This is a genomic window from Rubricella aquisinus, assembly GCF_014199445.1.
GTDB lineage: Bacteria > Pseudomonadota > Alphaproteobacteria > Rhodobacterales > Rhodobacteraceae > Rubricella > Rubricella aquisinus.
Window position 1 is genome coordinate 1 of the sequence record NZ_JACIJS010000008.1, and the last position, 56522, is coordinate 56522.

The following is a 56522-nucleotide window of genomic DNA, read 5'->3' on the forward strand; positions in this document are numbered from 1 at the left end:
CCGGAGGATACCAATGTAGCAAAAGTTTCGCGCTGAAGCGCGGCTTTTTCGTCTGAAGACGAAGGCTTCAACCAAATCAGGGACAGTGAATTGGGACGGGCGGCGCGTGTCGGGGGCAGGCCGGTTTCTCATGCCTGCGGATTTTAGTCCGCGTAGTGGACCGTGGCCCCCGCAGGGGCCGCAAGGATCGCGCGGATCGGGGCCTCAAGTGCGCTGGTCGTTGCCAGAGCCTGATCGAGCGCGTCGTGCTTTTCCTGACCCTGTATCAAGATATGGATATGGGTTGCGGTTTGTAGCACCGGGGCGGTGAGCGTCAGGCGCGGTTCTGCCGCACCGGGGGCGCGCATCGGGATCACCGTCGGGGCTGTGGCGGCGAGCGCCTCTGCCAGCCGATCCCCACCGGGAAAAAGCGATGCGGTGTGCATATCCGCCCCCATCCCCAACACGCAGACATCAAGGGGAAGGACCGGCAGTACATGCTCGGTCACTTCGGCGGCGGCCTCTTCCGGGGTCAGGCCCGGCGTCGGGTTCAACTGGATCAGGCGGGCGGCGGCGGCTTCGTTCTGGAGCAGGGTTTCGCGCAGCAGCTTTGCGTTCGCCCGGTCGTGATCGGCGGGCACCAGCCGCTCATCGGTGAGCATGACGCGCACCACAGACCAGTCAAGTTTCTCGCGGCTCATGGCCTCCAGAAACGGGCCGGGAGTGCTGCCGCCGGGCACGGCGAGGGTCGCGTGGCCCTTTGCCTCGATCGTTTGGGAGAGTTGGGCGACGCAGGTGCGCGCAAGGCGTTGCGCCTGCTGCGCGCGGCTGTCGTAGCGGACCATCCGGGGGGTCATACCGAAATCTCCCGCCAGCGGCGGCCATCCCGGTGCAACAGCGCCAGCGCGTCCTCCGGGCCAGAGCCGCCCGCGTCATAAGGCTGGGGTTTGCGCGCGCGCTCGGCCCATTCTGCGATGATCGGATCGGTCCAGGCCCAAGCGGCCTCAACCTCATCGCCGCGCATGAACAGGGTCTGATCGCCCCGGATCACGTCCATGATCAGCCGTTCATAGGCATCCGGCATCCCCTCGGATTGCGGACCAAGCGCATCGGCAAAGGACATATCGAGCGGCACATCGACAAGGCGCATCCCGCCCGGTCCCGGCTCCTTGATCGTCATGCGTAGGGTGATGCCCTCATCCGGTTGCAGGCGAATTATGAGCGAGTTTGTGGCGTGGCTCGGCAAGGTGGGGAACAGGCTATGGGGTGGCTCCTTGAACACCACCGCAATCTCCGACATGCGACCGCGCAGCTTTTTGCCGGTGCGAAGGTAGAAGGGCGTGCCATTCCAGCGCCAATTGGCGACATGCACCTTAAGGGCGACATAGCTTTCGGTCGTGCTGTCGGGGTTTTCGGCGTCGGTGCAATAATCAGGCTCCGTCGCGGTGGCGCGGTATTGGCCACGCACGGTATCGGCAGGTTTCACCGGCTCAAGGGAGCGGATCACCTTCAGCTTTTCATCGCGCACATAGTCAGCGGAATACTGGGCGGGCGGCTCCATCGCGGTGAGGCACAAAAGCTGCATCAGGTGGTTTTGCACCATGTCCCGCATCGCGCCCGATTTGTCGTAATAGGCCCCACGCCCACCAACGCCGAGGCTCTCTGACACCGTGATCTGGATGTGATCCACATGGCGCGCGTTCCACAACGGCTCAAACAGCGCGTTGGCAAAGCGGACGGCCATAAGGTTTTGCACCGTCTCTTTGCCGAGGTAATGGTCGATCCGGTAGACTTGGCTTTCGTCAAAACACTGGGACAGTTGCGCGTTCAGCGCCTGCGCGGAGGCAAGGTCATGGCCCAGCGGCTTTTCGACCACGATGCGGCTGGTTGAGGTGGCGATCCCGGTGGAGGACAGACGGCCCGCGATCTCCCCAAACAGGAAGGGCGCGACGGAGAGGTAGAAGGCGCGGATATGGTCCGGCTGCTCATCCAGCCGGGTGCGCAGATCGGCCCAGCCCTCCTCGCCGGAGGCATCGACATGCTGGTAATGCAACTGGCCAAGGAATGTCTTGGTCACGTCCTTATCGAGCGCATCCTTGCCGATGAACGTCTCAAGCGCTTCGCGCACCATGTCGCGAAAGCCCTTGTCGGTAAGCTTGGAGCGGGCCGCGCCAATGATCCGCGCGTTTTGCGGCATCTGGCCTGCGCACATCCGGCGATAAAGACCGGGCAAAATCTTGCGGCGGGCAAGGTCGCCCGTCGCCCCGAAGATCACAAGGTCAAACGGATCAACTGGAATTACGCGTGATACCATCGGTTTAGGCTCCCGGAAGGTGGGTCAGTTCGGAAAGGCGCGGCAAGTCCGCCCCACGGCGCGAACAGGTCACTGCCGCAGCACCGGCGCAGAATTGCAGCATTTCCGTCAATCCATCAACGGTCATGTTCGCAATTGCAGCATGGCCGTTGCCGTTTCGCATCAATTGAAAGAGGAGTGCGGCCTGAAACGTGTCGCCCGCGCCCACCGTGTCGATCACTTTGACACTCGGTGGCGTGACGCGCGCGGTGAGGCCAGAGGCCGTCCAGCCTTGCGCAGCATCGCCGCCATCGGTGACGACGACGAGTTTCGCGCCCGCGCTCAGGGCATCGGTGGCAAACGCCTCATGGCTCACGCCTGGATGGAGCACGTCGAGGTCTTCGGCGCTGATCTTGACCACGTCGACGGCAGGAAAGAACGCCTTAACGCGGGCTTTCCACACCTCCATATCCGGCTCGACACTGGGACGGATATTGGGATCGAGGGACACGAGACGGTCGCCCGCATTGGCCGCTAATTGCGCCATCGCGTCGGCCACGGGGGGCACGGCGATGGAATAGGAGCCGAAATGGAGGCCCGCCACATCCGCGCCAAGCGACGGCACATCAGAGAGCGACACGCCGGTATCAGCGGTCGCATTGGCATGAAACGCATAGGCCGGGTGGCCTTCGGGGTTCAGGCCGACAAGGCTCACGGTCGTCAAGCGGCTGGTATCAAGCAGATAGTCCCCGCGCACGCCCTCATCCGCCAGCACCTTGCGCAGGCGGGTGCCAAGCAGGTCATCCGACAACGCCGTGAACAGGCCCGATTGCCCGCCCAACCGGGCCATCCCTATTGCCACGTTGAAGGGGGAGCCGCCCGCGCGCGCCTCAAATCCCAGCGCGCCGGGGCCATCCTCTGACCCGAGGAAAAAGTCGAACAGCGCCTCACCACAGACCAAAAACATCAGCATGACCCCTTTTCACATAAGTGGGGCGCGTGTTCGGCCCAAACACGCGCCCTTTGGGCAGCAGATACACCGTTCAGGTATCTGCCGCCAATCCCCTTAGGGATTACTTGTAGAAAAAGCTCTGCCCGGATGCGTCGAACAGATGCATTTTGTTCTCCGCACAGGTCAGGCTCAGCCGGTCGCCACGGTTCACATCCGCGATGCCGGGAATTTTCGCGATGACGCTGTCATCCCCATCTGCCGTCTTGAAATAGACGACGGTGACTTCGCCCAGCTTTTCGGTGATCTCCACTTCGCCGGAATAGACGATCGGATCGCCTTCGCCCGCGACAAGGAGGTCTTCGGGGCGGATGCCAAAGGACACGGTGTCCCCCACTTTCGCATCGGCCGAGGCGACGGGCACGCTCGCTATGCCGCCATCGTCGATATCGACCGCCGTTGCGTCGCCAACCGCAGTGACCTTCGCGGACAGGAGGTTCATCTTCGGGGAGCCGATGAATTGCGCAACGAATGTGTTTTGGGGCCGCTCATACAATTGCAGCGGGGTGCCGACCTGCCCGATGGTATGGGTCTTGTTGTTCAGCACCACGATGCGGGTGGCGAGCGTCATCGCCTCCACCTGATCATGGGTCACATAGATCATCGTGGAATTCGGCATGTCCTCTTTCAACTGCGCAATCTCGATCCTTGTGTCGACGCGCAACGCGGCATCAAGGTTCGAGAGCGGCTCGTCAAAGAGGTAGACTTTGGGATCCCGCACGATGGAGCGCCCGATGGCCACACGCTGCCGCTGACCACCAGACAGGGCCTTTGGCAAGCGATCAAGATAGGAATCAAGCTGAAGGATCTTGGCTGCTTTCTGCACGCGGGCGTCGATCTCCGCCTTGTCCATCTTGGCCACTTTGAGCGCGAAGGTCATGTTGTCATAGACCGTCATGTGCGGATAAAGCGCGTAGGACTGGAACACCATCGCGATGCCCCGCTTGGATGGCGGCACGTCGTTCATCCGCTCATCGTCGATATAAAAGTCCCCCGCCGTGATCGTCTCAAGCCCCGCGATCATCCGCAGAAGCGTGGACTTACCGCAGCCCGATGGGCCAACGAACACGATGAGTTCGCCGGTCTTGATGTCGAGGTTGATATCCTTGAGGACTTCGACCGTTCCGTAGGACTTTCCCACGTCCTTGAGCAAAAGCGATGCCATGTTTTCCTCCCGTTTATTCTTTTATGATTCCAGCTGCGCAAAGAACGCCTGATAGGGCGGCAGCATGACGTTTCGATCTTCCAGATAGGCGTTGAAGGGCGTGGCCATGTCCTGCCGCCAATTGCCATCCGGCAGGGTGACAGACAGGCCCGCATTGCTCAGGTTGAAGGCACAAAACAACGTCTCCCCCCCCTCGATATGCCGGGTCAGCGTGACGATGCTGTCATCGCAGAAGCCCAGTTCCAGCGTGCCTTGCGCCAGCGACGGATGCGCCTTTCGGAACGCGATCATCTGGCGATAAGCGTTGAGCATGGAGCCATCGTCGCGGTCCTGCACGGCGACCGCGCGGGCCAAATGCTCCATCGCGACGGGCAGCCACGGCTTGGCCTCAGAAAAGCCCGCATAGGAATTGTCCTGCTGCCAGACCATCGGCGTGCGGCAGCCATCGCGGCCCTTGAATTTCGGCCAGAAGCGGATGCCGTAGGGATCCTGCAATTCCTCAAAGGACACATAGGCCTCAGTAAGGCCCAATTCCTCGCCTTGGTACAGACACACGGTCCCCTTGAGGCTCAGCAGGAGGGCTGCGTAGAGCTTTTTCGCCTCTTCCCCGAGGTTCCAGCGGCTCGCATGGCGCACAACGTCATGGTTGGAGAACGCCCAGCAGGCCCAGCCATCCCCGATGCCTTGCTCAAACATCGTGAGCACGTTTTTCACGCGTGTTCCATCCAGCGGCGTGGGCGACAGGAAGTCAAAGGCATAGCACATATGCACCTTGTCCCCGCCGGAGGTGTATTCGGCCTGAATCTCCATCCCCCGCTGCGCATCGCCTACCTCACCCACAGAGGTGATCGCGTCATACTCATCCAAGAGCCCGCGGAAGCGTTGCAGGAACGCGATATTCTCTGGCCGGTTCTTGGAATAGAGGTGGTTTTGCCAGTTATAGGGGTTCACCGCCGGGGCGATGGTGTCGTTGCGGTCAGCTGGGTCCAGCGCCGGGTTGGAGCGCAACTCCTGATCATGGAAATAGAAGTTGATCGTATCAAGGCGGAAGCCATCGACACCGCGATCCAGCCAGAACCGGGTCACGTCCAACAGCGCGTCCTGCACCTCGGCGTTGTGCAGGTTCAGGTCCGGCTGTTCCTTGAGGAAGTTGTGCAGGTAATACTGCATCCGGTCCCCATCCCATTCCCATGCGGAGCCGCCAAAGATCGACAGCCAGTTGTTGGGCGGGGTGCCGTCCGGGTTCGCGTCGGCCCAGACATACCAGTCGGATTTCGGGTTTTCGCGGCTATGGCGGCTTTCGGCAAACCACGGGTGCTGATCGGAGGTGTGCGACAACACCAGATCAATCATGACCTTCAGGCCAAGCTGATGCGCGCGCGCGACCAGCGCGTCAAAATCCCCCAACGTGCCGAACATCGGATCGACATCGCGGTAGTCCGACACGTCATACCCGAAATCGAGCATCGGCGAGCGGAAGAACGGGGAAATCCAGATCGCATCCACCCCAAGGCTCGCGATATGGGGCAGGCGGTGGATGATGCCAGCCAGATCGCCGACACCATCCCCGTTGGAGTCTTGGAAAGAGCGGGGATAGATCTGATAGATCACGGCCCCACGCCACCAATCCTTGTCTACACCCGGCTCAAGCGCGGGCTGAACAGCAGACAAAGCGTTCATTCAAGTCATCCTTACTTGACGGACCCGGCCAACAGGCCGCGGACCAGAAAACGTTGCATTGAGAAAAACACGACCAGCGGCACCGCGATGGACACGAAAGCCGCCGTCGCAAGGATGCCCCAATCGCCACCACGCGAGCCCAAAAGGTCATCCGCGATCTTCACGGTCATCACCTTCGCCTCATCGTTGGAGGGCAAGAACACCTTGGCCACCAGAAGGTCATTCCATGTCCACAGGAACTGGAAAATGGCGAAGGCCGCGAGCGCCGGGAAGCTCAGGGGCAGCACGATCTTGGTGAACACCTCAAAATCAGTGGCACCATCGACCTTGGCGCTTTCGATGATATCGCGCGGCAGGCCAACCATGTAATTGCGCAACAAATACACGGCGAGCGGCAGGCCAAAGGCCGTATGCGCCATCCAGATCCCAAGGAAGCTTTGCCCCACCCCGATTGTGTTGTGCAGATTGAGCATCGGCACCAGCGCAAGCTGCAAGGGCACCACCAAGAGGCCAACCACACCCGCGATCAACAGACCCCTGCCGGGGAAGTCCATCCAGGCGAGCGCATAGGCCGCGAAGGCCGCGATCAGGATCGGAATGATCGTGGCCGGGATCGTCACCGTCAGCGTGTTGATGAACGCAAGGTCCATGTTATTCGCCGTCAGAACGTTCCGGTAATTGTCGAGCGTGAATTGCGGCGGGGTTTCAGCGGCGAAATAGACCCGCTCCCCCCGGCTTCCCGGTTCTTCGGGCGAGGTGAAGATGTAGGAGCCATCGGCATTGATGACGAGCGTTTCCCCGTCGCCAATATCGGCCACCTGCCCTGCGGGATATTCAGCGGGCGCGCGACCGCGCGTGCCGAATGCGGTGATCGTACCGGTGCCGTCGCCAAACGCCTCACGCACCTCTTCATCCGTAAAGATGTTGCCATTGACGGTATAGATGCCGTCATTGAGCGTGGCTTGCGTCTCTGTCCGGCCACGGAAGGTCAGTTCCACCGAAAACGGCGCCTGCCACCAGCCCGAGGCCGAGATTTGATCCCGGTCCCGGAAGGACGACACCAACAAGCCAATCGTCGGGATCAGCCACAACAGCACCATAAACACGACCGAGCCGCTGACGACCCAAGACAGCGCTGATTTCTTTCCTGCAATTCCATCCATTGATCCGTCTCCCTCAGCGCATTTCACGGCGGGCTTGCACGATGTTCCAGATCATCACTGGAAGCACGACAAGCATGATGACAAAGGCCACAGCGGTGGCGCGCCCATCATCGCGGAACATGAAGCTCATCATGTAGCTGGGCAGGATTTCCGTCCCGAAATTGCCGCCCGTCATGGTGTACACGATGTCGAAAACCTTAAGTACGAGGATGGTGATCGTCGTCCAGACAACCACGATGGTCCCCATGATTTGCGGCACCTTGATCTGGAAGAAAATCTGCAAGGGGTTCGCGCCGTCGATCACGGCGGCCTCGATCGTTTCCTCCGGGATACCGCGCAGCGCGGCAGACAGGATCACCATGGCAAAGCCGGTTTGGATCCACACAAGGATGACCATCAGGAAGAAGTTGTTCCAGAACGGTATCTGCAACACATCCACCGGATCAGCCCCGAAAATCCCCATCCGCAACGCATTGATCAGGCCGATATCGCCATCAACCGCATAAACGAATTTCCAGATCAGGGACGCGCCCACAAAGCTGATCGCCATGGGCATAAAGATCAGGGATTTCGCGATATTGCCCCAAGACAGGCGGTCGGTCAGTTGCGCGGCCAACAGGCCAAAGGCCGTCGCCATCGCGGGCACCACGATCACCCAAAGAAGGTTGTTGGTGAAGGCGGTGCGGAATTCCTCCGCCTCAAGAAGTGCCAGATAATTGCCCAGCCCGATAAACTCGTCCCCATCGCGATTATAGAGCGACCGCAGGAAGGAGCCGATCACCGGATAGACCAGATACAGGCTCAACGCGAAGATCGCAGGCATCAGGAACAGCCACGGGCGCACTTGTGTCGCGCGGCGGATGTTGTCGCCTGCCTTCTCTCCCTTTGCGGGGAAGATCACCTTGTCGAGGATAAGATTGGAGAAATAGAAATACCCGATACATCCGCCGACGCCGACGATGATCGTGATTATCCCCTGAATCATGGGATTCATCGCGTCACTCCCTGAATTTTTTGTTATTTTGTGGGTCCGCGCGGGCGTGCCGCGCGGACCCTGAGCCACTTATTGCGTGGTCTTTACTGGATCGAGTCCCAGCGCTCCTGGATCGCGGTCGCGACATCGGTTGCGTCCGCACCGGTCACATAATCCACCATGCCGGTCCAGAAGGCGCCCGCGCCGATCTCACCCGGCATCAGGTCGGATGCGTCGAAACGGAACGTGGTTGCATCCGCGAGGATCTGACCCTGTGCGCGCTCGGAATCGCTCGCGTAGGTGGCGAGGTTCACGCCGCCATGCGCGGTGAGGAAGCCGCCCTGCGCCATCCATGTCTCATGCGCGACCGGCAGCTTGAGGAACTCAAGGAAGCCAGTGGTCGCATCAGACGGGCTGGTGATCGCAAAGAGGGTGCCGGCACCCAGAACCGGACGGCCCAGATCGGCAGACTCGATTGCCGGGAAGTAGAAGAAGTCCGCATCCTCACCAACGGTCGTGCCTTCGGGGAAGAACGCCGGAATGAAGGACGCCTGACGGTGCATGTAGCACTCCGCCGGGAAGGTGAAGAGACCCGCCGGGCTGTCACGGAAGTCGGTGTTGGCCACCGCCTGCGCGCCGCCATTCACATACGCATCGTTGCGCGCGAAATAGCCGAACTCTTCGATCGCGGCGACGACGCGCGGATCGTTGAACGGGATCTCGTTTGCGACCCACTGGTCATAGACCGCAGGCTCCTGCGTGCGCAGCATCAGGTCTTCGACCCAATCGGTTGCCGGCCAGCCGGTTGCCGCACCAGACCCCAGACCGATGCACCACGGAGTGCCGCCATCTGCCACGATCTGATCGGTCAGCGCCTTCAGCTCTTCCATGGTCTGCGGGATGTCATAGCCTGCCTCGTCGAAGGCTTCCGGGGAATACCAAACGAGCGACTTGAGATCGACGCGATAGAACAGGCCATAAAGCTGATCGTTGCCGTCGGCATCCGCATAGGTGCCCAGATCAACCCAGCTGGAGCCAGCGGCATAGTTCTCGGCCACGAATTCAGCAGTGCCCTCGGGCAGCGGCGTCAGAAGGCCCTGACGCGCCATATCCGCCGCAAGACCGGGCTGCGGGAACACGGCGAGGTTCGGCGCGGAGCCAGCCTGCGCTGCGATCACGATGTCCTGCTCAAAGCTGTCGGAACCGGAATAGTTCACGGTCGCGCCCGTGGCGTGCTCGAAATACGCAAAGACGGCCTCAACCTTTTCCTTCTCGTTGCCGGTCCAGGGGCCGGTGATGGTCACGGTCTGACCGGAGAAGTCATTTGCCTCTGCAAATGCGGTGAAGCTGTCCCAGCTAAAGTCACCCTCGCCGGGCGCAAACATCAGGGCGCCATGGCCCGCTGCGATCGCTCCGGAGGAGGTGAGCGCCATAATCGCGGCGCCGGTAAGAAGCGTTCTCTTCATGAATAGTTCTCCCTTTTTGGCGCGCTCTGATCGGCCCGCCCTTGAATTCTGCCCCATGCGCATGGACCTTCCAAAGCGCTTTGAGTGACGCGCAGGGTGTGCGGTGGCGCGCGCCCTGTCAAGCCCCGTTCATCAGCGCTTTCAGTCTTTTCGAGGGGTTTTTGCCCTATGGGATTTCGTTGCGGTGCACAACGAACCGGCGAAAGTGACGATTGCGTAACAACGCATCGTGCGCCTATATTCAAAACGGTTTGAATGAGAAGGCGGACCAGCCGCCACAGGCAAGGGAAGAAAACCCGTGACTTTGAAAGAACTTGCACGGCAACTCGGGCTTTCCCCCACAACGGTGAGCCGCGCGCTCAACGGCTATCCAGAGGTGAACGCCGAAACCCGCGTCCGGGTTGAGGAGGCCGCGCGCGCAGCAAACTACGTCCCCAACAACATGGCGCAACGGCTCGCCACGGGCCGGGCAAAGGCGATCGGCCATGTCGTGCCGCTGCATGATCACCAGATCATCAACCCGTTTTTCGCGGAATTCATCGCCGGGGCGTCCGAAAGTTACGCGCAGGCGGGATTCGAAATGATCCTGTCGGTTGTCCCGCGCGATCAGGAAGAGGACGTCTACCGCTCCCTCGCGGCGCGGCACACGGTCGATGGTGTCATCATCCATAACGTGCGGGAGGTGGACAGCCGGATTGAGCTGTTGACCGACCTCAAGATGCCTTTCGTCGTGCATGGCCGGTCCAACGTGATGACGGAAGGCTACACCTATCTCGATATCCGCAACGCAAACGCGTTTGAGGCGGCAACGCGGCATCTGATCCGGCTGGGTCATCGGCGCATCGGGCTGATGAATGGCCTGATCGCGCTGAGTTTCGCCAAGCGGCGCTTGATGGGCTATACCAGCGCACTCGAAAATTTCGGGCTGCCGGTCGATGAGGCGCTGATCCGGGACGGGGAGATGACCGAAGGCTACGGCTATGACACGATGATGGCGTGGCTCGACAGTGATCATCCGCCAACGGCGGTGCTGTCCTCCTCCATCCTGTCGGCCATGGGGGCTGCGCGCGCGCTGGCGGATCGTGGTTTGCGGCTCGGGCATGATGTGTCCATCGCGACGCATGACGACAAACTCTCCTATATCGAAAACGGAACGGAGGACGCGCCGGTCTTTACCTCGACCCGCTCCTCGATCCGCGCGGCAGGCACCCGTGCGGCCCAAATGCTGATCGACATGATCGAGCATCCTGAAACACCGGTTCAAAGCGAGGTTTGGGAGGTGGATCTGGTCTATGGCCGTTCCACCGGCCCGGCCCCTCGCGCTAAGGATTGATCCAATGCAGCTTGACTTTAAACGCGGGGATTTCCCCGATGGCTTCCTGTTTGGCACCGCCACATCCGCCTATCAGATCGAAGGGGCGTCTTTTGGCGGGGCAGGTCTGTGCCAATGGGACATCTTTGCCCAGACCCCCGGCAATGTGGTGCGGGGCGAGAATGGAGCGGTGGCTTGTGATCATTACCACCGCTGGGAGGCGGACCTTGATCTGGTGCGCGATGCGGGGCTCGACAGCTACCGATTTTCGACCTCATGGGCGCGGGTCATGCCCGATGGCAAGACGGTCAACCCGGAAGGCCTCGATTTCTATGACCGGCTCGTGGACGGGATGCTGGAGCGCGGGATCAAGCCGATGGCGACGCTCTATCACTGGGAAATGCCTGCCGCATTGCAGGATTTGGGCGGCTGGCGCAATCGCGACGTGGCCGACTGGTTTGCGGACTTCACGACCCATGTGATGACCCGGATCGGGGACCGGATGCATACCGTGGCCCCGGTGAATGAGCCGTGGTGCGTGGCGTGGCTGTCGCATTTCATGGGCCACCACGCGCCGGGCCTGCGCGATATTCGCGCGGCGACCCGCGCGATGCACCACGTTCTGCTGGCCCATGGCAAATCCACCCAGGCGATGCGCGCGCTTGGGATGACCGGGCTTGGCGCGGTGATGAACCATGAATACGCCCAGCCCGTGGATGATACGGAGGAGGCCGCCCGGCTGGCCCGCATCTATGACGGAATCTATAACCGCTGGTTCCTTGGCGGTGTGTTCCGCAAGGAATACCCGGCGGACATTATCGAGCATCTCGGCCCACATATGCCCCATGGCTGGCAGGATGATTTCGACACGATTGCCCAACCGCTCGATTGGGTGGGGATCAATTACTACACCCGCAAACTGATCGGCCCCGATGGCAGTGACCTCTTCCCTTATCTGGAGGAACGTGAGGGACCATTGGAGAAAACCGCGATGGATTGGGAGATTTATCCCGATGGGCTGCATCATTTCATCCACCATACGGGCCAGTATACGGACCTGCCGATCTACATCACGGAAAACGGACTGGCCTCTTATGACCGGGTGGAGGATGGCCGGGTGATGGACGCGCAGCGCATCCGCTACCTCAACAGCCATGTCGCGGCGGTCAAACGCGCGATGGATGAGGGGGCGAATGTGGCGGGCTATACGATCTGGTCGCTGCTGGACAATTACGAATGGGCGCTTGGCTATGACAAACGCTTCGGCCTTGTCCATGTGGATTTCGACAGCCTTGAGCGCACCCCAAAGCAAAGCTGGCATGCGCTCAAGACCGCGTTGGCTCACTGATTGTCGAGCTGTGATCTGACCAGCAACAGCCCCCGCCGGGTGATCCGGTAGGGGCCACCACCTGTTGAGCGGATCGCCCTGAGGTATTTCAGCCGCCGAAACAGCCGCAGGCTCAGCCCCGGATGTCGCCAGCCTTCGCGGGTCATGCAGTGCACGTCGCTGATCTTGCGATATGCGTCCTGCTCAAGCGTGATCCAGCCGCCCTTGGCCAGTATGTGAAGGATGCGCTGTTCTGCGCGTGAGATATCCATTGTCGTGTGTCCTGAACATGAGAATAGGCCGCGCGAGGGTTTCCTCGGCGGGTTGGCTCAAGCCCCTGCGCATGGCAGGGGTCCATCAGGACTCGGTACGGTTGCTCAAAAAACCTCCAGAACAGCGCGAAAAGAATGCACCGCTATTGGTCGGGTTTTCAAGGCGAGCCACTGATCATGCGCATCGTCCAAATGCACATGACGCAAAACGACAACAGTTTAGAGGGTTTCCCCGATCAGCATAATTGGCTGAGCGTTATAGTAGTTTGGAATATCCGCAAGGACCTCATCCGCATCGGCAAGGGCCGCTTGCAGTGCCGCCATATCCGCGTAAGACACGGTCGCAACCGCATAGAACCCCGGGGAAGTGTCGGGGCCCCCTGCTAGGCCTTTGCTGGCAATAGCGGTGTCGGGCTTCATCACTTTGCCAACCAGCGGCATGTGGGTTGAGCCGTAATAGTCAAAATCGAATGTCGTCTCGTCGGTGATTGGGTACATCACGGTTAGGGTGGCAGCCATTGGAATAATCCTTCAAAAATTAACATAACCCTATAGCGTTATCACTCTTGTCCCTTCGCTCCAAATCTATTCAGCGCAACCCGCTTTTCCCCACGCCCCACCCCAGCGTTTCTTTTTTCCCTAAATACCTCCCGCCGGAGGCTTCGACAGTGCAAACAGAAAAGGCCCGGGCAGTGACGCCCGGGCCTTTCCACATTTCGCTCAGAGAGATCAGTTCAGCGCGGCATCCGTGATCATGTGGGTCCATGCCCCTTCCGGCGCTTTGGAGATCACGGGATCGGACCCGCCACCCAAAAGGGTCGCTACCGTCCGCTCGTAATCCGCCGGGTCAAGCGCGCCGTTGGAGCCAGCGGTCAGCTTCGCCACTTCGCCCATCATGCGGATCTGATGCTCTTCGGTTTGCGCACCGGTCGCGTCATTGTCGAGCACGATCATCGCAGCATCCTCGGGGTTCTCCTCGGCCCATTTCCAGCCTTGCATAGAGGCGCGCACGAACCGCTCCATCTTATCGACGAACGCGGGATCAGCGAGGTTGTCCTCCAGCACATAAAGGCCGTCTTCGAGCGTCGCGACGCCCTGATCCTCATATTTGAACACCGTCAGGTCATCCGGGCTGAGGCCCGCATCAATCACCTGCCAATATTCGTTATAGGTCATGGTGGAGATACACGCCGCCTGCCCCTGCAACAGCGGATCGACGTTGAACCCCTGCTTGAGCACTTCCACGCCATCCGCGCCGCCATCGGTGGGAATGCCAAGGCTGCTCATCCAGCTCAGGAACGGATATTCGTTGCCAAAGAACCAGACACCCAGCGTTTCGCCCGGGAAATCGGCGGTCGAGGTCACGCCGCTATCATTGCGGCAGGTCAGCATCATGCCGGAGGATTTGAAGGGCTGCGCGATGTTGACGAGCGGCAGTCCCGCCTCCCGCGCCGCGAGGGCGGCTGGCATCCATTCCACGACGACATCCGCGCCGCCGCCCGCGATCACCTGCGTGGGCGCCACATCGGGGCCACCGGGCAGGATCGTCACATCGAGACCCTCAGCTTCATAGAAGCCCTGATCCGCGGCCACATAATAGCCCGCGAACTGGGCCTGCGTGACCCATTTCAGTTGCAAGGTCACTTCATCTTGTGCCAGCGCGGGCATGGCCATCATGCTGGCTGCTGCAAATCCGATCAGTTTTTTCATTCTTACTCTCCGTGTTGAACCATTGAGGTTGTCTGACCCGTTGCCGCTATCCCCGTTGCGACGGGTGCCAGAATGTGGCCGCCCTCTCCGCGAGCGTTACCACGCCGTAAAATGCCGAGCCGGACACAGCCGCCACGGCAATCACTGCCCAAACGAGATCAAGCGCAAGGCGCCCCACCTCGGTCGAGATCCGAAAGCCCATGCCTTGTGTCGGGCTGCCGAAGAACTCCGCCACGATGGCACCAATGAGCGCCAAAGTGGAAGAAATTTTCAATCCGTTGAAGATGAAGGGGGCCGCCGATGGCAGGCGCAGTTTCGTCAGCGTCTGCGCGGGGCTGGCCGCGTAGGTCCGCATCAGGTCTTCTTGCATCCGGTCGGCGGCGCGCAGGCCTTCAACCGTGTTCACGAGCATCGGGAAGAACACCATGACGACCACGATCGCCGCCTTGCTTTCCCAGCCGAAGCCGAACCACATCACGAAAATCGGGGCCATGCCGATGATCGGCAGGGCGGCCACGAAATTGCCCACGGGCAACAGGCCGCGTTTCCAGAAATCCGAGCGGTCGATCAGGATCGCGGTAAGCACGGCGGCACTACACCCGATGACATAGCCCGACAGCGCCCCCTTCACGAAGGTCTGCACGAAATCTCCCCACAGCATTCGGGGATTTTCCAAGAGCGCCACCCAAACGGCGGAAGGCGGCGGCAGGATCACGGGGGAGACCTCCAGCCCCCGCACCAGCAATTCCCACATCGCCAGCAGCGTCACCCCAAACAGGATCGGGCATCCATAGCGTTTGAGCGCCGTCCCATCGAGGCGCGCAAGCCGCGTATTCAGCCACCATGCGGCGGCCCAAAGAATCAGGGCTGCGATGATCAGCGTCATGCCCGATACCCCATCCGTTTTGACACGGCCTTATCCACCGCGCCGACGACAAAGATCAGCAATCCCGCCAGCCCCGCCGCCATCAAGAGTGCGGACCAGATTTGCACCATCTGCCCATAATAGCTGCCCGCCAAGAGCCGCGCGCCAAGACCCGCGACAGCACCCGTCGGCATCTCTCCCACGATGGTGCCAACCAGCGCCGCCGCGACCGCCACTTTCAGCGAAGTGAACAGATACGGGACAGAGGCAGGCAAGCGCAGGCGCCAGAATGTCTGTGATGCACTCGCGTTCCATGTGCGCATCTGGTCAAGCTGCATCACCTCCGGGCTGCGCAGCCCTTTCACCATGCCCACGACGACAGGAAAGAAACTCAGATAGGTCGCAATGATCGCCTTGGGGATGAAGCCTTGCAGCCCCACCGCGTTCATCACGACGATGATCATGGGGGCTATGGCAAGGATTGGGATGGTCTGGGAGGCGATGACCCATGGCATCACGCTCGCATCCATCGCGCGGTTATAGACGATGCCAACGGCCAAGAGCGTGCCAAGGAGCGTGCCGATCCCGAAGCCCGCCAGCGTCACCGACAGGGTGATCCACGCGTGATGAAACAGGGACCGGCGGTTCGTGACGCATTCAAGGGTGCCCGCGCGCCGCCCTTCCAGACAGGGCTGAATGGTGGTGTTCCACAATTCCGCGCCAACCTGATGCGGCGCGGGCAGGCGCGGGCGGCCCTGGCTCATCGTGTCAGCCACGAGTTCCGTGAAAGTGACGGTGGTGCCTGCCCGGCTCGCCTGATCCAGCGTCCATTTCGCGTTGAGCGCCACAGCCCCCGCGTACCACAACACGATGATGAGGCCGATCACGGTGAGGATGGGCAGGATGAAGCGCATCATGTCCTCCGATCAATCATAGCTGTGCCCAGCGCGCAGGCCCTCGCGCACGCGGTGCGCGATTTCGAGGAATTCGGGGCTTTCACGGATGTCGAGCGGGCGCTCTTTCGGCAGGGTGCTTTCGATCACATCCGTCACGCGGCCCGGGCGGGGGGACATGACGACGATCTTGGTCGAGAGGTACACGGCCTCCGGGATGGAGTGGGTGACAAAGCAGATCGTCTTTTCCGTCCGCGCCCACAGATCAAGCAATTGTTCGTTCAGGTGGTCGCGCACGATCTCATCCAGCGCGCCGAACGGCTCATCCATCAGCAGGATATCCGCGTCGAAACTGAGCGCGCGGGCGATGGAGGCGCGCTGCTGCATCCCACCCGATAGCTGCCACGGGAATTTCTTTTCAAACCCAGCGAGGTCAACCAATTCGAGCACGCGGCGCACCCGGTCGGGGATTTCAGCCTTGTCATAGCCCATGATCTCAAGCGGCAGGGCAATGTTGCGCCCGATGGACCGCCATGGGAACAGGCCTGCCGCTTGGAAAACGTAGCCATAGGCCCGCGCCTCCCGCGCCTGTTGCGGGGTCATGCCGTTGACGCTGACCGTGCCGCCGGTGGGCTGCTCAAGGTCCGCAACGACGCGCAGAAAGGTGGTTTTGCCGCAGCCAGAGGGGCCTATGAAACTGACGAAATCACCCTTGTCGATGGTCAGGTCCACGTCCTTGAGCGCATGAACGGGGCCATCATTCGTCTCGAACGTGAGGGAGAGGGTTTCGGCGGAAATGACGGGGGCTGGGGTCAAAGGAGGCCTCGCTTGCGTTTGACGTATCAGCGCAAATCTTGACCGTTTGGTCAAGGGTTGTGCGATGCGCTCAGTCGAGATTTGGCGTGTCGCCATGAGATTAGAGCTGACACAGGTGTCGCGATGACCGCAAAGGCGGTCCCGATGACCCAGGTCTCTTCACCCGGATCAAAAAACCCGGCACCTATGAGTGGCAACCACAGATAACTGCTCGCCGAACAAAGGGCCGCTGCGACTACATAAGACTGCACATTTTTGCCGCGCAACCGTAGCGTAATTCGCCAGATCAGATAGCTAGGGCCGAGATGAATCAAGAAAAACGGGGAGGACACCCAAAAAAAGAGAACCGGTACATATAAATTAAACCAACGACACACATTAAATACTAAATATAAAATATATATAATAATTATTGCGCTGATCCACGTTGAAATAGCAACAAATAAAAAACTAGGATATTTTAAATTTTCTAGAGATCTACTTTTCATGAATTTATCCCAAAAAGCAAAATGCAATTTTCAATTTGAAAATTTATTCTCAATTTTCTCAAACACATCAATCCAAAGGGCGGTCACAACGCCACTAAAAACGACGATGATAACTGGCAACAAGAACAACCACTGAAGAATGGCAACACCAAGCCCTGCAGGCCCATCGCACATGGGCTCTTGCTCCCAACAGGCATTCAGTTGTTCAAAATACCAAACAGGTATCGCCAGAAGCGTCATTCCGACAACGATCGCAGCAGCCCAATGCAAGCCAAACGCTAGGCGCGTTAAAATCGAACGCTATCGGGCCTGCCACAACAATCGTGAAAACCAGGACAGTGAGGGCAACAAAAAACAGGTGTCACACCCCACTCGGAATGTTCATCGGGTTGCGTTCGATCTTACGCGGGGTGTTGAGGCTTTTCCACTTGCTCAGTGCTTTGGACGCGCTGGCATAGGGATTGCGGCGGATGAATTTGCCGCGGCCCGGTTGTGGTTGGCTGTTTTGGCCGTAAGCCCAGATCACATCGCCTCGGGACAGGGTGAAGCGGGGTTGGGCCGTGACCTCCATCCCTTCGAACACGTTGTAATCAATGATGGATTTCTGGGTGCTGACATGCACCGTCTTGGAAATCGTCGGATCCCACACAACCACATCGGCATCCGCACCCGGCACCAGCGCGCCTTTTTGCGGGTAGATGTTGAGGATTTTCGCGATGTTGGTGGAGGTGACGGCGACGAACTCCTCCGGCGTCAGGCGGCCCGTTTCCACGCCTGTGGTCCAGAGCATCGCCATGCGCTCCTCAAGCCCGCCGGTGCCGTTCGGGATGGTCGTGAAGTTGTCCAGACCCATCCGTTTCTGTTCATCGGTGAAGGCCGCATGGTCTGTGGCGACCACCTGCAAACTGCCGGAGGACAGCCCGGCCCAGAGGCTCGCCTGATGGTCCTTTGAGCGGAAGGGCGGGCTCATCACGCGGCGGGCGGCATATTGCCAATCCTTGTTGAAATACTCGGATTCGTCGAGCGTCAGGTGCTGAATGAGCGGCTCCCCATAGACGCGCATCCCCTTTTGCCGTGCGCGCCGGATCGCCTCATGCGCCTGCTCGCAGGACACATGCACGATGTAGAGCGGCGTGCCCGCAGCATCCGCGATCATGATGGCGCGGTTCGCGGCTTCGCCCTCCACTTCTGGCGGGCGGGAATAGGCGTGGCCTTCGGGGCCAGTGATGCCTTCGGCGAGGTATTTCTGCTGCAATTCCTGTACGATATCGCCGTTTTCCGCATGGACAAGCGGCAGCGCGCCCAGTTCCGCACAGCGCTTGAAGGAGGCGAACATCTCGTCATCCTCAACCATCAGCGCGCCCTTATAGGCCATGAAATGCTTGAACGTGTTGATGCCGCGTTTGTTCACCACATCGGCCATTTCGTTAAAGATCGTCTCGTTCCAGCCGGTGATCGCCATGTGATAGGAGATGTCGCAGCAAATCTGATCCTTCGATTTGCGGTCCCATGCGTCGATCGCGTTCAGCAGGCTGCCATCCTCCCCGGGCAGGCAGAAATCGACGAGCATCGTGGTGCCGCCCGCTGCCGCCGCGAAGGTGCCGCTCTCAAAGGTTTCGGCGGCGGTGGTGCCCATGAAGGGCATTTCCAGATGCGTATGCGGGTCGATCCCGCCGGGGATGACATAGGCGCCTTCGGCGTCGATGGTCTCATCCCCCTTGAGGTTTGGGCCGATCTCCAGGATCTTTTCGCCCTCGATCAGAACATCCGCCTGATACTGCCGATCCGCGGTGACGACGGTGCCGCCTTTGATGACTTTGGTCATGGGTTTGTCTCCTTACTATGCGGTCGGCCCGCGTGAATTCTGGCTCTTTGATTGAACGGTCTCAGCACAACCGGCCGGGCCGGAGGCTCGGCCAGCGCCCGAACTCCCGTCGCACCAAAGGTGCGCCACCTTTTGACGGCTTGCTCTTGGCATGACGGAGGGCGCTTCGCCCCCTCCAGGTCGGGCACTGGCCTAAGGTCGGTGCGCAGCATCAGACGATTTCCGCCGTCTCAATGACCGCGTGCATCAGCACGTTGGCCCCCGCTTCGGCCCATTCCTTTGTGATTTCTTCGGCCTCGTTGTGCGACAGGCCATCGACGCAGGGGCACATGACCATCGCTGTGGGGGCGACGCGGTTGATCCAGCAGGCGTCGTGGCCCGCGCCGGAGATGATGTCCATATGCGACAGGCCAAGGCGTTCAGCCGCGTTGCGCACGGCCCTTACGCAGCCTTCGTCAAACTCTACGGGGTCAAAGCCGCCGACCTTCTCAAACGCGATCTCCATCCCCATCGTGTCCGCAATCTGTTCGGCGCCATCGCGCAGTTTCGCCTCCATATCCTCGATCACCGCGAGATCGGGGGAGCGGAAATCGACAGTGAACACGACCTTTCCGGGGATCACGTTGCGGGAATTGGGATAGACGTCGATATGACCCGCAGCCCCCACGGCGTGGGGTGCGTGGGACCATGCGATCTCATCCACCAGATCAAGGATGCGCGCCATGCACAGCCCCGCATTCTTGCGCATCGGCATGGGGGTGGAGCCGGTATGGGCGTCCTTGCCCGTCACGGTGATTTGCGTCCAGCTAAGGCCCTGCCCATGGGTGACGACGCCGATATCGACGCCCTCAGCCTCCAGAATCGGGCCCTGTTCGATATGCAGTTCAAAGAAGGCATGCATTTTGCGCGCGCCCACTTCCTCATCGCCTTTCCAGCCGATCCGGGCCAACTCATCACCGAAGGTTTTGCCCTCCGCATCCGTTTTGGCATAGGCCCAGTCCTGCGTGTGCATGCCCGCAAACACGCCAGAGGCCAGCATCGCGGGGGCGAAGCGGGTGCCCTCCTCATTCGTCCAGTTGGTGACCACAATCGGGTGTTTCGTCTTGATCCCGAGGTCATTCATCGTGCGGATGATCTCAAGCCCGCCAAGCACGCCGAGAACCCCGTCATATTTCCCGCCCGTCGGCTGCGTATCAAGGTGAGAGCCGACATAAACGGGGAGCGCGTCCGGGTCCGTGCCCTCGCGCCGCATGAACATAGTGCCCATCGTATCGACGCCCATGGTCATGCCCGCGTCCTCGCACCATTTCTGGAACAGGGCGCGCCCTTCCGCATCCTCATCCGTCACGGTTTGGCGGTTGTTGCCGCCCGCGACGCCGGGGCCGATCTTGGCCATCTCCATCAGGCTATCCCACAGGCGGTCGGCGTTGATCTTGAGGTTGGCTCCGGGCGCGGACATGGGCGAATTCCTTATTTGAGTTCCACTTCGACGAAGGACATGGGCGCGTCCCCGTCATTGATGACATTGTGCTCTACCCCCTCTTCGCGGCGATAGGTGGTGCCTGCGGGGATGAGGGTGCGGCGGGTGGCGCCGCCGGGCTCCTCCAACAGCATATGGCAATCGGTGAGCGTGGTGATGACGTAATCCATGCCGTGCTTGTGCCAGCCCGTCTCCGCCCCCGGTGCGAAATCGAAGCGGGTCACACGGACGCGCGCATCGTCGATTTGCTGGGTGGCGGTGGCGGCGGGGCGGGTCATGGCAGGTCTTTCAACACATCCGCGATGGTCCCGAACAACTCGTCAATATGGGATTTCTCGATGATGAGCGGCGGGGAGAGCGCAATGATATCGCCCGTCGTGCGGATCAAGACGCCTTTGTCATAGCAGCGCAGGAACGCCTCGAACGCGCGCGCGGTGGGTTTGCCGGCCATCGGCTCCAATTCGATCCCGGCGATCAGGCCAAGGTTGCGGCAGTCGATCACATGGGGCAGGCCGCGCAAGGAATGCACCGCATCCTCCCAATACTGGCCAAGGTCATGTGCGCGGTCGAACAGCCCTTCCTCGGCATAGGTTTCCAGCGTCGCGATCCCGGCGGCAGACGCGATCGGATTGCCCGAATAGGTATAGCCGTGGAACAATTCGATCAGGTTCTCCGGCCCGGTCATGAACGCGTCATGGATGTCGGCGGTGGTCAGAACCGCGCCCATCGGGATAACGCCATTGGTCAGCCCCTTGGCGCAGGTGATCATGTCGGGCATCACATCGAAGGTTTCTGCCGCGAAGGCCCCGCCGATGCGGCCAAAGCCGGTGATCACCTCGTCAAAGATCAGCAAAATCCCATGCTTGGAGCAGATATCGCGCAGCCGTTGGAGGTATCCTTTGGGCGGGATCAGCACGCCGGTGGAGCCTGCCATCGGCTCAACGATCACGGCGGCGATGGTGCTGGGATCATGGAGCGCGCAAATCCGCTCCAGATCATCGGCGAGGGTCGCGCCATGCTCTGGCTGGCCACGGGTGAACTGGTTTTCGGGGATATGGGTGTGCGGCAGGTGATCGACACCGGTCAGAAGGGCGCCGAAATGCTTGCGGTTGTTGACGATACCCCCAACAGAGATGCCGCCGAAATTCACCCCGTGATAGCCGCGCTCCCGCCCGATCAGGCGCGTGCGGCTCGCATCGCCGCGCGCGCGGTGATAGGCAATCGCGATCTTGAGCGCGGTCTCCACACTCTCAGACCCGGAATTGGTGAAGAACACATGCTCCATCGGCTCCGGCGCGATCCCGACAAGCCGGTTGGCCAGTTCAAACGCCTTGGGATGGCCCATCTGGAACGCGGGTGCGTAATCCAATTCAGCGGCCTGCTGCTGGATCGCCTCCACGATTTTCGGGCGTTTGTGCCCCGCGTTGCAGCACCATAGCCCGGCGGTCCCATCAAGCACCTTGCGCCCCTCGGCGGTGGTGTAATGCATGCCTTCGGCGGCCACGAACATACGGGGGCTTTTCTTGAACTGCCGGTTTGCGGTAAAGGGCATCCAGAAGGCAGACAGATCATTGGGTGCAGTGGGTTTGCGATCAGACATCGCTGCCTCCTTCGGTGGGCCGCAGAAAATGGTCTTTTGACCAATTGGTTAAAAGACGCTAGCACAGGGAATAGGCCAGTCAAGTGACTTGTCCTGCCGCAGTTTCGGAGCGCCCATGAAAGACGCCACTGCCCCCCAAACCCGCATCCAGCGGGAAAAACGGGAACTGATCCTTGAAGCGGCGCTGGACGTGTTCGCGGCGTTTGGCTTTCGCGGCTCCACCCTTGATCAGATCGCGGAGCGGGCGGGGATATCGAAGCCGAACCTGCTTTATTATTTCGAAGGGAAAGAGGCGATCCATGCGCAGCTTCTTGCTCGGCTCCTTGACACATGGCTTGACCCGCTGCGGGAGTTGAACCCAAAGGGCGACGCGCGTGCCGAAATACGCGCCTATATCTTTCGCAAGTTGGAAATGGCCCGCGATTACCCGCGCGAAAGCCGCCTTTTCGCCAACGAAATCCTTCAGGGCGCGCCGCGCATCGGGGATGAATTGGCCGGTCCCCTGCGCGCCTTGGTGGATGAAAAGGTCACGATCCTGCGCGCGTGGATGGCGGAGGGCAAAATCGCCAAGGTGGATCCGTATCACCTGATCTTCGCGATCTGGGCGACCACGCAGCATTATGCCGATTTCGACGTGCAGGTGCGTGCCGTTCTGGGCCGGGATGATGAGGCCCGGTTTCATGATGCCGCGCAATTCCTTGAGCAGTTGTTTTTTGCCGGGCTGGACCCGCGCTAAATCAATTCCCCAAAATATCCGCGCGTGCGGCGCACCCCTACGGTCTGACGCTATTGCTTCAGCAGCAGTAGTAGCGCGGCGGCCGTCGCCAACGTGCCAAGCGCCACGCTGGCCGCAGGCCACCCCTGCCCCAGCGCACCCTCCCACAGGATCACGACGCTGGGTGTGAGGTAGGTATAGGCCATGACTTTCGCGGATTTCAGGCGCAGGGCGGCGTATTGCACCAACAGGAACGTTACCGCACTCGCGCAGATCGACAGATAGGCCAGCGTGATCCAGAAAATCGGTGGCAAAGCAGCCCAGTCCGTCGCCACCAGATCCGGCGCGGAATAAATCATCAGCATGATGCACCCGGCCACCAGCATCCCAAAGGTGAACACCAAGGGCGGCTCCCCCCGGTTCAACCGTGGCACCATCGGGGCATAAAGCGCGTGGGCCACGCAGCCGAAGAAAAAGATCACCTCCCCCCGGCCCACATCAAACGCGAGCAATGCCCCCACATCGCCGCGAAAAATCACCCAAAGCGCCCCGCACCCGCCTAGGGTCAGCGCCAGCGCCATGCGCGGCGTCGTGATCTGGCGCATCAAGAGCCAGCCGAAACCTGCCGCCATGATCGGTGTGAGCGTGAACACGGCGGCGGCGGAAACGGGGGCTGCGGTTTTCAGCCCCTCGAACATCGTCACGAAATAGATGCAGAACAGCCCGCCCAAGACAGCGTAGCGCCACGGCGCGTGGAATTGCGCGCTTTTGAGGCCAATAACGCCCTGCGCCAGCGCGCCGATCACACAGGCCGCGATCAGAAAACGCACCGCCGTCAGCGCCGCCGGGTCCACCATATTGGCGACCTTCCCGCCAAGGCTGAACGAGCCTGCCACCAGAATGGCAAAAAGGAGCATCGCGGCATGGCCCCGATGCTCCTGCTGTTTCATGTCAGGCCCTGTCACTCCGCAGCGACGTTGGACGGGTTGTTCGGATGCTCTGTCCAGTTGGAGGGCGTGTCGCTGACCGTGCGGCCCGTGCGCGGATCGACGGTGCCTGCGGGCAGCCGCTCCATCGTGATGCAATTCTCCACCGGGCAGACATTGACGCACAGATTACAGGCCACGCATTCCTCATCAATCACGTCGAACACGCGATCCTCGGACATGCTGATCGCCTGATGCGACGTATCCTCACAGGCCGCATAACAGCGCCCACATTTGATGCAATCGTCCTGATTGATCCGCGCCTTGGTCACGTAATTGAGGTTCAGATATTGCCAATCCGTGACATTCGGCACCGCGCGACCCCGGAAATCCTCGATCCCGGCATAGCCTTTTTGATCCATGTAATTGGACAGGCCAGAGATCATTTCCTGAACAATCTTAAAGCCATAGGTCATCGCCGCCGTGCAAACCTGCACATTGCCACAGCCAAGTGCGATGAATTCCGCCGCATCGCGCCATGTCGTCACCCCACCAATGCCGGAGATGGGCAGGCCGCGTGTCTCCGCATCGCGCGCGATCTCTGCCACCATGTTGAGCGCGATGGGTTTGACCGCCGGGCCGCAATAGCCGCCATGGGAGCCTTTGCCGTCGATGCTCGGCTCCGGGCTGAAATCATCAAGGTTGACGGAGGTGATGGAACTGATCGTGTTGATAAGGCTCACGGCATCCGCGCCGCCCGCATGCGCCGCACGCGCCGGATAGCGGATATCGGTGATGTTTGGCGTTAGCTTCACGATCACGGGCATCCGGGTGTATTGCTTGCACCAGCGGGTGACCATTTCGATATATTCGGGCACCTGACCGACGGCGGCGCCCATGCCCCGCTCGCTCATGCCGTGGGGGCAGCCGAAATTGAGCTCGATCCCGTCAGCGCCCGTATCCTCCACATGGGGCAGGATCGCGCGCCAGGCTTCCTCCTCACAGGGGACCATAATGGACGCGATGAGCGCGCGGTCCGGGAAATCCCGCTTGATCGTTTTCATTTCCCGCAGGTTCACCTCAAGCGGGCGGTCGGTGATCAGTTCGATGTTGTTGAGACCCAAAAGCCGCCGGTCCGCGCCCCAGATCGCGCCATAGCGCGGGCCGTTCACGTTGACCACGGGCGGGCCTTCCGACCCGAGGGTTTTCCACACAACGCCACCCCATCCGGCCTCAAACGCGCGGCGGACATTGTATTCCTTGTCCGTCGGCGGGGCGGAGGCGAGCCAGAACGGATTGGGGGATTTGATCCCGACGAAATCAGTACGCAGATCGGCCATGGCTCAGGCTCCCTTCATCAAGGTGGCGTGGATGTCTTCAGCGGCGTCGCGCCCTTCGGCGACCGCCGTTACGGTCAGATCGTCACCCCCGGTGGCGCAATCCCCCCCTGCCCAGACGTCCGAAAGGCTGGTTCGGCCCGCGCCGGTGACGGCGATCTTGCCGCGCTCCAGCGTCAGGCCCGCATCTGTCGCCAGCGTTTGCCCGATGGCGGTGAACACCTGATCGGCGGGCAAGGTGAACGTCTCTTCCGACAGGGTGAGGCCCTGCTCGGTCGCTTCGGTATAGGCAAATTCGACCGCGTCGATCTTGCCGTTCCCATGGAGTTTGACCGGTGCCGCGTTGTGCAGGATGCGCACGCCGTTTTGGGCGGCGTGGTCCTGTTCGTGGCCCGATGCGCTCATCGCGGATTTGCCCCGGCGATAGACGATGGTGACATCCTGCGCGCCCAGCAATTTGGATTGCACGCCCGCGTCAATCGCGGTCATCCCGCCGCCGATCACGACGACATGGCGCCCGACGGGCACGGTCGTCAGGTCGTCGGCCTGCCGCAATTCCGCGATGAAATCCGTGGCGGGGCGGACGCCCGATTTGTCGTCTCCCTCAAGGCCCAGCGCATTCACACCCCCCAAGCCGATACCGAGGAACACCGCGTCATATCCCGACTGAAGCGCCTCCAGCGTGATGTCCCGGCCTAGGGCGCTGTTATGCTCCAACGTGATGCCGCCGATTTTCATCAGCCAATCGACCTCCGCCTGCGCGAAATTCGCGACGGTCTTGTATGCAGCGATCCCGTATTCGTTCAGGCCGCCCGGTTTGGGTCGCGCATCATGGATGACAACGTCATGACCATGCATCGCCAGACGGTGCGCGCAGGCGAGGCCCGCAGGCCCCGCGCCGATCACGGCGATTGTCTTTCCGGTCGGTTCAGCGCGTGTAAAGGGATGGTCGCCGCGCGCCATCAGCGTGTCCGTGGCGAAGCGTTGCAGGCGGCCAATCTCAACCGGTTTTCCCTCGGCGGCCTCCCGCACGCAGGCTTCTTCGCATAATTGTTCGGTCGGGCAAACGCGCGCGCACATGCCGCCCAGAATGTTCTGCTCAAAAATCGTGCGCGCGGCCGCGTCTGGCGTGCCAGTGGCGATTTGGCGGATGAAAAGGGGGATGTCGATATCCGTGGGGCAGGCGGTGATGCAGGGCGCGTCATGGCAGAAATAGCACCGATCCGCCGCAACCGCCGCCTCATGCCCATCAAGGGGGGGCTGCACATCGTCAAAATTCTGCGCGAGAGTGTCGGGATCCAGCCGCGCGGGCTGGATCCCAGATTGATGCTGGCTGGCCGTCATGTGCTTGCACCTCCTGATCTGTTTCAGGAAGCGTTACACAGGATTTATTTTTTATCAATTGGTAAAATTATGGGCGCTGGGCTCAGGTCAGCTCCCCCAATTGGTTTTCCAATGCGCCGCGCATATCGGCGACGCTGAACGGTTTTGCGACGAATTGATCGACCGTTTCATCCGCCTGATCACGATACGCGTCCGACGTGGCGAGGAAGACCGGCGTTTTTTGAAGGACGGGATGCGCCTTGATCTTTTGCGCAAGCTCGACCCCGCTCAATCCGGGCATGTTGAGATCGGAAATCACGAGGTCGAACTGTTTTTCCATCATGGAATCAAGGGCCGCCTCCCCGCTTGCCGCAAGAGAGACATCCGCGATCCCCAGCCGCATAAGACATTGCCGCGCAAGACCGCGCATCGTTTGCTGGTCATCGACCACGAGGATTTTGAGCGATTTGGCCGCTGGCATACGGATTCTCCTGATACTTGGGTTACGATGCGCGTGCAGTATGGCGCGCACGATCTTGTGATTTGGTAAACAGGCGGGCGCCCAGATGATCGAGGGGCAGAATTTCGCTGGCAGCACCCAATTCGATGGCCACCCGCGGCATCCCGAACACGACGCAAGACGCCTTGTCCTGCACCAGGCAAGTATGGCCTGCGCGATAAAGGCGCAGCAAGCCATCGGCCCCGTCCCGGCCCATCCCGGTGAGCAACGCGGCACGGCATTTCACACCCGTTTCGGCCAGCGCATGGAACATCACATCGACCGAGGGGCAGTGCCCTGACACGGGCGCGGATTGTTCAAGGCGCGTGCGCAAACCCGCCTCCGTCTTTCGGAACCGCAGATGCGCCCCGCCAGGGGCAATGCGCACCGTACCCGGACGCAATGTTTCACCATCCTGCGCCTCGGACACATGCACGCGGAGTTGTTTATCCAGCCGGTCAGCAAACCGACCCGTATAGGCCTCCGGCATATGCTGGACGATCACCACAGGGGGTGCATCGGGCGGGATATGTTGCAAAACGGCCCCGATGGCCGACACCCCCCCAGTGGAGGCCCCGATGGCGATCACGTCAACCTTCGGGAGGACACCCGCCTGCGGCTGCGGCGGCGGGGCCGCTTGCCTGCGCACGCTCGCCTTGGCCGCCATTCGGATGCGATCCGCCAAGAGCCGGCCAAATCCGGGAAGGCTCAGATTGCCACCCGGCTTGGGCACCGCATCGACGGCCCCGAGTTCCATCGCGGCGATCGCCGTGTCCGTGCCCTGATCCGTGAGGGTGGAAACCATGATGACCGGCATCGGGCGCAGATCCATGATCTTTTGCAAGAAAGTGATGCCGTCCATTCCGGGCATTTCGACATCAAGGGTCAAAACATCCGGATTGAGATCTTTGATCAACTGGCGCGCGCTGTGTGGATCAGGGGCCTCTGCCACCACATCGATATCGGGGCAGGACGATAGGGCCTGCCGGATCATGCTGCGCATCAGGCGGCTGTCATCGACAATAAGTACGCGGATCATGCTCGCCTCCGGTCAGAAGAGTTCGATTGCTTGGGGTTTGCGGGGCCGTTGGCTGATCTGCCGCTCAAGCGACCGCTCCGCCTCGCCCGCTCTGCGTGCGCCAGCCCCGGCGATCACCTGAACCCGGGTTCGGCCGGTTTTGGGGATGTAGACAACCCTGCGCGCATGTGACCCGCCGAGGTCTTCAGCCACCAGCTTGATCCCTTCATCCTTGAGGAAACGGCGCACAAATTCGGCATTGCGTGCGCCAATCGTGTTGGTCGCGGCGGTATCCATGACATTGCCACCGCCAAACACCTTCGCCTCCAGATCACCGCGGGCGCTGCCACGGCGCAAGAGGGCGTTGATCAGCAATTCCATCGCATGAACACCATAGCGCGCCGACGCGCCCGTCCCGCTGCCACCATCGGGCAACAGAAAGTGGTTCAACCCGCCCGCACCGCTGAGCGGATCGCGGATGCAGGCCGCCACACAAGAGCCCAGCAGGGTCATGATCGCGGCATCCTCATTTTGCAGCACCAGATGGTCTCCAGGCAAAACGGTATGAACCGGCATCCCGATGCGGGCATCGAAATAAGGATGGGTTTTGAGCGCCTGTGTCATGCATCATGCTTTCGGTAAATGGTGCGGCCGAGAGAGCGGAGTTGCGGATGCGGGGTCAGAAGGGATTCCGAATGGCCCAGATACAATGTCCCGCCGGGATGAAGCGCCTCAACAAATCGGTCCACCAGCCCAGCCTTTGTCTTTTCATCGAAATAAATCAGCACGTTGCGACAAAAAATGACATCAAAGCGCCCCTTCATCGGCCATTGTTGGAGAAGATTGAGGGGGAGAAACCGGATCATCGGTTTGAGCTTTGCGTCGATCTCCACGGTGTCGTCGTCAACTTTGCGAAAATAGGAGGTGTACCGCGCAGGGACGCGACCGATCCGGTCCTTCGGGACATGCCCGCGCGCCGCACGGGCCAGAACGTTTGTGTCGATATCCGTCGCCAGAATCTTCAAATCCTGCGGAGGACGGCCATTCGCGGCGGCATGCAGCGACATCGCGATCGTATAGGGCTCATCGCCCAAAGAGCATCCCGCGGACCAGATCCGGCCACGCGTGTTGGGCTGCAACAGGCGTGGCGCCACCTCGCTCACCAGATCCTCGAAATGGTGATCCTCGCGGAAAAAGCTGGTGAGGTTCGTCGTGACCGCGTTGATGAAATGCGTCACTTCACTGCCGCGCGCATCACCCTCCAAGAGGCTCAGATAGCTGTCAAAATCCGGTAGGTTCAGCGCCCTCAAGCGGCGACTGAGCCGGGCATAGATCATCTGGCGCTTATGCGCCTTGATCACGATGCCAGTATGGCGCGACACCAGTGACACAATGCGCGAGAAATGCGCGTCGGTCAGGGTGTATTCGGCCTTACCGCTGTCCGGCGCCTGCTTTTGGGCGATTGCGGTCATGCGGCGGTCGAAATGTCAGTGCGGAACAGGCCCTCAAGGTCAAGGAGGGCAACCATGCCCGTTTCGGTGTTCACCAAACCCGAGAGCGATTTTGAATCCACATCCGACATACTGCTCGGCACGGGCAGGATATCACCCGACGCCACCGTCAGAATGTCCGAAACGGCATCGACGAGCACGCCGACGATCTGTTCTCCAATGCGGACGATCACGATCACATGGGTGTCGGTCGCTTCCGTCACCGGGCCACCGAACCGCGCCCGCAGATCATGCACGGGCACGATCGTGCCGCGCAGGTTCAGCACCCCACGGGTATAGGGCGGCTGGTTGGGCAGGCCCGTTGTTGGGGTCCATTGTTTGATTTCCCGCACGCGCATGATGTCCACGCCGTAGAAACGATCCCCAACCAGGAAAGAGATGTATTGCGATGTCATGGCTTCACCTTCGGCGGCAGCAGAGGAATGGTCTTTCATGCGACATGCTCCAATTCTTGAGAAACAGGGGTGAGGACCGGGCGTTGTGCAGAGCGCTGGCGGTTTAGCCCCGCGAGGGCCGATACATCGAGGATCAGGGCCACACGGCCATCCCCAAGGATCGTGGCACCAGACACGCCATCAATCTGCTTGAAATTCGCCTCGATGCTCTTGAGGACGACCTGCCGCTGGCCGATCAATTCATCGACGAGCAGGGCCACATGGCCTTCGGTTTCCGTATCGATGACGATGGCCATATCCTCGGGCTGATCCGTGCCGGTATTGGGGATATCGAGCGCGTTGCGGACAGAGATCAGCCGGATATACCCCTCCCGCCGCGCGAGGATCTGCCCCCCGTCTGGCAGGGTTTCGATCTTGCAATCGCGCACGCGCAACGCTTCGACCACTGTGGATAGGGGCAGAATGTACCTGTCGTCATTAACGCGGATCGTCATCCCATCAAGCACCGCGAGCGTGAGGGGCAGCGTGATGAGAAACACCGTCCCTTCGCCAGGTGTGCTTTGCAAAGTGCAGCGCCCGCCGAGCGACTGGATCTTTTTCTTCACCACATCCATGCCGACGCCCCGACCGGAGACATCCGACAGCACCGCTGCGGTGGAAAAGCCGGGATGGAAGATAAGCTGGTCAATCTCTTCGGGTTGAAGCTGATCATCGGGGGACACGAGACCCTTCTCAATGGCCTTGGCCAGCACGCGCTCCCGGTCCACGCCGCGCCCATCGTCGGACAGGCGAATGAGAACCCGCTCGCCGCGATGTTCAGCGGACAGTTCGATGGTGCCTTCGGCAGGCTTGCCCGCGGCGGTGCGGATATCGGGCGGTTCAATTCCGTGATCCATGGAGTTGCGCAGCATGTGTGTCAGCGGCTCGGCCAATTCCTCGATCACGGTCGTGTCCACTTCCGTCCCCTCGCCGGAGAGGGACAGGCGCACATCCTTGCCCAGCTTATCGGCAAGGTCGCGCACGATCCGTGGCATCCGGCTAAAGACGGATTTGATGGGCTGGGCGCGGATCGCCATGACGCTTTCTTGCAAGTCGCGCGTCTGGCGGGCCATCTCCTCCATGGAATGGGGGATTTCCATATCGAGACGCGCCTCAATATCCGCGATTTCCTGCGCGAGTGCGGCCTGTGTAATCACAATTTCCCCGACCAGATTGACCAAGCGGTCGATCCGCGAAAGTTCCACGCGGAGGGATTTCTGCACGGCACGGCTTGAGGCTTCGGCCGCTTTTGGTGCGGCTGCCTCTTGCTCCGGCTCATGGAGGGCGGGCGGCTCCAGCTCCTCCACGGGATCGGGAGGTGCGGGTGCCTCATCGTCGAGCGTGACATCGGCAGTCAACTCGTAGAAGGACACGAATTCCTCAAGTTTGGATGGAGGCGCATTGGTGGTGATCGTGAGCGTCCAGACCAATCCGCAGGCCGTCAGCGGGCCGTCATCGGGCGGCGGGACGGTGCCTTTGCAGGTTACGTCCGTGGGGCCGAAATCGCGCGCGGCCTTGACGATGCGGCGAATGTCCTGCCCGCTGGAGAAGAAATCCTCAAGCGGGGCAATGGTGATGGTGACCTCCCGGTCATCGGTCGGGATGGCGGGCTCTTCCATGTCGGGGGCGGGCGCGGCGGCTTTGCGCGCGGTGCTGCCCCCTTCCTCCAGCCAGTCGCTGAGTTCGGAGAGCACCCGTTCGATCAATGGGTCGGTGGGTTTCGTGCCATCGCGTGCGGACTCAACCAGCAGTTCCATCACGTCGCCCGACCGCATCAGGGTCAGGCACAGATCCGGCGTGATCGACAGGGCGCCCGAACGGCACCGGTCCATCACCGTTTCGAATTCATGGGCAAAGCCCGTCAGGTCGTTGAAGCCAAATGCTGCCGCCCCGCCTTTGACCGAGTGGACAGCGCGGAACGCGGCGTTCACCGTTTCGGCATCCCCATCCCCGTCACTCAAAGTGCCAAGGTGATCCTGAAGGTCGGTCAGCAGTTCCGCGCATTCCGCAAAAAAGAGCGCCTTGAAATCATCATCATCCGACATCGGGCTGCTCCTTAAGCCAGTTGCTCAACAAGGCCGAGGATCTGATCGGGATCGAAAGGCTTGGCGATCCAGCCGGTCGCTTTCACCTCGCGCGCGCGCTGTTTCAACTCTGGCGCGGTTTCCGTGGTCAGCAACACCATGGGCAGCGTGCGCCCTTCGGGTGCGGCGCGGGCATTTTCGATGAAATCGAGGCCATTCATCACCGGCATGTTCAGATCAGTGATCACCATATCGGGGCGATGTTTACGCAGTTGCGACAGGGCTTCCTGCCCGTCAGCGGCTTCGATCACCTCATGCCCTGCCCCGCGCAGGCAAGAGACGAGCATATTTCGCAGGGCGCGGGTATCATCGACAGCAAGGATCAGGCTCATGTCCGAAACTCCATTTTCATCATTTCCCGAAACAGACCGAGATCATTGAACGCATCGACAAAATCGGGGGCAGCATTCGCGATGGCGACCTGAGACGCATCGCCCCGCCCCGAAATCCCCGAAAGAAGCGCAATCACGGCAGCGGAGGTCATCTGCTCCACGTCTGATGCGTCAATAACCAGCGGGGCCTCCGCCGGGTGGGCTGCAATGTCCGCCAATAGCTGTTCCGCCTCGCCAAACCGCACGCGGGCGGGTAGCACCAATGGCTCTGTTTCCTGATCGCTCACAATCCGCCCCCTGTTAGGCTCGGTTTCATCGGGGGTCACAATCGCGGGAGAATCTTTCACGAGGGTAAACGGCTACCCTTTTTCCAAACAAAGGTTAGGTTCGATTTTAGCTAAACTTGAAGGGACCGGGCGGGCATGATCAGGGCATTGATTTTCGTTGGAGTTTTGGGAATAGCTGCGGCGGCCCAAGCGCATGAACTGCGCCCCTCCATCGCGGATATTCGCGGTATTGAGGAAGATGGCCGCGCCGAAATCACGCTGGACATCGTCGTAAACCTCGAAGCGATTCTCGCGGGGATCGGGCCGGAGCATACCGACAGCACCACCGCACCCGAGGCCGAAGCCTATATGACGCTGCGCGCGCTGCCGCCCGATGCGCTGATCGCGCGCTTGAGGTCCGGGGAGCGAGATATGCCCGCGCTGATCACCCTCACGGAGGGCGACACCCGGATCAGCTTGGCGCTGGAGCGGATCGACGTGCCCGAAACGGGTGACATCGCGCTTGCCCGCGACAGCGTCCTGCATCTGCGTGCGGTCCCTGACGGGCCAGTCATGCCGCAATTTGCGTGGGACGCGTCCCTTGGCCCAATCGTGCTGCGCGCGACGCTGTCTGATGGCAGTGACGGCTATGCGGGGTTTCTGACCGATGGCATGGCCTCTCCCCCCATTACACTCTTTGCGGAACGAAAGGGCTTTTGGGGGCGTTTAGGAGGCATGATCCGTAGTGAATAGAAACGCGAGAAGAAAAAAGGCAGCGCCGCATATGGTCATGACACTCGCCGTCCTGTTTGGCATCGTGCTCGTCGTATTCGTATTATGCGACCTCATCTGGTTGAGCAACGTCACCACCCCCGCCTTCAAGAAAGAGGTCGGCAGCATCCTGAGGCAGACGCCCGACGCTGCCTCCGCGATCGCGTTCTACCTGATGTATGCGGCGGGGATTGTGGCCTTTGCGGCCTATCCCGCGTTGCAGTCGGAATCGCTGGTGGAGGCCGCCATTCGCGGCGCGGCTATCGGCTTTTTCGCTTACATGACCTATGAATTGACCAATATGGCGACCATTGAAGGGTGGAAATGGCACATGGTTTTTTCCGACACGGCATGGGGCGTGTTCCTCACGGCGGTGGCCGCGATGGTCGGTGTGCTGGGGGCGATGACGCTCGGGTTTGGGCCGGGGGATTAGACGGTCAGCGGATGCGCCTTGGCCAAGCGGTCAAAGGCCATCAGATCGGCAATCAGCGCGGGCATCTGATCCACCGGGATCATGTTTGGCCCGTCAGATGGCGCGTTATCCGGGTCCTCATGGGTTTCAATGAACACGGCAGCGACACCAAGCGCCACGGCGGCCCGCGCCATCACTGGCGCAAATTCGCGTTGTCCCCCAGAGGAGCCGCCCTGCCCGCCGGGCTGCTGCACCGAATGGGTCGCGTCCATCACCACCGGATAGCCCGTGCGCGCCATTGTGGGCAGGCTGCGCATATCCGCCACGAGGGTGTTATAGCCAAAGCTGGTGCCGCGCTCACACAGCATGATGTTTTCATTGCCGGTGCTGGCCAGTTTCGCCGCAACATTCGTCATGTCCCATGGCGCGAGGAATTGCCCCTTTTTGATATTGATCGCGCGGCCCGTTTTCCCGGCGGCAAGCAGAAGGTCGGTCTGACGGCATAGAAAAGCGGGGATTTGCAGCACGTCCACGACTTCCCCCACGGTGGCGCATTGCGCCTCCGTATGGACATCGGTGATCACGGGGCAGCCGAGCGCGTCGCGCACATCGGCCAGAATGCGCAAGCCTTCGTCCATCCCGATGCCGCGCTTTCCGCTCAGGGAGGTGCGGTTCGCCTTGTCGAAACTGCCCTTGAAGATGAAGCCCGCCCCCTCTGCCACGCAGGCTTTTTGAACCTGCTCGGCCAGCATCAGGGCGTGATCGCGGCTTTCCAACTGGCATGGCCCCGCGATCAATGTCAGCGGGCGGTCATTCGCGATGGTCAGATCGCCAAGGGCGATGGTGCGGGCAGATGCCATGAAAAATGTCCTCTCAGTGCCGGTCAGGTCGTGGTGCCGTAGGCCATCTGTTCGCGCAGGATGGAGATGGTCAGCGATGCCATCATGTAGATGGCGAAAAAGATCACGAAAGCCAAGGCCGTGTATTCAAACTTGCGCGGATAGCTGGCCACTTGCGGCTCCACCGGGTTGACCACCATCGACAGATAGAGCGCCTGTTGATTGGCCTCCTGCCGGGCGATTTCGCGGCTTTGAATGGCTCCGGTCAGGATCACGCGGGCAAGTTCGGCATTGGCCTGCGCGCGCTCCAACTCCGCCCCCTGCCGGGCCAGCGATGTCTGCTCTGCCGATGCGTTCACGATCCGCGCGCGCTGCTCCGCGATGGAGGTTTCGATCCGCGCGATTTCATTTTCGACGATGCGGACCTGCGCCGCATTTGGCCGTGTGTTGTCATTGAGCGCGGCAAGCTCCAGCCGCTTTTCCTCCAACATCGCGGTGAGAGAGGAGATGGTCGATTGCACGAGGCTCAATTCGATTTCCGCACTGAAAATGCCCTGTGCCTCCTGCAATTGCAAAACCCGCTCTTCGGCCTCATCAAGCGCGCGGCGCGCATCCTCCACTGCCTCTTCGGTGGTGCGCAGCGCATCGGCACGGTTGCGGTCGGACATTTGCGCGACGCGGAATTCGGCCAATTCGATCAGCCGCAGCGACATGGCCGAGGACAGCTCGGGATTGGGCGCGATGACCTCCAGCCGGATAATGCCCTCCGTCGTGTCAAACCCGACCAGAACCCGGTCCCGATAGATGCTGTAGATGTCACTCTCAGACGCATCGGCCGCAAGGCGCTGGATCGGGTCGATCCGGGGATCCGAATAGGCGTCGATCACATCCAGATCGGAATCGAGAATGCGCATCGCCTCCAGCGACACCAGAAAATCCTGCACCGCGATGGATTCGCGCGACGTGGCAAAACTGGTGCCCGTAAACAATCCCCCCCCGCCCAGCGCCGCCGGGCCAGAGGCGCGCTCGATCACAAAGGCGGATTTGGAGGAATAGAGCGGCGTTGCGTGATTATAAAAGAAATTGCCCACCAGAAATGTCGGCAGCGCGATGAAAAACGCGAGCCTGAGCCATAACAGCATCCAGCGGCGGCGGCGGCGTTTGACGAGATCGCGCTGAATCTCGGCAATCTCTGCTTCCCGCTCCTCCTCCGTGAAGGTGTAGGGCATGCTTTTCTTCGGCTCAGTCTTGGCCGGCGAGGTCTGTTTGTGCGGCACAAGGAATTGTTTGGTCTCGCTGCGTTTGGGCGGATCGTCTTGATCCTGCGCATCGCTGACCTCTTCCATCGCGCGCGCGCTTTGCCGGGCGGCGGCCATCACATCGCGTCGGCGTTTGGGCCGGGTCGCGGCGATTTCGTCCTGTTTGGCGGCTTTTTCCTCGGGCGTGAGGTTTTCCTCCTCCGCCTCGGCCTTCGCACGCTCCGCCTCCATCGCCAGCCGTCGGGCACGGCGGCGCTCACGGCGCGTCATCGGGGGCGTTTCCGGTTGCGTTTCCTCCTGCGGGGGATCGGCTTCGGGTGTTTGCCCCTGATCAGGTTTTTTAGTCGAATCGTCGGTCATATTCGTACATCTGGCTTGCCTCTTCGAGCGTGTCGAAGAAATACAGCCTCCCATTGCGCAGCACTGCGGCACTCTCACAGAACCTACGCAATTGTTGCGGATTATGCGAGACCATCACAAGGGTCGCGTGTTCCAGCCGCTGACGCAGGATCGCCCCGGCCTTTTGTACAAACTCGGCGGAGGCCGTGGTGGGCATGCCCTCATCCACCAGAAAGATGTCGAATTCCAGCGATAGCATCAGCGATAGCGACAGACGCCCCGACATGCCGGACGAATAGGTGCTGGTCGGCTGGTCGAAATATTCGTCGATATCGCAGAGCCACCGGCAGAATGCCTCCACATAATCTGGATCAACGCCATAGAACCGCGCGGCGAAACGTGCATTCTCCGCCCCGGACAGGCCCGTATCCATCACCCCCGTGAACCCCATCGGGAACGAGATGCGGGAGGTGCGCAAAATCTGCCCCTCATCCGGCTTGATCAGCCCGGCCATCATTGAGATCAGCGTGGATTTGCCGGTGCCATTGGGCGCAAGGATGCCCAAGGATTTGCCCAGCGTCACCCGGAACGACGCCCGATCGAGGATCACCTTGCGGCGCTCCCCGGTCCAGAACGATTTGCTCACATTGCGAAACTCGATCATGCGCTGCTCATTTGCCCCAAATGCATGTGCCCGCTATTTGCGCACAGATATGTGGCGTGAAAAGGGTAAACAGCGCATGAACGCGGCGGAAATCCGCCGCGCCCTGCTGATTTTACAGCTCTCGCTTCTGCACGCGCAGCATTTTGCCCGCGATAAAGGCAAGGATCGCCGCGCCGAAGCTAAAGAGCGCACCCATCTTCGCCGCGTCCTGCACCGCCCCACCTTCAAAGGCGACACCCGCCACGAACAGCGACACGGTAAAGCCGATCCCGGCCACAGTGCCCAGCACGAACAGGTCCGCAACCCGCATCCCATCCGGCAGGCCAAGCCCCATGGGCCGCGCCGCCAGCCACCCCATGAACAGGATGCCAAAGGGCTTGCCGATAAAGAGACCAGCCAGCACGAGCCACGTCGCATCGCCAATGGCCGACAGGGCAATGCCCGCATTCGCCAGACCAAACATGAACAGGATCACCTCAACCGGGGATTTCAGCGCATGCTCCAGCGTGTTGAGCATGTCATGCAGATGCGTCTCCGCCTCGGAAAAGATGCCAAAGGCGCGGTCCGCATGGGGAATGATCGGGATCACTGGCAAAAGGCCCAGCGCCGGGTGGATGCCCGCGCGCATGAAACCATACCAGCTGACACAGCCCGCAACGATATAGGGCAAGCCGCCCAGCGCTTTGCGCACGGCAGTGGAATTCGGGCGATCCTGCTTGCCGCGATCCAGCCGCCGCGGCAGCCAGTTGAACAGCACGAACACGGCAAAGGCGACGCCAAAGGACATCAGCAGCCATTCCGGTGCCAGATCGCCAGTGGGATAGAAGATCGCCAGAATGATCAGGCCCGCCGCGTCATCCGCAATCGCCAGCAACAGCAGGAACCCGACCGCCGGATGCCCCGCACCAAACACCAGCCGCCCAACAAGATAGGAGAACGCGATATCGGTCGCCGTCGGCACGGCCCAGCCGTTTTGCACCGCGCTGAACGTGTCCGACCCCATCAGGAGCGCAAGGCCAAGGTAAACCGCAATCGGGCCAAACATCCCGCCGGAGGTCGCGATCAGCGGGGTCAGGGATTTCTTGCCACGCAGCGACCCGTCCTTGAGGATCACCGCTTCCCAAACCTCCTTACCCGCGATGGCAAAGAACAGCGCCATCAGCACGTCATTGATCAGATAATGCAGCGTCAGCGTGCGATGCCCGTCATGCAGATGACCAATCGGCGCGTGATCCCACAGGGTCAATTCGATCAGATGGTGATAGCTCGCGTAATCGGTATTCGCCCAGATCAGCGCAATCAGCGCCCCAGCAATCAAGAGGATGGAATACTCACTGAGGAAGTTCCAGACGCGGTACATGAGCGGTCCCTTTCGAGGATGGGCGGGGTTTGCGCCTTATTTGACAAAAGCCCGCAGGGTTGCAACCCATTCTACAGGCTGCATTCGTATATAGTGGCAAAAGGGTATCATGGCGCAACCTATCAGAGTGATCGAAAAAATTTCGCAAGAGGTGCGGGCGTGCCGTTTATGTGCCGACCGGTTTGCCCTGACGGCGACCGCCCATACGCCGCGTCCGGTGCTGCGCGCGGGTGCGCAGGCGCGGATTTTGATCTGCGGACAGGCCCCCGGCGCGCGGGTCCATGCCAGTGGTTTGCCGTTCGACGATCCGTCCGGGGATCGGCTGCGCGGGTGGCTTGGTGTGGACCGCGCGGCCTTTTATGACACAACCAGCTTTGCGATTGTGCCGATGGCGTTTTGCTTTCCGGGCTATGACGCGAAAGGGGCGGATCTGCCGCCGCCACCGATCTGTGCGGCGACATGGCGGGAGGAGGTTCTGTCGGCTTTGCCGAATATCCGGCTGACACTGCTTATTGGCGGCTATGCCCAGCGCTGGCATTTGGGGGCCGCTGCCAAAGGGGGCGTGACCCGAACCGTCGCCGGGTGGCGCGATCATGCGCCTGCCCTGTTTCCGCTGCCCCATCCCAGTTGGCGCAACACCGGATGGCTGAAACGCAACCCGTGGTTTGAGGCTGATGTGCTGCCCGCCCTGCGCGCGGCGGTCCGTGCCTGCGACGGCGCGCCCCTTGCCGATCCGCCTGCCCCGTGAGATGTCAGGCCCATGCAGACACCGATTGATATCGCCCTTCTCAAGATGACCGACGCGCCCGACGATGACGCCGCACGGCTCCAATTCTATGAGCGTGTGGCCGATGCGGAACTGTTCCTTGTGCTGGAAGAAGAGCCGGCGACCGACCGGATCGCGCCACTGGTGCTCGACACCAGCGAAGCGCGGTTGATCCTCGCCTTTGACAGCGAGGACCGGATGACGGCCTTCATGTCAAAGATCACGCCCTATGCGGCCCTGTCCGGGCGGCGGATCGCCACGATGCTCGCCGGTCAGGGGATCGGGCTGGCTCTGAACCTCGGCACGGAGGGCGAAACGGTGATCGCGCCCGACACAATCGACTGGATGCAAGAGGTGCTCCGGGATGTGGCGCAGGTGCATGAGAACCGGATCAGCGAAGTCTCCGCTCCCGGCGCGCTGCCCGAGGCGCTGCTGACAGCCCTCGACCGGAAGCTGGGGAATATGGCGGGCCTCGCGGAGGCGGCGCTGCTTGGCTCCGTGGCCTATGGGGACGGCTCGCGCAGCCACTTGTTGGCTTTTATCGGGACGGTGGAAGGCGCGCAGGACAGCATCGCCGATGCGGTCGGTGAGGCGCTGAGACTGTCGGGGATCGAGGCTGGGATGCTGGACGTGGCGTTCTTGCACCCGGATGCGCCGGTGGCCCGGAGCCTTGGGCGTGTGGCATTGCGCTTCGACCTACCACTCCCGCCAGAACCGGAGGTCAGTGCCCCCCCTGGCTCCAACCCGGATCAACCGCCCCGCTTGAAGTAAAGCGCTCCCGCCCGTCGTTCGGTCGCTAACGCTCCCTCCTCCCGTTGGGGTGAGGGCGAAAGACAAACGCTGCGGGGCAGCGTTTGCGCCCGAACGCGTGGAATGGAATGGAGCGCCGGGAAAGGCCGCCCGCTTGCGCGGGCGGGTGCCTCCGGCGGGGTATATTTGAAGAAAGTGAATTGGACTTGGTGTGGCAAAAGCAGCCCCCGCGATTCGGCCGTGGGTCAAGGTCCGAGGAACGAGCGGCCTTGACGCGCGGGCGAATCGTGACACCCAAAATTGAACGGGTGATTTGAGGAACACACCTGTTCCTCAAACACCTCATGACAGGCGAAGCCCCAGCGCCGAAGGCGCTGCCGGGCCAAACGGGAGGAGGGAGCGGCAGCGACCGAACGACGGGCGGGAGAGCACCTATTCCGCGGCGTCCACCCCGATGAAGCCGCCCGATTGGCGGTGCCAGAAAGAGGCGTAGAGACCGTTTTGCTCAAGAAGCGCGCCATGCGTTCCGTCCTCCACGATCCGCCCTTCATCCAGCACGATGATCCGATCGAGCGCTGCGATCGTTGACAGGCGGTGGGCAATTGCGATCACCGTTTTGTCGCGCATCATGTCGTTGAGCGCCTCTTGAATAGCGGCCTCGACTTCCGAATCGAGGGCGCTTGTCGCTTCATCCAGTACGAGGATCGGTGCGTCCTTCAGCACCACGCGGGACAGCGCGATGCGTTGGCGCTGCCCGCCAGAGAGCTTCACCCCGCGTTCACCGACCTGCGCGTCATAGCCGCGATTGCCGTTCCGGTCCTCCAGATCGAGGATGAAGTCATGGGCCTTGACCCGTCGCGCCGCTGCGATCATCCGCTCCTCGCTTGCGCTCGGGTCCGCATAAAGGATGTTGTCGCGCACGGTCCGGTGCAAAAGCGATGTGTCCTGCGTCACCATGCCGATGGCGCGGCGCAGGCTGTCCTGACTGACAGACGCGATATCCTGACCGTCGATCTCGATCCGCCCCTGTTCGGGATCGTGAAAGCGCAGGATCAGGTTCACGAGCGTGGATTTCCCCGCCCCCGACCGGCCCACAAGCCCGACGCGCTGGCCCGCAGGGATGTGAAGGCTCACGTCATTCAGCCCGCCCGATTGCCGCCCGTAATGGTGAGAGACGCCATTGATCCGGATCTCTCCCCCTGTGACGGCCAATGCGGGTGCTGCTTCCTGATCCAGAAGGTCGATGGGCTGGGCAATCGTCTCCATCCCCTCACGGATCACGCCAAGGTTCTGGAACAGGGACGACAACGCCCACATGATCCAGCCGGTCATCGCATTGAGCCGCAACACCAGTGCAGAGGCCGCCGCGACGATCCCGATGGTTGCCTCCCCGTTTTGCCACAACAGCAGCGACCAGCCGATCACGGACACCACCAGAAAACCGTTAACCAGCACCAGCCCCAGTTCCATCTGCGTCACGATCCGCATCTGACGGGCGAACGTGGCGCGCCCGGCCTCGATCGCCTCCTTGGCGAAGGCCTCCTCGGCTTCGGCATGGGAAAAGAGTTTCACCGTCTGGATATTGCTATACGCGTCCACGATCCGCCCGGTGATGGTGGAGCGCGCGTCCGAAAACGCCTTGCTCGCCTCCCCGACACGCGGGATCGCCCAGCGCATCAACAGCGCATAGGCCACCACCCAAATGGCAAGCGGGATCATCAGGCGCGGGTCGGTCCCGCCCAAAAGCACCATCGCACCGAGAAAATAGATGACCGAATAGACCAGCGCGTCAAACACCTGAAACGCGGCTTCGCCCATCGCGGGCGCGGTCTGCATCACCCGGTTCGCGATCCGGCCCGCAAAATCATTCTGGAACCAGCCGATAGACTGGCGCAGCACATGACGATGCGCCCGCCAGCGCACCAGCGTGCCGATATTGGGCATTAGCGCCTGGTTGAGGAACATCGCATCGACGATCTGCACAACCGGGCGGGCGAGCAGCACAAAAACGGTGATCAGCAGCAGTTCCGCCCCGTGGGCGGTGAAAAACGCCGCAGGCGTCGACCCTTCCAGCAGGTCCACCACACGGCCCGCGTAATGGATCAAACCAATCTCGACCAAAGCGACGCCCAGCGTGAACAGCGTCGCCCAAAACAGCACCCAGCGGAACGGTTTGAGATGCGCGAGCATGAACGGCCACAGCCGATCCGGCGGCGTATCCTGATCGGGATAGGCCGCGAACGGGTCAACCATGCGTTCAAAATACCGAAACATCCGGGGGCCTTTATCCTGATCTCACCCCCCTATGTGAGGCCATGGAGGCCAATTCTCAAGGCGGGGCGTGGACATAGCTTGGGCGCGAGGCCGGCACGCATGTCGGTTTTTTTGCCGATGCGCCCTCTAATCCCTCGTTTTCGCGAAAAACTCAGGCTAAAAAGCGTCAGGAATATCAAGGAGCAGCCTATGTCAGCCGAAATGGACACCCAGAAACAGCGCGCGTCGGATTGGTTCCGGCAGTTGCGGGATGACATTTGCGCCGCCTTTGAAAAACTCGAGGATGAGCAGACCAGCGGTCCTTTCGCGGATCTGGCGCCCGGGCGCTTTGAGCGGAAGAACACCCATCGCGACAGCGGCGACGGCTCTGACGCGGGCGGCGGGGAGATGTCCGTCATGCGCGGCGGGCGCTGTTTTGAGAAGGTTGGGGTGAATATCTCCACCGTCTATGGCGCGTTGGGCGACCGGGCACAGAAAAGCCTGACCGCGCGGCGTGAAATTCCGGGTTTGGACGCCGATCCCCGGTTCTGGGCTGCGGGCATCAGCCTTGTGGCACACATGCGCTCCCCCAAGGTGCCAGCGGTGCATATGAACACCCGCATGTTCTGGACACCCGGCGCATGGTGGTTTGGCGGTGGCAGTGACCTCAACCCGATGCGGGAGGTGGCGGAGGACACCGCGTTCTTCCATGAGCAACTGAAACTGGCTTGTGACAAACACAACCCAGACTACTACCCCCGCTATAAGGAATGGGCGGACGAGTATTTCATGATCAAACACTGGAAAGAGGCGCGCGGCGTTGGCGGCATTTTCTACGATGATCATTGCACCGACGATTGGGAGGCGGATTTCGCGTTTACCCAAGATGTCGGGCGGTCCTTCCTTGATGCTTATATTCCCATCGTGGAGAAGCGGATGTTCGAGGACTGGACCGACGCGGACCGGGACAACCAGTTGTTCCGGCGCGGTCGCTATGCCGAATTCAACCTCGTCTATGATCGTGGGACGATGTTCGGATTGCATACCGGGCATAACCCGGAGGCCGTGCTGATGTCGCTGCCACCGCTGGCAGCGTGGCCGTGATCCACGTTGTTTCGCCGAGCTAGGACCGCAAGCGCCATTTTACTCAGAACGCCTGCCCTCGTCTCTTTCTTGGACCGGAATCCAGCCGAAGGCGCCGGTCCAGCGGTCGCCCGCCCCCAGGCGACCGCTGGACCGGCTTGTATCACGGTATCTATCTCAAACCATTCGCCCCCGGTATGATCCCCTGAACAGCGAAAGGCACGACCATGGGCATCGGCACCAAACTCAACGGCACATTGCGCGGGTTCATCGAGCGCCAACAGATGTTTTTCGTCGCGACCGCCGCGCGGGACGGGCGGGTGAATGTCTCGCCCAAGGGGATGGACAGCCTGCGCATCCTGTCGGACACGCGCGTCATGTGGCTTAATGTCAGTGGCAGCGGCAATGAAACCGCCGGGCATCTGCGAGACGTGAACCGCATGACCCTGATGTTCTGCGCGTTTGAGGGCGATGCGCTGATCCTGCGGCTTTACGGCACCGCGCGCACGATCCATCCGCATGACGCGGATTGGGGCGAGATGCTCACCCATTTCCCGGCGATGGCGGGCAGCCGCAATATCTTTGATATGACGGTGGACCAGATCCAGACCTCTTGCGGCACGGGCGTGCCATTGATGGACTATCGCGCGCAACGGGGGCCGGACGAGCTCCTCCCTTATTTCGATGACATGGGGGAGGACGGCGTGCGCGCCTATTGGGCCAAGAAAAACACCCACACCATTGATGGCCAACCAACAGGACTGATCCCGGAATGAACATTGCTGTATTGGGCTGGGGCTCCCTCATTTGGGATCTGGGCGTGCTGACCCCGCATGTGACCGGAGAGTGGGCGATGCGGGCGGGGCCTGCGCTGCCGATGGAGTTTTCGCGCATCTCACCCAAGCGCAAGATGGGACTGGTCGTGTGCCTTGACCCGGCGGACGGGGTTTTGTGCCCGACCCATGCGATCCGGTCCGTGCGGCGGGATATCCTCGCGGCGGCGGAGGACCTCGCCACCCGGGAGATCGCGCCCTTTGAACGGATCGGCTTTGTCGCGGGGGACCAAGAACAGGGCCGCTTGCCGGAGGTCATCCGCCGGGTGCGCGATTGGTGCGCGGAGGCCGGATGGGACGGCGCGGTCTGGACCGATCTGGAGCCGAATTTCGCGGGCTATCGCGGGCAGGCCTTCACCGTTCCACGCGGGATCGACTACCTCAGCACCCTTTCGGGCGAAAGCATGGAGGAGGCGTTCCGCTATATCGAAGAAGCGCCCGAAACCACCCGCACGCCGCTGCGCGATGCGCTTGATACGGTCGATTGGTGGCGGGCGCGGCGCGGCGTTTGAGCCGCACCCGGTGGACTTGATGGAATCGGGTTTGGCCGCTTATCTTTGACGTGTAGGTCACGAACGGATTGCCATGTCTTTACCTTTCCTCCTGATTGTTTTGGCGCTTGGCCTTGCCGGGATTGTCCTGCTTGTCCGCCGCAGGGGCGGAGCGAAAGCAGCACCTCTGGCTGACGCCATGGGCGCACGCGCAGCATGGGGCGCGGCGTTTCCCGAATATCCGGCGCTCGGCATTATCCGCGCGGAAAGCGGGCAAGCGGCGCTCATTGATTTTGCGGGTGGGCGCGGGCTGATCTGGTCTGCGGGGGAGGGCACGGTGGCACGGGTGTTGCGGCCCGGCCTGTTGCGGACCTGCACCGCCAAAGCGCCCGGTCTGTGCCTGCGGCTCAACGACCCGGATGCGCCGATGGTAGAGTTGACGCTGACTGAGGGCGAGGCCCATCGCTGGCGTGATCTTCTGTCCCCCTACCTTGTTGGTGCCGATGTGATGGAGCCTTTGGTGTGACCCATGGCCGTCGCGGTGATGCGCTCATCCCTGAAAATTTGGGGTCTGTGAAAGCCTCCGGTCCATGAGGCTCGACAAGGCACTGGTGGAAGCGGGGCTTTGCGACAGCCGCGCGCGGGCCGCGCAACTCATTGCGGCGGGGGCCGTAACGGTGGATGGCGTCGTGGTGCGCAAAGCCTCTGCCGACGGGCGCGGGGTGCTGGCGCTGACCCATGATCCGATCCCATGGGTCAGCCGGGCCGCACTCAAGCTTGTCCATGCGCTTGACCTGTTTGATCTGGAGCCTGCGGGCGTGGCGATGGATGTGGGCGCGTCCACCGGCGGATTTACCGAAGTGTTGCTAAAGCGCGGGGCGGGGCAGGTATATGCCGTCGATGTGGGCCATGGGCAGTTGCATCCGCGCATCGCGGGCGACCTGCGGGTGGTCAATCTGGAAGGGGTGAACGCGCGCGCCCTGCCCGACGATCTGCCACCCCTTGATTGGATCGTGAGCGATGTGAGCTTCATTTCGCTGGAAAAGGCGCTGCCGGGCCCGATGTCCCTGGCCAAGGATGGCGCGGTTCTGGTCGCTCTCATCAAGCCGCAGTTCGAGGCGGGGCGGGAGCATGTGGGGAAAGGGGGGGTCGTGAAGGATACTGCGGTGCATGACGCGGTCCGCGCCCGGATCGCCGCCTTTTTGCGGCAAGAGGGCTGGACGGTGACCCATCAGGACGACAGCCCGATCACCGGGGCGGATGGCAACCGCGAATTCCTGATCGCGGCGCGGCGGTAAAGCGGCTCTCGGCTCGGTGCGCGGGGCGTTCGTTCCCCGGCCATACCAACCGCTCCACCATAAATTCGCCATCAACCCTGCCCATCTTGCGCAATCGACAATCGCGCCACCGGATGCTAGCGATTTCAAGGAGCTAGGAATGAGGCCAGCATGGCGTTGAGCACAATCGGGATGTTGTGGATGGACGGACCGTTCAGCTTCCTTGAGCAGCTTTGCGCGCAATCCTTCCTCGATCAGGGGCATAAGGTGGTGCTTTATACCTATGGCATCGTGCCCAATGCGCCCGAGGGGCTGGAAATCCGGGATGCCACCGAAATTCTGCCGCGCGACCGGATTTTCACCCATAAGGCTTCGGGCAGCCCGGCGCTGCATTCGGATCTTTTTCGGTATCGCTTGATGGTGGAACGGCCCGGCATGATCTGGGCCGATACGGATGCCTATTGCCTCAAACCCTTCATCCCCGTGGAGGGGCATTATTACAGCTGGGGTGTGGAGGGGCAGGTGTTTGGCGGCGTGCTTGCCCTGCCTGATCGCAGCGAGGCGCTTGCGCAACTTCTCGACTTTACCCGCGACGAATACCCGGTCCCGCCATGGTTCCGCCCCAAGCAGCGCAAGCAGCTTGCGCAGGCCGCAGCGACGGGCAATCCGGTGCATGTCAGCGAAATGCCATGGGGGGTGTGGGGGCCGCAGGCGCTCTCGCATTTCCTGCATGTCACGGGCGAGGATCGGTTCGCGATGCCCGTCAAGGTGCTCTACCCTTATCCCTATAACCAGCGGCAGATGCTGGTGCGCAAGCGGTTCTTCTATGATGATTTCGTGACGGAGGAGAGCACCTCGATCCATTTCTATGGCCGGTTCGTGCGCAAACGGCTCGGCCTGATTGGCGGGGTGCCAACCCCCGGCACTTTGTTGGACAAACTGGCGCGCAAACATGGTATTGACCCGGCAGCCGCCCCCGCCCCCATTGCAACAGAAGAAGGGCCAAGTGAATGACCCCTGAATACCAGATCGGCGCCCTGTGGATGGGTGGCAATCTCAGCTTTCTGGAGCAGCTTTGCCTGATCTCGTTCCGCGATGCGGGCCATCATGTGAAACTTTATACCTATGAGGAGGTGGGCAATATCCCCGACGGGATCGAGATTGCCGATGCCAACACGATCCAGCCGACCGAAAGCATCCTGCGCCACGCAAAAACCGGCAGCCCCGCGCCACAGGCAGACAAGTTCCGCTATCAGATGCTGGCGACAGAGGACCGGATCATCTGGGCCGATACCGATGCCTATTGCGTCAAACCGTTCGAGACACCGAATGGCCATTTCTACGGCTGGGAGAGTAAGACCCATATCAACAATGGCGTCGTCGGCCTGCCGCAGGACAGTGACACGCTGCGCGAGTTGATCGACTTCACCCATGTGGAATACCCGATCCCCGACTGGTTCCCGGAGGAGGAGAAAGCCCAGCTTCGCGCGGCGCATGAGGCCGGGGAGCCGGTGCATGTCAGCGAATTCTCATGGGGGTTGTGGGGGCCACAGGCGCTCACCCATTTCCTGCACAAGACGGGAGAGGTGAAATATGCGCTCCCCGTCCACGCGCTCTATCCCTTCTCGTTCAAGGAGCGGCGGTTGATGCTGCGCCGAGGCATCGACCTTGATCAGTATATCAAACCTGACACCTATTCGGTGCATTTCTATGGCCGCCGGATGCGCAAGCGGATCGTGGAAAAAGAAGGCGGTGCGCCCAAACGCTATTCCCTCATCGGAAAGCTGTTGCATCAGCACGGGGTGAACCCGGAGGACGCGCCCATCCCCTACACCCCGCCGCCCAGCGCGGACGCCCCGGTGAAGGAATACGCGCCGCTCGTCCCGTCTGACCGCTACGGGCGTGGGCTGTTGAACCTCACCGATATCGCAGACAAATACGCGCTCGATCAGGGCAACACCAAGCACCGCTTTACCGAGCTATACCACCTTTTGTTCCTGCCCTACCGCAACCGGGCGATCCAGTTTGCAGCCCTTGGCGTGTCCGAAGCCGCCGCAGGGGAGGAATTGCCCGCGATCCGCATGTGGCTTGAATACTTCACCAAGGCGCAGATCAGCGGCATTGATGTGGCCGATCATAGCGGCTTTACCGATGACCGGTTCCAGTTCAGCCAGGTGGATTTGGACGACCGCTCAGCGGTGGCGGAGATGGCGGCGGCCCAGCCCGCCCCCGATATCGTGCTGGATGATGCGACCCATGCCTCCCACCACCAGCAAATCGCGTTTGTGGAGATGTTCGCGCGGCTCAAACCGGGGGGCATGTACCTCATTGAGGATCTGCGCTGGCAGCCCTCAAATCTGGAGCGGGACGATTGGCCGAAAACGGCGGACCTGTTCCAAGGCTATCTTGAACGAGGCGCGTTTGCGCATCCCGACCCTGATATGGCAGAGGCACTTAATGCGCTGCGGGCCGATATCTCCGGCTGTTTCCTGCATCAGGCCCATTACCAGAAGAAAAACCGCGATCAGGTGCTGGTGGTGCACAAACGCTAAGCGAGGTAGCGCACCACCCCCTGCCCTGCCGCGCGGCCCGTCGCGAAACAGGCGGTCAGGAGATAGCCGCCCGTGGGCGCGTCCCAATCCAGCATTTCGCCCGCGCAAAACGTGCCGGGATGGGATTTCAGCATCAGATCGGGGGTAAGTGCCGCGGCGCGCACGCCCCCCGCCACTGAAATCGCCTCATCCATGGGCCGTGCGCCGGTGATGGCGACGGCGCAGGATTTGATCCGGGCGGCCAACGCCGCAGGATCGGCAGGCAGCGGCCCGGCCTCCCGCAAAAGGGCCGCGTGGATGCCCTCGACCTTCGCCGCTTTGCGCAGATGGGAGGTCATCGTGGCCTTTCCGCGTGGCCGCGCCAGTGCATCCGCCAGCACCTCAACGCTGCGATCCGGGGCAAGGTCCAGCACCAGCGGCGCCCCCGCATAGATCGCGCGGGACAGGGCATAGACCGCGCTCCCCTCAATGCCCGTTGCGGTGACCACGAATTCCCCCCGCACCACCTGTGCCCCCGCGTGAAGCGCCACCGCCTTCACCGGTTGGCCGGACCAACGCGCCATGTGGGGCGACCATGCCACGTCAAATCCCATATTCGACGGCTCAAACGGGTGCCGCGCGATCCCCGCCGCGTCAAACGGCGCGGTCCATGCGCCATCGGCACCCAGCCGCGCCCAGCTTGCCCCGCCGCAGGCGAACACGGTCGCGCGCGGGGTGATCCGCGCGGGCCCCTCCGGCGTGTCGAATAGGTGCGCGCCATCCTCCCAGCCGGTCCAGCGCCAGCGGGTGCGCGCCTCCACCCCCTGCGCCTGCAACCGGGCGAGCCATGCGCGCAACAGCGGGGAGCCCTTCATCGCGGTCGGAAACACCCGGCCTGAGGAGCCGGTGAACACCTCCTGCCCCAAGCCGCGCGCCCAGTCCTGCACCGCATCAGGGCCGAACGCTTCCAGATACGGGCGGAGCCACGCGCCACCGGGATAAGCATCGGCAAAGGCCGGATCATCCTTCGTCAGGTTCAGCCCCGATTTTCCTGCCATCAGGAATTTGCGCGTGAGGGACGGCTTCGCCTCCGCCACGACAACGGCAAGGCCCGCGGCGGACGCGACCTCCGCTGCTGACAGGCCCGCCGGGCCGCCCCCTATGATCAACACATCCATGCGCCCCGGCCTATCACCGGTTGCGCCGTTCAGAAAGCCCGCGTCAGCGTCAGATCCGCGCCGAACCGGCTGAACTGGTAGAAGGCGACGTTGCTGTCTTGCACGGTGCGGATCAGCGTGAGCCGGGGCGAAAGGCCAAAAAGGCTCAGGCGGCTGTCCTGCATGTTGAGCGATGCCTCCGTGTAGCGGTCCCAGCGGACCTCCCCCACACCGGGGAACAGCCCGTCATGGGCGCGCGTACCCGCCTTGATCTGCGCGCCAAGCGTCAGCGTGCCAAGAGGTGTGAAGGCCCCAATGCTCAGCGCACGCCCCGTATTGCCCGCCTGCGGGCGGTCATAGGCGCGGACCCGGTCCACCTCCGCCCCGAAGGACAGCCCGCGCCCGGCACCAAGGCTGCGGGTGAACCGGGCCTCCACACCATTGGTGCGGGTGGTGGCAAGCGGGTCTGTCAGGCTCGCCCGGCGCACCGATCCCAACTCGAAATCGCCAGACCAACGGGGGCCAAGGCTCCGGCGATGGGTGATCCGCCCGCCAAACGCCGTATCAAGCGGACGGCCCGCCTGAAGCCGCCTGTCGCCCAGCGCCTCAATCCGCCAGCGTCGTTCCTGTGGGCCGATTTGCACCCCGAACCGCAGATCACCGACAAACTGGTCAAATGCCGCCTGCTCATAATCCGTATGGGTCAATGACAGCGCGACATAGGGCTGCGCTGCGGCATCCACGGGCAGGGTATAAGTGCCGCTTGCATTGATGCGCAGACCCATGCCCGATGTCTGGCGGTTGCTTTGATTGATCGCGAAAGGTTGGCCAAAAACGGTGATCGTCTCTGCCCGAGTGCCGGAATTGATGTTGGTGGAGGGCGCGAGCGTGATCGCCCCGCGCAATTGCAACGGTGCCTCGGGGGAGATTGCGGCGATGAACTGCTCAAACCGCTGCCGGTCGGTCATGGTGGTGGCGGATTGCGCCAAGAGGCTCAGGTGGTGGCGCGCGGCCTCTACCTGCCCATCCTCGGCCAGCACTTCCGCCAGTTCTAACCGGACGCGGGCGAAATCCGGGCGCTCGGCAAGGATTTGCCGCAAAAGGGCAATGGCCTCTGCCCTGAACCCTTCGCCCCGAAAGAGGCGCGCTTGCAGAAAAGCCGCCTGAAAGCCCAACTCCCCCTCGCTGAAGCGCGATGCGCTCAGCAAGGTCTGCGCATCATAGGGGCGGCCCTGTTCGATCAGCGTATGAATGACGCTCAATTGCTGGCTTTGGGTTAAATCGGTGTAGGGGGTGGTGCCCTCCTCGGCCATCAGGCTCAAGGGACACAGCAACACCCCCAACACCACGCATAAACTGCGAAACATCTGCGATCTCCAGATGGTGGGGTAAAGCCCCGCACCCCGCGCGCACGCCACGCACCGGATGCAGGGCCCCCGGGGAGGGTTACTGTTTCACGCCGCCCAAAACGCCGGAGAAGACATAGTCGCGGTTGGCCCCGTTGATATTGGCCGTCCCCTCGATAAAGAGGCCCGCCGCCGCATTCTTGGCCGCATCCCCAAAGAAGCCGCCGACAACCTCGCTTGAGGCGACGTTGCCTACCGTGTTGCCTGCGTTGTCCACAAGCGCCGCTGTCCCGGTGAAGCCATTGCCCGCGATATTGGTCGTGATGTTCATGCCGGTGATCTGGTTGTTGAGGACCACGTTGTTCTGTGCGGCGGTGTTGCCGTTGAACGTCGCGCCAGTGATCCCCCCGGTCATGGTCCCGGCGGCGAAATCAGCGGTCATGCTGACCGTGCCATTGCGCAGGCCGATATCGCGGATCGTGCCGCCATCATTATAGCCGGACGTGCCGCCCTCAAAGAAGCCGGTATAGGTGGCCTGCCCTGCGGCGGGCATGTTCGCGGTCGCGTTGCCGATATACCCAACGCCATAGATCGCGGCATTGCCACCATTGGTGCCCGAGCGGTAGCGGATCGTTGTCACATCCGACAGCGACACCTGATTCTGGAACACGTTGTTCTGGAAATTGTTATAGACCCCAACAGCACTGACAGCGGCGTTGAGCGTCGTGACCTGCGGATCGCCATAATTGCCATTCTCGAAATACACGGTGCCCGTGGCATTGGCGATCGGGTTGATCACGCCACCCCCCTGAAGGTTTGCGCCCGGTGTGGCGGTGATCAGTGCTGCACGCTGCGCACCTTGGCCGCCAAGTTGACCGACAAAGGTGCGATCGGTTCCGTTCGGATCGGTCACCGCCTGCCCGGTCAGTGCGATGCCGCCCGCCGCCGATGTATCCGTGGACCGCACACCGCGCAGCGGCGTGGTGAAGGTGATCCCGTTCTGGCCGTTGGTCCCCGTCACCTGCGAAGCAAACTGCCGGGCGATCATGCGGCCGTTGACATTAACCGGCAGCGTTCCGGCAGCCGTCGTGCCACCTGCCGCCGTGGTTCCCCCGCTCGTCCCACAGGCCGTAAGAAAGGGAAGGCAGACAGCCATAATGGCCAGTGATTTCAAGTGCATCGTGTACTCCCGAATGCTGTCAAATTACTCGAGAGGATCGTCACGAATTCTAATGCTGCGCGCTTCACCCCCTAGGGTGAAACGCGGGTTTTATTTCAGAAAAACGCCTGAAGCCCGGTTTGCGCACGGCCCAAAATCAGCGCATGCACGTCATGCGTGCCTTCGTAGGTGTTCACAGTTTCAAGGTTCTGCGCGTGGCGCATGACATGGTATTCCGCCATGATCCCGTTGCCACCATGCATGTCGCGCGCGTGCCGCGCGATATCGAGCGCCTTGCCGCAATTGTTGCGCTTGATCAGCGAAATGATCTCAGGCGCGCAGGTGCCCGCATCCATCATCCGGCCCGCCTGCAAACTGCCCTGAAGGCCAAGGGCGATTTCGGTCTGCATATCCGCGAGCTTTTTCTGGAACAGTTGGGTCTGTGCGAGCGGGCGGTTGAACTGCCGCCGCTCCAGCCCGTAATCGCGCGCGCGGTGCCAGCAATCCTCCGCAGCACCCATCACACCCCAAGAGATGCCATAGCGCGCCCGGTTAAGGCAACCGAACGGCCCCTTGAGCCCCTCGACACCGGGCAACAGCGCGTCCTCTCCCACTTCGACACCATCCATCACGATCTCCCCCGTGATGGAGGCGCGCAGGGACAGTTTGCCGCCGATTTTGGGCGCGGACAGCCCCGCCATGCCCTTCTCCAGCACGAAACCGCGGATTTTGCCGTCATGGGCGTCGGATTTGGCCCAGATCACGAACACATCCGCGATGGGCGCGTTGGAAATCCACATCTTGGCCCCGGTGATGCGGTAGCCCGTCGCGGTTTTCTCAGCGCGGGTTTTCATGCCCGCAGGATCGGACCCGGCCTCAGGCTCTGTCAGGCCGAAACAGCCGATCAGCGTGCCCGCCGCCAAACCGGGCAGGTATTTCTGCCGCTGCTCCTCTGACCCATAGGCATGGATCGGATACATCACGAGCGAGGATTGCACGGACATCATGGAGCGATAGCCGCTGTCCACCCGCTCCACTTCCCGCGCGACGAGGCCGTAGGCCACATATCCCGCGCCAAGCCCGCCATACGCCTCTGGGATCGTGGCGCCCAAAAGGCCCATCTCCCCCATCTCCGCGAACACTTCAGGCGCGGTCGTCTCATTGAGATACGCGTCTGTCACGCGCGGGGCGAGGTTGGCTTGCGCATAGGTGCGCGCGCTTTCCGCGATCATCCGCTCTTCTTCGGACAACTGATCGGTCAGGCGGAACGGATCGGCCCAATCGAATGCAGCGAGGGAGGGGCCGTGGCCCTGATGGCTTCCGTCTGGCATCACATGTCCTTTCGGGTCATTTTGGCAAGAAGCGGCAAAACGGCAGAGAAATCCATTCCCTTACCATCCCCGCTGACAAACGCATCGTAGAACGCGGTCGCGTGCGCGCCAAGGGGGGTCGCGGCGTCAGCGGCTTCTGCGGCCTGTTGGCTGAGGCGCAAATCCTTGAGCATCAGTTCCGCCGCGAAACCGGGTTTGTAGTCATTATCCGCAGGCGATGTGGGGCCAACACCCGGTGCGGGGCAATAGGCGTTCATCGTCCATGAATAGCCCGAGGACGTGCTGACCACATCAAACATCTTTTGCCGATCAAGCCCCAGCTTATCGGCGAGGGCGAATGCCTCACAGGTGCCGATCATGGTGATGCCAAGGATCATGTTGTTGCAGATTTTGGCCGCCTGACCCGCGCCCGCGTCACCGCAATGCACCGCCTTTTGGCCCATGATGTCGAACAGGGGCACGGCCTTGGCGAACGCATCGTCTGAGCCGCCTGCCATGAATGTGAGCGTACCGCCCGCCGCACCGCCAATGCCGCCCGACACGGGCGCATCAACAAACAAAAGGCCCGCATCCGCCGCCTGATCCGCCACCGCGCGCGCGCTTTCCACATCCACGGTGGAGCAGTCGATCAGCACCGCACCGGGGGCCATCGCGGGGATCAGCTCAGCCGCGACCGCGCGCAGAATGTCGCCATTGGGCAGCATGGTGATCACGGCATCCGCACCTGCCGCGGCCTCTGGCCCGCTGGCGGCCACGGTACAGCCCTCTGCCGTGGTGCCTGCCACGTCGAACCCGGTTACGTCATGCCCGGCTGCGGCGAGGTTCTTCGCCATCGGCGCGCCCATATTGCCGAGGCCGATAAATCCGATTTTCATGTCTCTCTCCCCGTCTGCGTTATAAGTCTAACTCATCCGCCCCGAGCCGCATCAGCATCTGGGACACACGGTATTGCGGCAGCGCCTCCAGCGTGGGCGTGGCCCATTGCGGATTGCGGTCCTTGTCGATCACGGCGGCGCGCACGCCTTCCAAAAATTCGCCATGCTCCATGCAGCGGGCGGTGAAGCGGTATTCCAGCGCCAGCACCTCCTCGATCCGCGTCAGGGGGCGGGCGCGGTGGATCACTTCGACCGCGCAGGCGACGGAGAGGGGGCAATTGCGGCGGATCGCTTTCAGCGCCTTTTCGGTCCACTCGGTCGGTTCATGCTCCAAGAGGCGGACGATATCCATCGCCGTCTCCCCTGCGAAATACTGGTCGATCTGCGCCTGTTCTGCGGCAAGCGGGCTGTCGGGTTTGGGCGCGCTGAAATCCTCGATCACCGCGATATCCCCGGAAAGCAGTGCTGTTTTCAGCGGCTCCCACTGGTCAGGGGTGACATAGGTGTCGGCAAAGCCCGCATAGATTGCATCCCCCGGCCCCATTCGTGTCGCCGTGGTGCCAAGGTATTCGCCCAGCCGCCCCGGCCCGCAGGCAAGCAGCAGCGATCCGCCCACATCCGGGATCAGGCCGATGCCGCATTCGGGCATGGCGACCTGCGTGCTGTCCGTCACGATCCGGTGCGAGCCGAGCGCAGAAATCCCCACGCCACCGCCCATGACAAAGCCATGCATGAACGCAACGAAAGGTTTGGGGTAATTCCAGATGAGCGCATTGAGGCGATATTCATCGGACCAGAACGTCTTGCCATAGCTGAAATCACCCGCCCGGCCCGTGTCATAAAGGTGCTGAATGTCGCCGCCCGCGCAGAACGCGCGCTCTCCCACCGCGTCGATCATCACAAGCTTCACTGCCGGGTCCGTTGCCCACTCGCGTAGCTGTGTCTCGATCCTGAGCGCTTGTTCATGGGTCAGCGCATTGAGCGCATCGGGGCGGTTCAGGGTGATCCGGCCCGCATGGCCTTCGATACGGAGGTTGAGGTCAGTCATTCATAGTGCTCCAAACAATAGGCCAGCGCCCATCCCGGCAGAATAGCACGGCACGCTCACCCATTCCCCCGATCACTCAGCAATTTGCGCGCGATGATGACGCGCATGATCTCATTCGTGCCTTCGAGGATCTGGTGCACGCGCAGGTCGCGCACCACCTTTTCGATCCCGTAATCGGCAAGGTAGCCATAACCGCCATGAAGTTGCAGGCAGCCATTTGCCACATCGAACGCGCGGTCCGTCACCAGCCGCTTGGCCATCGCGCAGAACTGGGTCGCATCAAGGGATTTCTGGTCGAGCTTCCATGCCGCCTGGTGCAGAAAGATGCGGGCCGATTGCATGTCCGTCTCCATATCGGCAAGGCGGAATTGCAGCGCCTGAAACTGGTCAATCGCGGTGCCGAAGGCTTTGCGTTCTCCCATATAGGTCAGCGTGCGCGTCAGCGCGCCTTGCGCGCCCCCAAGCGAACAGGCCGCGATGTTGAGCCGCCCGCCATCAAGCCCCGCCATGGCGTATTTGAAACCGTCGCCCTCCGTCCCGATCAGGTAGCGCGCGGGCACGCGGCATCCGTCGAACTGGACCTGCGCGGTGGGCTGCGCTTTCCATCCCATCTTGCGCTCTTGCCCGCCAAAGCTGAGGCCCGGCGCGTCCTTCGGCACAAGGATGGTGGAGATGCCTTTCGGCCCCTCCCCGCCCGTGCGGCACATCACGACATACCAGTCGGAATAATCCCCGCCGGAGATGAACGCCTTGGTTCCATCAAGGACATATTCGTCCCCATCGCGCACCGCGCGGGTTTTGAGCGCTGCGGCGTCCGATCCGCTGCCCGGCTCCGTCAGGCAATAGCTTGCGATCGTGTCAAAGGAGGCAAGACCCGGCAGCACCTCCGCCTTGAGGTCATCACTGCCCCAGCGGTCGATCATCCAGACACACATATTGTGGATAGAGATAAAAGCCGCGACGCTGGGATCACCGAGCGACAACCCCTCAAAGATCAGCGCGGCATCAAGGCGGCCAAGCCCGGTGCCGTATTCCTCCCCGGCATAGATCGCGCCCATGCCCAGCGCGCCGACCTCAGACAAAAGATCACGGGGAATGCCCGTCTCCTCCATCCCGTCGGCCATGGGGGCGAGCCTGTCGCGCCCGAAATCGGCGGCCATGTCGCGGATGGCCTCCTGCTCGTCACTCAGTGCGAAATCCATCATGCTCTCCTCACG

57 protein-coding genes are annotated in these 56522 nt (G+C 61.6%); 14 read left to right on the forward strand and 43 right to left on the reverse strand.

The genetic code is table 11. The annotated features are described in order from the left end of the window. Positions 1–143: 143 nt before the first annotated feature. The 8 genes from pgl to FHS89_RS13240 all read right to left on the reverse strand — a co-directional run bounded on the left by pgl (position 144) and on the right by FHS89_RS13240 (position 9728). Entirely contained in the window at positions 144–836 is a 693-nt protein-coding gene (gene pgl, locus FHS89_RS13205) for a 6-phosphogluconolactonase (protein WP_184012428.1), read from the reverse strand. Then, positions 833–2293 (reverse strand): glucose-6-phosphate dehydrogenase, encoded by a 1461-nt coding sequence (gene zwf, locus FHS89_RS13210; RefSeq protein WP_184012430.1) that lies wholly within the window; start codon positions 2291–2293, stop codon positions 833–835. The genes pgl and zwf overlap by 4 nt, the downstream gene beginning before the upstream one ends. Positions 2294–2297: 4 nt before the next feature. After that, the gene (locus FHS89_RS13215; protein ID WP_221229443.1) at positions 2298–3245 is read right to left on the reverse strand and encodes a carbohydrate kinase family protein; all 948 of its coding nucleotides are present in this window, start codon (positions 3243–3245) and stop codon (positions 2298–2300) included. A gap of 100 nt (positions 3246–3345) precedes the next feature. Next, positions 3346–4446 carry an ABC transporter ATP-binding protein gene (locus tag FHS89_RS13220; protein ID WP_184012432.1) on the reverse strand — a complete coding sequence of 367 codons (1101 nt, stop codon included), beginning with the start codon at positions 4444–4446 and terminating at the stop codon, positions 3346–3348. Positions 4447–4467: 21 nt separating this feature from the next. Next, a complete protein-coding gene (gene bglA / locus FHS89_RS13225; RefSeq protein WP_184012435.1) occupies positions 4468–6126 on the reverse strand; it encodes a beta-galactosidase BglA in 1659 nt (552 codons plus the stop codon). A gap of 11 nt (positions 6127–6137) precedes the next feature. Next, a complete protein-coding gene (locus FHS89_RS13230; RefSeq protein ID WP_184012437.1) occupies positions 6138–7289 on the reverse strand; it encodes an ABC transporter permease subunit in 1152 nt (383 codons plus the stop codon). A gap of 13 nt (positions 7290–7302) precedes the next feature. Continuing rightward, on the reverse strand, positions 7303–8283 hold the full coding sequence (locus FHS89_RS13235; protein WP_184012439.1) for a carbohydrate ABC transporter permease: 981 nt from the start codon (positions 8281–8283) through the stop codon (positions 7303–7305). An 83-nt stretch (positions 8284–8366) separates the two neighbouring features. Next, positions 8367–9728: an ABC transporter substrate-binding protein gene (locus FHS89_RS13240; protein WP_184012441.1), complete on the reverse strand. Its 1362-nt coding sequence runs from the start codon at positions 9726–9728 to the stop codon at positions 8367–8369. Positions 9729–10026: 298 nt separating this feature from the next. On the opposite strand from FHS89_RS13240, the gene FHS89_RS13245 reads away from it, so the two are divergent. Then, the gene (locus FHS89_RS13245; RefSeq protein ID WP_184012443.1) at positions 10027–11061 is read left to right on the forward strand and encodes a substrate-binding domain-containing protein; all 1035 of its coding nucleotides are present in this window, start codon (positions 10027–10029) and stop codon (positions 11059–11061) included. Positions 11062–11065: 4 nt separating this feature from the next. Beyond that, positions 11066–12388, forward strand: a complete 1323-nt coding sequence (locus FHS89_RS13250) for a GH1 family beta-glucosidase (protein ID WP_184012445.1) — start codon at positions 11066–11068, stop codon at positions 12386–12388. Here the strand turns inward: FHS89_RS13250 and FHS89_RS13255 are convergent. The 12 genes from FHS89_RS13255 to aptA form a co-directional block, all read right to left on the reverse strand. Next, positions 12382–12639 carry a YjhX family toxin gene (locus tag FHS89_RS13255; protein ID WP_184012447.1) on the reverse strand — a complete coding sequence of 86 codons (258 nt, stop codon included), beginning with the start codon at positions 12637–12639 and terminating at the stop codon, positions 12382–12384. The genes FHS89_RS13250 and FHS89_RS13255 overlap by 7 nt on opposite strands. A gap of 219 nt (positions 12640–12858) precedes the next feature. Further along, the gene (locus FHS89_RS13260; protein ID WP_184012449.1) at positions 12859–13158 is read right to left on the reverse strand and encodes an EthD family reductase; all 300 of its coding nucleotides are present in this window, start codon (positions 13156–13158) and stop codon (positions 12859–12861) included. A gap of 210 nt (positions 13159–13368) precedes the next feature. After that, the gene (locus FHS89_RS13265; RefSeq protein ID WP_184012451.1) at positions 13369–14349 is read right to left on the reverse strand and encodes an ABC transporter substrate-binding protein; all 981 of its coding nucleotides are present in this window, start codon (positions 14347–14349) and stop codon (positions 13369–13371) included. A 46-nt stretch (positions 14350–14395) separates the two neighbouring features. Then, the gene (locus FHS89_RS13270) at positions 14396–15235 is read right to left on the reverse strand and encodes an ABC transporter permease (RefSeq protein WP_184012453.1); all 840 of its coding nucleotides are present in this window, start codon (positions 15233–15235) and stop codon (positions 14396–14398) included. Continuing rightward, on the reverse strand, positions 15232–16131 hold the full coding sequence (locus tag FHS89_RS13275; protein ID WP_184012455.1) for an ABC transporter permease: 900 nt from the start codon (positions 16129–16131) through the stop codon (positions 15232–15234). The genes FHS89_RS13270 and FHS89_RS13275 overlap by 4 nt, the downstream gene beginning before the upstream one ends. Positions 16132–16140: 9 nt before the next feature. Next, a complete protein-coding gene (locus FHS89_RS13280) occupies positions 16141–16923 on the reverse strand; it encodes an ABC transporter ATP-binding protein (protein WP_246413899.1) in 783 nt (260 codons plus the stop codon). Positions 16924–16973: 50 nt separating this feature from the next. Further along, the gene (locus FHS89_RS13285; RefSeq protein WP_184012459.1) at positions 16974–17411 is read right to left on the reverse strand and encodes a hypothetical protein; all 438 of its coding nucleotides are present in this window, start codon (positions 17409–17411) and stop codon (positions 16974–16976) included. Between the two features lie 30 nt (positions 17412–17441). Continuing rightward, complete coding sequence (locus tag FHS89_RS13290; RefSeq protein WP_184012461.1) at positions 17442–17651, reverse strand: hypothetical protein; 210 nt, start codon at positions 17649–17651, stop codon at positions 17442–17444. A gap of 121 nt (positions 17652–17772) precedes the next feature. Beyond that, on the reverse strand, positions 17773–19236 hold the full coding sequence (gene hydA / locus FHS89_RS13295) for a dihydropyrimidinase (RefSeq protein ID WP_184012463.1): 1464 nt from the start codon (positions 19234–19236) through the stop codon (positions 17773–17775). Between the two features lie 211 nt (positions 19237–19447). Next, positions 19448–20695 carry a Zn-dependent hydrolase gene (locus FHS89_RS13300; RefSeq protein WP_184012465.1) on the reverse strand — a complete coding sequence of 416 codons (1248 nt, stop codon included), beginning with the start codon at positions 20693–20695 and terminating at the stop codon, positions 19448–19450. 11 nt (positions 20696–20706) lie between these two features. After that, positions 20707–20994 (reverse strand): cupin domain-containing protein, encoded by a 288-nt coding sequence (locus tag FHS89_RS13305; protein WP_184012467.1) that lies wholly within the window; start codon positions 20992–20994, stop codon positions 20707–20709. Beyond that, the gene (gene aptA / locus FHS89_RS13310; protein WP_184012469.1) at positions 20991–22316 is read right to left on the reverse strand and encodes an omega-aminotransferase AptA; all 1326 of its coding nucleotides are present in this window, start codon (positions 22314–22316) and stop codon (positions 20991–20993) included. The genes FHS89_RS13305 and aptA overlap by 4 nt, the downstream gene beginning before the upstream one ends. A gap of 115 nt (positions 22317–22431) precedes the next feature. Here aptA and FHS89_RS13315 point away from each other — a divergent pair, with 115 nt between their 5' ends. Then, entirely contained in the window at positions 22432–23052 is a 621-nt protein-coding gene (locus tag FHS89_RS13315; protein WP_184012471.1) for a TetR family transcriptional regulator C-terminal domain-containing protein, read from the forward strand. A gap of 50 nt (positions 23053–23102) precedes the next feature. Here the strand turns inward: FHS89_RS13315 and FHS89_RS13320 are convergent, their stop codons facing one another. The 11 genes from FHS89_RS13320 to FHS89_RS16320 all read right to left on the reverse strand — a co-directional run bounded on the left by FHS89_RS13320 (position 23103) and on the right by FHS89_RS16320 (position 32842). Continuing rightward, positions 23103–23981: a DMT family transporter gene (locus FHS89_RS13320; RefSeq protein WP_184012473.1), complete on the reverse strand. Its 879-nt coding sequence runs from the start codon at positions 23979–23981 to the stop codon at positions 23103–23105. A gap of 11 nt (positions 23982–23992) precedes the next feature. Next, positions 23993–25297 carry an NAD-dependent dihydropyrimidine dehydrogenase subunit PreA gene (gene preA, locus FHS89_RS13325; RefSeq protein ID WP_184012475.1) on the reverse strand — a complete coding sequence of 435 codons (1305 nt, stop codon included), beginning with the start codon at positions 25295–25297 and terminating at the stop codon, positions 23993–23995. Between the two features lie 3 nt (positions 25298–25300). Further along, complete coding sequence (locus FHS89_RS13330) at positions 25301–26638, reverse strand: NAD(P)-dependent oxidoreductase (RefSeq protein ID WP_184012477.1); 1338 nt, start codon at positions 26636–26638, stop codon at positions 25301–25303. Between the two features lie 82 nt (positions 26639–26720). Then, positions 26721–27098, reverse strand: a complete 378-nt coding sequence (locus FHS89_RS13335; RefSeq protein ID WP_184012479.1) for a response regulator — start codon at positions 27096–27098, stop codon at positions 26721–26723. A 22-nt stretch (positions 27099–27120) separates the two neighbouring features. After that, positions 27121–28155: a protein-glutamate methylesterase/protein-glutamine glutaminase gene (locus FHS89_RS13340; RefSeq protein ID WP_184012481.1), complete on the reverse strand. Its 1035-nt coding sequence runs from the start codon at positions 28153–28155 to the stop codon at positions 27121–27123. Between the two features lie 12 nt (positions 28156–28167). Next, entirely contained in the window at positions 28168–28758 is a 591-nt protein-coding gene (locus FHS89_RS13345) for a chemotaxis protein CheD (protein WP_221229444.1), read from the reverse strand. Continuing rightward, positions 28755–29606 (reverse strand): CheR family methyltransferase, encoded by an 852-nt coding sequence (locus FHS89_RS13350; RefSeq protein ID WP_184012483.1) that lies wholly within the window; start codon positions 29604–29606, stop codon positions 28755–28757. The genes FHS89_RS13345 and FHS89_RS13350 overlap by 4 nt, the downstream gene beginning before the upstream one ends. After that, entirely contained in the window at positions 29603–30079 is a 477-nt protein-coding gene (locus tag FHS89_RS13355) for a chemotaxis protein CheW (RefSeq protein WP_221229445.1), read from the reverse strand. The genes FHS89_RS13350 and FHS89_RS13355 overlap by 4 nt, the downstream gene beginning before the upstream one ends. Then, the gene (locus FHS89_RS13360) at positions 30076–32124 is read right to left on the reverse strand and encodes a chemotaxis protein CheA (protein WP_184012485.1); all 2049 of its coding nucleotides are present in this window, start codon (positions 32122–32124) and stop codon (positions 30076–30078) included. The genes FHS89_RS13355 and FHS89_RS13360 overlap by 4 nt, the downstream gene beginning before the upstream one ends. Positions 32125–32135: 11 nt before the next feature. After that, the gene (locus FHS89_RS13365) at positions 32136–32495 is read right to left on the reverse strand and encodes a response regulator (protein WP_184012488.1); all 360 of its coding nucleotides are present in this window, start codon (positions 32493–32495) and stop codon (positions 32136–32138) included. After that, positions 32492–32842, reverse strand: a complete 351-nt coding sequence (locus tag FHS89_RS16320) for an STAS domain-containing protein (RefSeq protein ID WP_184012490.1) — start codon at positions 32840–32842, stop codon at positions 32492–32494. Before FHS89_RS16320 ends, FHS89_RS13365 begins: the two co-directional genes overlap by 4 nt. A gap of 75 nt (positions 32843–32917) precedes the next feature. Here FHS89_RS16320 and FHS89_RS13375 point away from each other — a divergent pair, with 75 nt between their 5' ends. Both FHS89_RS13375 and FHS89_RS13380 read left to right on the forward strand, forming a co-directional pair. Further along, a complete protein-coding gene (locus FHS89_RS13375) occupies positions 32918–33514 on the forward strand; it encodes a hypothetical protein (RefSeq protein WP_184012492.1) in 597 nt (198 codons plus the stop codon). Positions 33515–33551: 37 nt separating this feature from the next. After that, on the forward strand, positions 33552–33965 hold the full coding sequence (locus FHS89_RS13380; protein WP_184012494.1) for a DUF2177 family protein: 414 nt from the start codon (positions 33552–33554) through the stop codon (positions 33963–33965). On the opposite strand, the gene kdsA is transcribed toward FHS89_RS13380, so the two are convergent. The 4 genes from kdsA to FHS89_RS13400 all read right to left on the reverse strand — a co-directional run bounded on the left by kdsA (position 33962) and on the right by FHS89_RS13400 (position 38405). Then, positions 33962–34804, reverse strand: coding sequence for a 3-deoxy-8-phosphooctulonate synthase (kdsA, locus tag FHS89_RS13385; protein WP_184012496.1), 843 nt, complete (start codon positions 34802–34804; stop codon positions 33962–33964). The genes FHS89_RS13380 and kdsA overlap by 4 nt on opposite strands. Before the next feature lie 23 nt (positions 34805–34827). Next, a complete protein-coding gene (locus FHS89_RS13390) occupies positions 34828–36402 on the reverse strand; it encodes a KpsE/RkpR family capsule polysaccharide export protein (RefSeq protein ID WP_184012498.1) in 1575 nt (524 codons plus the stop codon). Beyond that, complete coding sequence (locus tag FHS89_RS13395) at positions 36383–37045, reverse strand: ABC transporter ATP-binding protein (RefSeq protein WP_184012500.1); 663 nt, start codon at positions 37043–37045, stop codon at positions 36383–36385. The genes FHS89_RS13390 and FHS89_RS13395 overlap by 20 nt, the downstream gene beginning before the upstream one ends. A gap of 112 nt (positions 37046–37157) precedes the next feature. After that, positions 37158–38405, reverse strand: a complete 1248-nt coding sequence (locus FHS89_RS13400; protein ID WP_184012502.1) for a Na+/H+ antiporter NhaA — start codon at positions 38403–38405, stop codon at positions 37158–37160. 130 nt (positions 38406–38535) lie between these two features. Between FHS89_RS13400 and FHS89_RS13405 the strand changes: the two genes are divergently transcribed. Both FHS89_RS13405 and FHS89_RS13410 read left to right on the forward strand, forming a co-directional pair. Beyond that, positions 38536–39153 carry a uracil-DNA glycosylase family protein gene (locus tag FHS89_RS13405; protein WP_343051491.1) on the forward strand — a complete coding sequence of 206 codons (618 nt, stop codon included), beginning with the start codon at positions 38536–38538 and terminating at the stop codon, positions 39151–39153. A 12-nt stretch (positions 39154–39165) separates the two neighbouring features. Continuing rightward, positions 39166–39942, forward strand: a complete 777-nt coding sequence (locus FHS89_RS13410) for an SseB family protein (RefSeq protein WP_184012506.1) — start codon at positions 39166–39168, stop codon at positions 39940–39942. Positions 39943–40353: 411 nt separating this feature from the next. On the opposite strand, the gene FHS89_RS13415 is transcribed toward FHS89_RS13410, so the two are convergent. Continuing rightward, the gene (locus FHS89_RS13415) at positions 40354–42195 is read right to left on the reverse strand and encodes an ABC transporter ATP-binding protein (protein WP_184012508.1); all 1842 of its coding nucleotides are present in this window, start codon (positions 42193–42195) and stop codon (positions 40354–40356) included. Between the two features lie 189 nt (positions 42196–42384). Between FHS89_RS13415 and hemF the strand changes: the two genes are divergently transcribed. The 7 genes from hemF (at position 42385) to FHS89_RS16325 (ending at position 48410) form a co-directional block, all read left to right on the forward strand. Further along, positions 42385–43278 carry an oxygen-dependent coproporphyrinogen oxidase gene (hemF, locus tag FHS89_RS13420; RefSeq protein WP_184012510.1) on the forward strand — a complete coding sequence of 298 codons (894 nt, stop codon included), beginning with the start codon at positions 42385–42387 and terminating at the stop codon, positions 43276–43278. 206 nt (positions 43279–43484) lie between these two features. Beyond that, positions 43485–44033, forward strand: coding sequence for a pyridoxamine 5'-phosphate oxidase family protein (locus tag FHS89_RS13425; RefSeq protein WP_184012512.1), 549 nt, complete (start codon positions 43485–43487; stop codon positions 44031–44033). Beyond that, positions 44030–44602 (forward strand): hypothetical protein, encoded by a 573-nt coding sequence (locus FHS89_RS13430; protein WP_184012514.1) that lies wholly within the window; start codon positions 44030–44032, stop codon positions 44600–44602. The genes FHS89_RS13425 and FHS89_RS13430 overlap by 4 nt, the downstream gene beginning before the upstream one ends. Before the next feature lie 73 nt (positions 44603–44675). Then, entirely contained in the window at positions 44676–45107 is a 432-nt protein-coding gene (locus FHS89_RS13435; RefSeq protein WP_184012516.1) for a hypothetical protein, read from the forward strand. A 64-nt stretch (positions 45108–45171) separates the two neighbouring features. Further along, a complete protein-coding gene (locus FHS89_RS13440; RefSeq protein ID WP_184012518.1) occupies positions 45172–45879 on the forward strand; it encodes a TlyA family RNA methyltransferase in 708 nt (235 codons plus the stop codon). Between the two features lie 150 nt (positions 45880–46029). Then, complete coding sequence (locus FHS89_RS13445; RefSeq protein WP_184012520.1) at positions 46030–46872, forward strand: hypothetical protein; 843 nt, start codon at positions 46030–46032, stop codon at positions 46870–46872. After that, positions 46869–48410 (forward strand): hypothetical protein, encoded by a 1542-nt coding sequence (locus tag FHS89_RS16325; RefSeq protein ID WP_246413900.1) that lies wholly within the window; start codon positions 46869–46871, stop codon positions 48408–48410. Before FHS89_RS13445 ends, FHS89_RS16325 begins: the two co-directional genes overlap by 4 nt. On the opposite strand, the gene FHS89_RS13455 is transcribed toward FHS89_RS16325, so the two are convergent. The 7 genes from FHS89_RS13455 to FHS89_RS13485 form a co-directional block, all read right to left on the reverse strand. Next, on the reverse strand, positions 48407–49567 hold the full coding sequence (locus FHS89_RS13455; RefSeq protein ID WP_184012522.1) for a TIGR03862 family flavoprotein: 1161 nt from the start codon (positions 49565–49567) through the stop codon (positions 48407–48409). The two genes, FHS89_RS16325 and FHS89_RS13455, sit on opposite strands and share 4 nt — an antisense overlap. Before the next feature lie 29 nt (positions 49568–49596). Then, entirely contained in the window at positions 49597–50913 is a 1317-nt protein-coding gene (locus FHS89_RS13460) for a tetratricopeptide repeat protein (RefSeq protein ID WP_184012524.1), read from the reverse strand. 79 nt (positions 50914–50992) lie between these two features. Continuing rightward, positions 50993–52072 (reverse strand): HupA family protein, encoded by a 1080-nt coding sequence (locus tag FHS89_RS13465; RefSeq protein ID WP_184012526.1) that lies wholly within the window; start codon positions 52070–52072, stop codon positions 50993–50995. 95 nt (positions 52073–52167) lie between these two features. Further along, positions 52168–53382, reverse strand: a complete 1215-nt coding sequence (locus FHS89_RS13470) for an acyl-CoA dehydrogenase (protein ID WP_184012528.1) — start codon at positions 53380–53382, stop codon at positions 52168–52170. Beyond that, positions 53382–54257: a 3-hydroxyisobutyrate dehydrogenase gene (mmsB, locus tag FHS89_RS13475; protein WP_184012530.1), complete on the reverse strand. Its 876-nt coding sequence runs from the start codon at positions 54255–54257 to the stop codon at positions 53382–53384. Before mmsB ends, FHS89_RS13470 begins: the two co-directional genes overlap by 1 nt. A 19-nt stretch (positions 54258–54276) precedes the next feature. Continuing rightward, complete coding sequence (locus FHS89_RS13480) at positions 54277–55305, reverse strand: enoyl-CoA hydratase/isomerase family protein (protein WP_184012532.1); 1029 nt, start codon at positions 55303–55305, stop codon at positions 54277–54279. Between the two features lie 56 nt (positions 55306–55361). After that, complete coding sequence (locus tag FHS89_RS13485) at positions 55362–56507, reverse strand: acyl-CoA dehydrogenase family protein (RefSeq protein WP_184012534.1); 1146 nt, start codon at positions 56505–56507, stop codon at positions 55362–55364. Between the last annotated feature and the right edge of the window lie 15 nt (positions 56508–56522).

Coding starts and splice junctions, on each gene's coding strand:
- FHS89_RS13365 (WP_184012488.1), bottom strand. CDS start 32,495: ATGAGCCTGATCCTTGCTGTCGATGATACCCGCGCCCTGCGAAATATG.
- FHS89_RS13235 (WP_184012439.1), bottom strand. CDS start 8,283: ATGAATCCCATGATTCAGGGGATAATCACGATCATCGTCGGCGTCGGC.
- FHS89_RS13265 (WP_184012451.1), bottom strand. CDS start 14,349: ATGAAAAAACTGATCGGATTTGCAGCAGCCAGCATGATGGCCATGCCC.
- FHS89_RS13330 (WP_184012477.1), bottom strand. CDS start 26,638: ATGACGGCCAGCCAGCATCAATCTGGGATCCAGCCCGCGCGGCTGGAT.
- FHS89_RS13350 (WP_184012483.1), bottom strand. CDS start 29,606: ATGACCGCAATCGCCCAAAAGCAGGCGCCGGACAGCGGTAAGGCCGAA.
- preA (WP_184012475.1), bottom strand. CDS start 25,297: ATGGCCGATCTGCGTACTGATTTCGTCGGGATCAAATCCCCCAATCCG.
- FHS89_RS13335 (WP_184012479.1), bottom strand. CDS start 27,098: ATGCCAGCGGCCAAATCGCTCAAAATCCTCGTGGTCGATGACCAGCAA.
- FHS89_RS13410 (WP_184012506.1), top strand. CDS start 39,166: ATGCAGACACCGATTGATATCGCCCTTCTCAAGATGACCGACGCGCCC.
- hemF (WP_184012510.1), top strand. CDS start 42,385: ATGTCAGCCGAAATGGACACCCAGAAACAGCGCGCGTCGGATTGGTTC.
- FHS89_RS13460 (WP_184012524.1), bottom strand. CDS start 50,913: ATGTTTCGCAGTTTATGCGTGGTGTTGGGGGTGTTGCTGTGTCCCTTG.
- FHS89_RS13485 (WP_184012534.1), bottom strand. CDS start 56,507: ATGGATTTCGCACTGAGTGACGAGCAGGAGGCCATCCGCGACATGGCC.
- mmsB (WP_184012530.1), bottom strand. CDS start 54,257: ATGAAAATCGGATTTATCGGCCTCGGCAATATGGGCGCGCCGATGGCG.
- FHS89_RS13435 (WP_184012516.1), top strand. CDS start 44,676: ATGTCTTTACCTTTCCTCCTGATTGTTTTGGCGCTTGGCCTTGCCGGG.
- FHS89_RS13345 (WP_221229444.1), bottom strand. CDS start 28,758: ATGACACAGGCGCTCAAAACCCATCCTTATTTCGATGCCCGCATCGGG.
- FHS89_RS13215 (WP_221229443.1), bottom strand. CDS start 3,245: ATGCTGATGTTTTTGGTCTGTGGTGAGGCGCTGTTCGACTTTTTCCTC.
- FHS89_RS13300 (WP_184012465.1), bottom strand. CDS start 20,695: ATGTCCGCGCCCGGAGCCAACCTCAAGATCAACGCCGACCGCCTGTGG.
- FHS89_RS13395 (WP_184012500.1), bottom strand. CDS start 37,045: ATGATCGAGTTTCGCAATGTGAGCAAATCGTTCTGGACCGGGGAGCGC.
- FHS89_RS13270 (WP_184012453.1), bottom strand. CDS start 15,235: ATGACGCTGATCATCGCAGCCCTGATTCTTTGGGCCGCCGCATGGTGG.
- FHS89_RS13390 (WP_184012498.1), bottom strand. CDS start 36,402: ATGACCGACGATTCGACTAAAAAACCTGATCAGGGGCAAACACCCGAA.
- FHS89_RS13320 (WP_184012473.1), bottom strand. CDS start 23,981: ATGAAACAGCAGGAGCATCGGGGCCATGCCGCGATGCTCCTTTTTGCC.
- FHS89_RS13290 (WP_184012461.1), bottom strand. CDS start 17,651: ATGACGCTTCTGGCGATACCTGTTTGGTATTTTGAACAACTGAATGCC.
- FHS89_RS13275 (WP_184012455.1), bottom strand. CDS start 16,131: ATGATGCGCTTCATCCTGCCCATCCTCACCGTGATCGGCCTCATCATC.
- FHS89_RS13355 (WP_221229445.1), bottom strand. CDS start 30,079: ATGAAAGACCATTCCTCTGCTGCCGCCGAAGGTGAAGCCATGACATCG.
- FHS89_RS13255 (WP_184012447.1), bottom strand. CDS start 12,639: ATGGATATCTCACGCGCAGAACAGCGCATCCTTCACATACTGGCCAAG.
- bglA (WP_184012435.1), bottom strand. CDS start 6,126: ATGAACGCTTTGTCTGCTGTTCAGCCCGCGCTTGAGCCGGGTGTAGAC.
- FHS89_RS13305 (WP_184012467.1), bottom strand. CDS start 20,994: ATGACCCGCCCCGCCGCCACCGCCACCCAGCAAATCGACGATGCGCGC.
- zwf (WP_184012430.1), bottom strand. CDS start 2,293: ATGGTATCACGCGTAATTCCAGTTGATCCGTTTGACCTTGTGATCTTC.
- FHS89_RS13360 (WP_184012485.1), bottom strand. CDS start 32,124: ATGTCGGATGATGATGATTTCAAGGCGCTCTTTTTTGCGGAATGCGCG.
- FHS89_RS13340 (WP_184012481.1), bottom strand. CDS start 28,155: ATGATCCGCGTACTTATTGTCGATGACAGCCGCCTGATGCGCAGCATG.
- FHS89_RS13240 (WP_184012441.1), bottom strand. CDS start 9,728: ATGAAGAGAACGCTTCTTACCGGCGCCGCGATTATGGCGCTCACCTCC.
- FHS89_RS13430 (WP_184012514.1), top strand. CDS start 44,030: ATGAACATTGCTGTATTGGGCTGGGGCTCCCTCATTTGGGATCTGGGC.
- pgl (WP_184012428.1), bottom strand. CDS start 836: ATGACCCCCCGGATGGTCCGCTACGACAGCCGCGCGCAGCAGGCGCAA.
- hydA (WP_184012463.1), bottom strand. CDS start 19,236: ATGACCAAAGTCATCAAAGGCGGCACCGTCGTCACCGCGGATCGGCAG.
- FHS89_RS13400 (WP_184012502.1), bottom strand. CDS start 38,405: ATGTACCGCGTCTGGAACTTCCTCAGTGAGTATTCCATCCTCTTGATT.
- FHS89_RS13220 (WP_184012432.1), bottom strand. CDS start 4,446: ATGGCATCGCTTTTGCTCAAGGACGTGGGAAAGTCCTACGGAACGGTC.
- FHS89_RS13250 (WP_184012445.1), top strand. CDS start 11,066: ATGCAGCTTGACTTTAAACGCGGGGATTTCCCCGATGGCTTCCTGTTT.
- FHS89_RS13470 (WP_184012528.1), bottom strand. CDS start 53,382: ATGCCAGACGGAAGCCATCAGGGCCACGGCCCCTCCCTCGCTGCATTC.
- FHS89_RS13480 (WP_184012532.1), bottom strand. CDS start 55,305: ATGACTGACCTCAACCTCCGTATCGAAGGCCATGCGGGCCGGATCACC.
- FHS89_RS13425 (WP_184012512.1), top strand. CDS start 43,485: ATGGGCATCGGCACCAAACTCAACGGCACATTGCGCGGGTTCATCGAG.
- FHS89_RS13465 (WP_184012526.1), bottom strand. CDS start 52,072: ATGCACTTGAAATCACTGGCCATTATGGCTGTCTGCCTTCCCTTTCTT.
- FHS89_RS13260 (WP_184012449.1), bottom strand. CDS start 13,158: ATGGCTGCCACCCTAACCGTGATGTACCCAATCACCGACGAGACGACA.
- FHS89_RS13380 (WP_184012494.1), top strand. CDS start 33,552: ATGACACTCGCCGTCCTGTTTGGCATCGTGCTCGTCGTATTCGTATTA.
- FHS89_RS13455 (WP_184012522.1), bottom strand. CDS start 49,567: ATGGATGTGTTGATCATAGGGGGCGGCCCGGCGGGCCTGTCAGCAGCG.
- FHS89_RS13230 (WP_184012437.1), bottom strand. CDS start 7,289: ATGGATGGAATTGCAGGAAAGAAATCAGCGCTGTCTTGGGTCGTCAGC.
- FHS89_RS13285 (WP_184012459.1), bottom strand. CDS start 17,411: ATGAAAAGTAGATCTCTAGAAAATTTAAAATATCCTAGTTTTTTATTT.
- FHS89_RS13375 (WP_184012492.1), top strand. CDS start 32,918: ATGATCAGGGCATTGATTTTCGTTGGAGTTTTGGGAATAGCTGCGGCG.
- FHS89_RS13415 (WP_184012508.1), bottom strand. CDS start 42,195: ATGTTTCGGTATTTTGAACGCATGGTTGACCCGTTCGCGGCCTATCCC.
- aptA (WP_184012469.1), bottom strand. CDS start 22,316: ATGTCTGATCGCAAACCCACTGCACCCAATGATCTGTCTGCCTTCTGG.
- FHS89_RS16325 (WP_246413900.1), top strand. CDS start 46,869: ATGACCCCTGAATACCAGATCGGCGCCCTGTGGATGGGTGGCAATCTC.
- FHS89_RS13440 (WP_184012518.1), top strand. CDS start 45,172: ATGAGGCTCGACAAGGCACTGGTGGAAGCGGGGCTTTGCGACAGCCGC.
- FHS89_RS13445 (WP_184012520.1), top strand. CDS start 46,030: ATGGCGTTGAGCACAATCGGGATGTTGTGGATGGACGGACCGTTCAGC.
- kdsA (WP_184012496.1), bottom strand. CDS start 34,804: ATGGCATCTGCCCGCACCATCGCCCTTGGCGATCTGACCATCGCGAAT.
- FHS89_RS13315 (WP_184012471.1), top strand. CDS start 22,432: ATGAAAGACGCCACTGCCCCCCAAACCCGCATCCAGCGGGAAAAACGG.